Origin of the sequence: Pseudoalteromonas sp. XI10, assembly GCF_001469895.1 — a bacterium.
Lineage (GTDB): Bacteria > Pseudomonadota > Gammaproteobacteria > Enterobacterales > Alteromonadaceae > Pseudoalteromonas.
Map to the genome: position 1 here is coordinate 1 of NZ_LOPY01000001.1, position 57671 is coordinate 57671.

At 41.6% G+C, this 57671-nt stretch carries 55 protein-coding genes (1 of these 55 running past the window's edge); 24 read left to right on the top strand and 31 right to left on the bottom strand.

Annotated elements, in window-relative coordinates:
* Window positions 1-318: 318 nt before the first annotated feature.
* The 18 genes from AUR67_RS00005 to mnmE all read right to left on the bottom strand — a co-directional run bounded on the left by AUR67_RS00005 (window position 319) and on the right by mnmE (window position 18948).
* Complete coding sequence (locus AUR67_RS00005) at window positions 319-2148, bottom strand: choice-of-anchor I family protein (RefSeq protein ID WP_058583664.1); 1830 nt, start codon at window positions 2146-2148, stop codon at window positions 319-321.
* A 143-nt stretch (window positions 2149-2291) separates the two neighbouring features.
* Window positions 2292-3650, bottom strand: a complete 1359-nt coding sequence (gene glmU / locus AUR67_RS00010; protein WP_058583665.1) for a bifunctional UDP-N-acetylglucosamine diphosphorylase/glucosamine-1-phosphate N-acetyltransferase GlmU — start codon at window positions 3648-3650, stop codon at window positions 2292-2294.
* A gap of 269 nt (window positions 3651-3919) precedes the next feature.
* Entirely contained in the window at window positions 3920-4342 is a 423-nt protein-coding gene (locus tag AUR67_RS00015; protein WP_054554812.1) for a F0F1 ATP synthase subunit epsilon, read from the bottom strand.
* A 13-nt stretch (window positions 4343-4355) separates the two neighbouring features.
* Entirely contained in the window at window positions 4356-5741 is a 1386-nt protein-coding gene (gene atpD / locus AUR67_RS00020; protein WP_054554811.1) for a F0F1 ATP synthase subunit beta, read from the bottom strand.
* A 32-nt stretch (window positions 5742-5773) separates the two neighbouring features.
* Window positions 5774-6634, bottom strand: a complete 861-nt coding sequence (gene atpG, locus AUR67_RS00025) for a F0F1 ATP synthase subunit gamma (protein ID WP_058583666.1) — start codon at window positions 6632-6634, stop codon at window positions 5774-5776.
* 59 nt (window positions 6635-6693) lie between these two features.
* A complete protein-coding gene (atpA, locus tag AUR67_RS00030; protein WP_058583667.1) occupies window positions 6694-8235 on the bottom strand; it encodes a F0F1 ATP synthase subunit alpha in 1542 nt (513 codons plus the stop codon).
* A gap of 14 nt (window positions 8236-8249) precedes the next feature.
* Window positions 8250-8783 carry a F0F1 ATP synthase subunit delta gene (gene atpH / locus AUR67_RS00035; RefSeq protein ID WP_054554808.1) on the bottom strand — a complete coding sequence of 178 codons (534 nt, stop codon included), beginning with the start codon at window positions 8781-8783 and terminating at the stop codon, window positions 8250-8252.
* Window positions 8784-8799: 16 nt separating this feature from the next.
* Window positions 8800-9270, bottom strand: a complete 471-nt coding sequence (gene atpF / locus AUR67_RS00040; RefSeq protein WP_054554807.1) for a F0F1 ATP synthase subunit B — start codon at window positions 9268-9270, stop codon at window positions 8800-8802.
* Between the two features lie 42 nt (window positions 9271-9312).
* Entirely contained in the window at window positions 9313-9546 is a 234-nt protein-coding gene (atpE, locus tag AUR67_RS00045) for a F0F1 ATP synthase subunit C (protein ID WP_010561330.1), read from the bottom strand.
* 56 nt (window positions 9547-9602) lie between these two features.
* Window positions 9603-10460 (bottom strand): F0F1 ATP synthase subunit A, encoded by an 858-nt coding sequence (gene atpB, locus AUR67_RS00050; RefSeq protein ID WP_058583668.1) that lies wholly within the window; start codon window positions 10458-10460, stop codon window positions 9603-9605.
* A gap of 15 nt (window positions 10461-10475) precedes the next feature.
* Entirely contained in the window at window positions 10476-10856 is a 381-nt protein-coding gene (locus AUR67_RS00055) for an ATP synthase subunit I (protein ID WP_054554805.1), read from the bottom strand.
* Between the two features lie 159 nt (window positions 10857-11015).
* Entirely contained in the window at window positions 11016-11927 is a 912-nt protein-coding gene (locus AUR67_RS00060) for a ParB/RepB/Spo0J family partition protein (RefSeq protein WP_054554804.1), read from the bottom strand.
* Window positions 11928-11947: 20 nt separating this feature from the next.
* Entirely contained in the window at window positions 11948-12733 is a 786-nt protein-coding gene (locus AUR67_RS00065) for a ParA family protein (RefSeq protein ID WP_054554803.1), read from the bottom strand.
* 13 nt (window positions 12734-12746) lie between these two features.
* Entirely contained in the window at window positions 12747-13367 is a 621-nt protein-coding gene (rsmG, locus tag AUR67_RS00070; protein WP_054554802.1) for a 16S rRNA (guanine(527)-N(7))-methyltransferase RsmG, read from the bottom strand.
* Window positions 13368-13382: 15 nt separating this feature from the next.
* Window positions 13383-15272 carry a tRNA uridine-5-carboxymethylaminomethyl(34) synthesis enzyme MnmG gene (gene mnmG, locus AUR67_RS00075; RefSeq protein WP_054554801.1) on the bottom strand — a complete coding sequence of 630 codons (1890 nt, stop codon included), beginning with the start codon at window positions 15270-15272 and terminating at the stop codon, window positions 13383-13385.
* 429 nt (window positions 15273-15701) lie between these two features.
* Window positions 15702-16151, bottom strand: coding sequence for an FMN-binding protein MioC (mioC, locus tag AUR67_RS00080; RefSeq protein ID WP_054554800.1), 450 nt, complete (start codon window positions 16149-16151; stop codon window positions 15702-15704).
* A gap of 544 nt (window positions 16152-16695) precedes the next feature.
* Window positions 16696-17436, bottom strand: coding sequence for an isocitrate lyase/PEP mutase family protein (locus AUR67_RS00085; protein WP_058583669.1), 741 nt, complete (start codon window positions 17434-17436; stop codon window positions 16696-16698).
* A gap of 147 nt (window positions 17437-17583) precedes the next feature.
* Window positions 17584-18948: a tRNA uridine-5-carboxymethylaminomethyl(34) synthesis GTPase MnmE gene (mnmE, locus tag AUR67_RS00090; protein ID WP_055022068.1), complete on the bottom strand. Its 1365-nt coding sequence runs from the start codon at window positions 18946-18948 to the stop codon at window positions 17584-17586.
* Window positions 18949-19157: 209 nt separating this feature from the next.
* Here mnmE and AUR67_RS00095 point away from each other — a divergent pair, with 209 nt between their 5' ends.
* Together AUR67_RS00095 and AUR67_RS00100 are read left to right on the top strand one after the other, a co-directional pair.
* Entirely contained in the window at window positions 19158-21305 is a 2148-nt protein-coding gene (locus tag AUR67_RS00095) for a TonB-dependent siderophore receptor (protein WP_058583670.1), read from the top strand.
* A gap of 9 nt (window positions 21306-21314) precedes the next feature.
* Window positions 21315-22520 (top strand): PepSY-associated TM helix domain-containing protein, encoded by a 1206-nt coding sequence (locus tag AUR67_RS00100; protein ID WP_058583671.1) that lies wholly within the window; start codon window positions 21315-21317, stop codon window positions 22518-22520.
* 56 nt (window positions 22521-22576) lie between these two features.
* Here AUR67_RS00100 and yidC read toward each other — a convergent pair whose 3' ends face one another.
* The 4 genes from yidC to rpmH form a co-directional block, all read right to left on the bottom strand.
* Window positions 22577-24208, bottom strand: coding sequence for a membrane protein insertase YidC (gene yidC / locus AUR67_RS00105; protein ID WP_058583672.1), 1632 nt, complete (start codon window positions 24206-24208; stop codon window positions 22577-22579).
* Between the two features lie 8 nt (window positions 24209-24216).
* Window positions 24217-24489: a membrane protein insertion efficiency factor YidD gene (gene yidD / locus AUR67_RS00110; RefSeq protein ID WP_054563758.1), complete on the bottom strand. Its 273-nt coding sequence runs from the start codon at window positions 24487-24489 to the stop codon at window positions 24217-24219.
* Between the two features lie 128 nt (window positions 24490-24617).
* Window positions 24618-25040, bottom strand: a complete 423-nt coding sequence (gene rnpA, locus AUR67_RS00115) for a ribonuclease P protein component (RefSeq protein ID WP_058583673.1) — start codon at window positions 25038-25040, stop codon at window positions 24618-24620.
* 7 nt (window positions 25041-25047) lie between these two features.
* Window positions 25048-25182: a 50S ribosomal protein L34 gene (rpmH, locus tag AUR67_RS00120; RefSeq protein WP_045980711.1), complete on the bottom strand. Its 135-nt coding sequence runs from the start codon at window positions 25180-25182 to the stop codon at window positions 25048-25050.
* 506 nt (window positions 25183-25688) lie between these two features.
* Between rpmH and dnaA the strand changes: the two genes are divergently transcribed.
* The 7 genes from dnaA (at window position 25689) to AUR67_RS00155 (ending at window position 35372) form a co-directional block, all read left to right on the top strand.
* Window positions 25689-27086 (top strand): chromosomal replication initiator protein DnaA, encoded by a 1398-nt coding sequence (dnaA, locus tag AUR67_RS00125; protein ID WP_058583674.1) that lies wholly within the window; start codon window positions 25689-25691, stop codon window positions 27084-27086.
* A gap of 13 nt (window positions 27087-27099) precedes the next feature.
* On the top strand, window positions 27100-28203 hold the full coding sequence (gene dnaN / locus AUR67_RS00130; RefSeq protein WP_054563760.1) for a DNA polymerase III subunit beta: 1104 nt from the start codon (window positions 27100-27102) through the stop codon (window positions 28201-28203).
* 6 nt (window positions 28204-28209) lie between these two features.
* Window positions 28210-29304, top strand: a complete 1095-nt coding sequence (recF, locus tag AUR67_RS00135) for a DNA replication/repair protein RecF (RefSeq protein ID WP_058583675.1) — start codon at window positions 28210-28212, stop codon at window positions 29302-29304.
* Window positions 29305-29316: 12 nt separating this feature from the next.
* Window positions 29317-31743, top strand: a complete 2427-nt coding sequence (gyrB, locus tag AUR67_RS00140) for a DNA topoisomerase (ATP-hydrolyzing) subunit B (RefSeq protein ID WP_058583676.1) — start codon at window positions 29317-29319, stop codon at window positions 31741-31743.
* 140 nt (window positions 31744-31883) lie between these two features.
* Entirely contained in the window at window positions 31884-32783 is a 900-nt protein-coding gene (glyQ, locus tag AUR67_RS00145; RefSeq protein ID WP_054554789.1) for a glycine--tRNA ligase subunit alpha, read from the top strand.
* 8 nt (window positions 32784-32791) lie between these two features.
* On the top strand, window positions 32792-34861 hold the full coding sequence (gene glyS, locus AUR67_RS00150; protein WP_058583677.1) for a glycine--tRNA ligase subunit beta: 2070 nt from the start codon (window positions 32792-32794) through the stop codon (window positions 34859-34861).
* A gap of 61 nt (window positions 34862-34922) precedes the next feature.
* Entirely contained in the window at window positions 34923-35372 is a 450-nt protein-coding gene (locus AUR67_RS00155; protein WP_058583678.1) for a hypothetical protein, read from the top strand.
* A gap of 479 nt (window positions 35373-35851) precedes the next feature.
* On the opposite strand, the gene AUR67_RS00160 is transcribed toward AUR67_RS00155, so the two are convergent.
* The 4 genes from AUR67_RS00160 to fadB form a co-directional block, all read right to left on the bottom strand.
* Window positions 35852-36376, bottom strand: coding sequence for an REP-associated tyrosine transposase (locus AUR67_RS00160; protein WP_058583679.1), 525 nt, complete (start codon window positions 36374-36376; stop codon window positions 35852-35854).
* 135 nt (window positions 36377-36511) lie between these two features.
* Window positions 36512-36751 (bottom strand): sulfurtransferase TusA, encoded by a 240-nt coding sequence (tusA, locus tag AUR67_RS00165; RefSeq protein WP_054554785.1) that lies wholly within the window; start codon window positions 36749-36751, stop codon window positions 36512-36514.
* A gap of 153 nt (window positions 36752-36904) precedes the next feature.
* A complete protein-coding gene (fadA, locus tag AUR67_RS00170; protein ID WP_054563765.1) occupies window positions 36905-38071 on the bottom strand; it encodes an acetyl-CoA C-acyltransferase FadA in 1167 nt (388 codons plus the stop codon).
* 5 nt (window positions 38072-38076) lie between these two features.
* Window positions 38077-40236 (bottom strand): fatty acid oxidation complex subunit alpha FadB, encoded by a 2160-nt coding sequence (gene fadB / locus AUR67_RS00175; protein ID WP_058583680.1) that lies wholly within the window; start codon window positions 40234-40236, stop codon window positions 38077-38079.
* 195 nt (window positions 40237-40431) lie between these two features.
* Between fadB and AUR67_RS00180 the strand changes: the two genes are divergently transcribed.
* From AUR67_RS00180 to AUR67_RS00220, 9 genes are all read left to right on the top strand, one after another.
* A complete protein-coding gene (locus tag AUR67_RS00180; protein WP_054563767.1) occupies window positions 40432-42318 on the top strand; it encodes a transglycosylase SLT domain-containing protein in 1887 nt (628 codons plus the stop codon).
* Between the two features lie 93 nt (window positions 42319-42411).
* Complete coding sequence (gene pepQ / locus AUR67_RS00185) at window positions 42412-43734, top strand: Xaa-Pro dipeptidase (RefSeq protein WP_058583681.1); 1323 nt, start codon at window positions 42412-42414, stop codon at window positions 43732-43734.
* Between the two features lie 57 nt (window positions 43735-43791).
* Window positions 43792-44409: a YigZ family protein gene (locus AUR67_RS00190; RefSeq protein ID WP_058583682.1), complete on the top strand. Its 618-nt coding sequence runs from the start codon at window positions 43792-43794 to the stop codon at window positions 44407-44409.
* 95 nt (window positions 44410-44504) lie between these two features.
* Window positions 44505-45956, top strand: coding sequence for a TrkH family potassium uptake protein (locus AUR67_RS00195; protein WP_054563770.1), 1452 nt, complete (start codon window positions 44505-44507; stop codon window positions 45954-45956).
* 38 nt (window positions 45957-45994) lie between these two features.
* Window positions 45995-46651, top strand: a complete 657-nt coding sequence (locus AUR67_RS00200; RefSeq protein ID WP_058583683.1) for a flagellar brake domain-containing protein — start codon at window positions 45995-45997, stop codon at window positions 46649-46651.
* A gap of 468 nt (window positions 46652-47119) precedes the next feature.
* Window positions 47120-47329, top strand: a complete 210-nt coding sequence (locus tag AUR67_RS00205) for a calmodulin (protein ID WP_054563772.1) — start codon at window positions 47120-47122, stop codon at window positions 47327-47329.
* Window positions 47330-47396: 67 nt separating this feature from the next.
* The gene (locus AUR67_RS00210; protein WP_054554776.1) at window positions 47397-47609 is read left to right on the top strand and encodes a calmodulin; all 213 of its coding nucleotides are present in this window, start codon (window positions 47397-47399) and stop codon (window positions 47607-47609) included.
* A 141-nt stretch (window positions 47610-47750) separates the two neighbouring features.
* The gene (locus AUR67_RS00215; RefSeq protein WP_055022185.1) at window positions 47751-47966 is read left to right on the top strand and encodes a calmodulin; all 216 of its coding nucleotides are present in this window, start codon (window positions 47751-47753) and stop codon (window positions 47964-47966) included.
* Window positions 47967-48052: 86 nt separating this feature from the next.
* Window positions 48053-48271: an EF-hand domain-containing protein gene (locus tag AUR67_RS00220; protein ID WP_054563774.1), complete on the top strand. Its 219-nt coding sequence runs from the start codon at window positions 48053-48055 to the stop codon at window positions 48269-48271.
* Window positions 48272-48352: 81 nt separating this feature from the next.
* On the opposite strand, the gene trkA is transcribed toward AUR67_RS00220, so the two are convergent.
* From trkA to def, 4 genes are read right to left on the bottom strand one after another with little or no spacing between them, the layout of a single operon-like run.
* On the bottom strand, window positions 48353-49729 hold the full coding sequence (gene trkA / locus AUR67_RS00225) for a Trk system potassium transporter TrkA (protein ID WP_054563775.1): 1377 nt from the start codon (window positions 49727-49729) through the stop codon (window positions 48353-48355).
* Between the two features lie 12 nt (window positions 49730-49741).
* On the bottom strand, window positions 49742-51028 hold the full coding sequence (rsmB, locus tag AUR67_RS00230; RefSeq protein WP_054563776.1) for a 16S rRNA (cytosine(967)-C(5))-methyltransferase RsmB: 1287 nt from the start codon (window positions 51026-51028) through the stop codon (window positions 49742-49744).
* Entirely contained in the window at window positions 51021-51974 is a 954-nt protein-coding gene (gene fmt, locus AUR67_RS00235; protein WP_058583684.1) for a methionyl-tRNA formyltransferase, read from the bottom strand. The genes rsmB and fmt overlap by 8 nt, the downstream gene beginning before the upstream one ends.
* Before the next feature lie 20 nt (window positions 51975-51994).
* Window positions 51995-52504, bottom strand: a complete 510-nt coding sequence (def, locus tag AUR67_RS00240) for a peptide deformylase (protein WP_054554770.1) — start codon at window positions 52502-52504, stop codon at window positions 51995-51997.
* Between the two features lie 118 nt (window positions 52505-52622).
* Here def and AUR67_RS00245 point away from each other — a divergent pair, with 118 nt between their 5' ends.
* The 6 genes from AUR67_RS00245 to hemF all read left to right on the top strand — a co-directional run bounded on the left by AUR67_RS00245 (window position 52623) and on the right by hemF (window position 57530).
* Window positions 52623-53741: a LysM peptidoglycan-binding domain-containing protein gene (locus AUR67_RS00245; protein ID WP_058583685.1), complete on the top strand. Its 1119-nt coding sequence runs from the start codon at window positions 52623-52625 to the stop codon at window positions 53739-53741.
* A 30-nt stretch (window positions 53742-53771) separates the two neighbouring features.
* Window positions 53772-54869: a DNA-processing protein DprA gene (dprA, locus tag AUR67_RS00250; RefSeq protein WP_058583686.1), complete on the top strand. Its 1098-nt coding sequence runs from the start codon at window positions 53772-53774 to the stop codon at window positions 54867-54869.
* Window positions 54862-55335, top strand: a complete 474-nt coding sequence (locus tag AUR67_RS00255; RefSeq protein ID WP_054563780.1) for a DUF494 family protein — start codon at window positions 54862-54864, stop codon at window positions 55333-55335. The genes dprA and AUR67_RS00255 overlap by 8 nt, the downstream gene beginning before the upstream one ends.
* Before the next feature lie 71 nt (window positions 55336-55406).
* A complete protein-coding gene (locus AUR67_RS00260) occupies window positions 55407-55976 on the top strand; it encodes a type I DNA topoisomerase (protein ID WP_058583687.1) in 570 nt (189 codons plus the stop codon).
* A gap of 34 nt (window positions 55977-56010) precedes the next feature.
* Window positions 56011-56577, top strand: a complete 567-nt coding sequence (locus tag AUR67_RS00265) for an L-threonylcarbamoyladenylate synthase (RefSeq protein WP_058583688.1) — start codon at window positions 56011-56013, stop codon at window positions 56575-56577.
* 2 nt (window positions 56578-56579) lie between these two features.
* Complete coding sequence (gene hemF, locus AUR67_RS00270) at window positions 56580-57530, top strand: oxygen-dependent coproporphyrinogen oxidase (RefSeq protein ID WP_058583689.1); 951 nt, start codon at window positions 56580-56582, stop codon at window positions 57528-57530.
* Here hemF and AUR67_RS00275 read toward each other — a convergent pair.
* Window positions 57527-57671, bottom strand: the end of a protein-coding gene (locus AUR67_RS00275; protein ID WP_058583690.1) for a hypothetical protein. It continues 308 nt past the right edge of the window; only the last 145 of its 453 coding nucleotides appear in the window; its start codon lies off the right edge, out of view — the gene reads right to left on this strand; it ends in the stop codon at window positions 57527-57529. The genes hemF and AUR67_RS00275 overlap by 4 nt on opposite strands.

Here is a 57671-nt window from a genome sequence, read left to right on the forward strand (position 1 = left end):
TCGAGTCAACACTTAATTTTAAACTTTCTTTTTAGACCGTTTTAAACCGAAGTTTTACTTAACTCTGTGTCACTTTGTTCAGCGCTTTCATTGCTGCCCGCCGTGTCAGTGGATGCGCATTATAGGGATACGAAGAATTAACGCAAGCACTTTTTGGAGGTTTTTTTGAATATTTTCAAATTAGTACAATAACCATACAAATAAAGGGCTACAGAGAGGTTTTAGCTCAAAAAGCAGTCATTTTTGTGAGGATAAAATGGCATAGAAAAAGCGACATACTTTAACTTAGCTATGTCGCTTTTTATTTTTATAAGGGGATTAGTTAGTAGAAATTTCCCAAACAGCGATTGAACCCGAAATTTCATTACCAACAACTAGCAATGCTTCATTCGTTGCACTTTGTTCTGCAGGTATAAATGCCATACCTTCAGGAGCAAGATCACCTGTTATATCTGCATCAGCTTCTAGGCCACGATTAAAAAAGTAATCTTGGAATGTCACATTGTATGGATTAGTAATATCAAACACCATAATGCCACCCATACGCTCTAAACCAATAAATGCAAATGTACGTTCGCCAATCGTACCCAGTGCTAACGCTTCTGGTTCTGCACCTTTGTCATCAGAGCGACTATCACCGTCATTTTCATCTTCGTTATTATTGAATGCTGCTCCGTGAACTGATGCAGTAATGCGTGAGATTTGATCGCCAGAGTCAAAAACCACCATGCCGTTACTATCCCAAATGGTAAAAGAGCGGGCACCATATGCATAGAGTGATTCATATTCGCCATTATTATCTTCATCACCTTTAACAGTGGTCACTTTTAAACGGCCAATATCACTGTTGTCATTGTTCAGGTAGTCAAAATTGCTTGCCAGTGTTAAATCTTTAGCTCTGGTTTCATCTATATATGATAAACAACCATCATCTTCATCGTAATCTAGACCACCTTTTGCTAAACAATCAGCTTCGTCGGTTGTATCAAAGAAGTATTCTCGTGCATCACCTTCGTTCGCTGTGACAATAAAGTTAGCACCTTTCCAGGTAAAGCTTGAAATAGTATCTGGTTGATACATGCCATAGAGACCAGGGTACGATTTAAAGTTAACGCCACCGTCTTTATCTGATGCATCAAAAAGTAAATTAGACCAATCCTTAAAACCTAAGCCTTTAAGCTCTAGGCTATTATCTTCAAGGTTGACGATAGCAAGGGCGTTATTTTCTTGTAGTGACACGTAGGCAAACTTATTGTCTTTCGAAACGCTGATGTATTCAGGTTCTAAATCCATAGCTACGGTTGTATTAATCAAGTTACCGTTGATTGTTCGACCTGTCGGGTTAGCAAATACAATCCCAAGTTCCTCAAGCTCTGTTAGTTTGTCGTTATAAGCTGAAAAAGTAATGCTAATAGCAGTATCTGCAATTACACCATCATTGATATTAATAATGCTGATAGAGCCTTCAGGGTCAATACTGTAATCACCATTAGGTTCGCCTTCATTTGCAACCAATACTTTGTTGCCATCATGGCTAAAAGTAACCATGTCGGGTAGGGCGCCTACAGTAACATTTTTAATAAACAGAGGCTCGTCGCCACTGATATCATAAAATGCGATTAAACCAGTATCACCGGTATTACTCGCTGCCATTGCGACGGCTAAAAGTTCATTATTAGCATCAATAGCGATACTGTTTGCATCACCCACACTGTGCTCATTAAGTGCAAGGGTAATCTCTGAGCTTAAATTAGTGCCGTTTATAACCCCTTCGTTATCTTTAACTAAAGCTGCACGGTCAAAGCTATCGGCTTTCATGATATTAACGACCGCAGAATCACCGGAACTATTGATAGCAAAAATTCGTTGTTTAGATGCTTGATAAGCGACAATTTCCGCAGCACCTTCAGGGCTTTCTGCGTTCAGCACTGCACGGCCGATAAGATTTATACTTAAAGTAGCGTTTGCATCTGTACCGTTTGCTCCGTCAGTTCCGTTTGTACCATCGGTGCCATTTACCCCATCAGTTCCATTTTGACCTGCAGGACCTTGTTCACCTTGTAGGCCGTCTTTGCCGTCGTCACCGTCTAATGAGCAGCCAGAAAGAATGGTTAAAAGTGATAGCGCAATAATTGATCTTTTTAACATTATTATTTTTCCTTGGAATTGTATTGAGGCAATTACAACACGCAGGCATTACAACTATATGGCACTTTTATGAGAACAAAATTTAGTCATAAAAAAAGCGAGTATAAACTCGCTTTTTATTTATAAATTAGTAGGGTAGCTCATTACTTTTTGGTTGGGCGCTTCCAACCAGTAAGATTACGCTGTTTACCACGAGCGACGGCAAGCTGATCGTCTTCAACAGTGTTAGTGATAACAGAACCTGCGCCAATCGTTGCCATTGAGCCAATATTAACAGGGGCCACCAGTGATGAGTTAGAACCGATAAAGGCATTATCACCAATAATGGTTTTTGATTTATTTACGCCATCATAGTTACAAGTAATAGTCCCTGCGCCAATATTAACTTTTTCGCCAACTTCAGTGTCGCCTAAGTAGGTTAGGTGGTTTGCTTTTGAGCCTTTACCTAAGCGAGTCTTTTTCATCTCAACGAAGTTACCAATGTGCGAGTCTTCTTCCATAATCGCACCAGGGCGAAGGCGGGCATAAGGACCTAAAGTACATTTAGCTGCGACACTAGCCTCTTCAACAAGTGAGTTAGCTTTAATAACAACGCTATCGCCGATAGTACAATCTTTAAGTACGCAATTTGGGCCAACTTGTACATTATTACCCAGAGTTACTTTACCTTCGAAAATAACATTAACGTCGATCAGTACGTCTTCGCCAGTCGTTACTTCACCACGTACATCTATACGAGCAGGATCAGCAAGTGTTGCGCCGTTTAGCATTAGCTCTTCTGCTTGCCATGCTTGATATGCACGTTCAAGCGCTGAAAGTTGTACGCGATTATTAGCACCTTCAACTTCCATCGGATGCTCAGGCTGTGCAGAGGTAATTTCAACACCTTCACTGTGTGCCATCGCAACAATGTCTGTTAGGTAGTATTCACCCTGGGCGTTGTTGTTAGATAGGTTACCTAACCAACGTTTAAGTAGCGCACCATTAGCAGCCATAATACCGGTATTGATTTCTTTAATCGCAAGTTGCTCAGGTGAAGCGTCTTTTTGTTCAACAATACCGACTAGCTTGCCATTTTCACGGATCATTCGACCATAACCTGATGGGTCATCTAAGGTAACCGTTAATACTGCTAAGCCTTTTTCTGGAGTCGCAGCAAGTAACTTTTCTAAGGTAGCGCGTTTTGTTAGTGGCACATCACCATAGAGAATTAATACGGTGTCATCATCGGCAATGTGTTCTTTAGCAACAGCAACAGCATGACCCGTACCGAGTTGTTCTTCTTGTAATACCCAGTTTACTTGGTTGTGCGATAGGGCTTCTTGAAGCTGATCACGGCCATGACCGTAAACAAGATTTGTTTCACGAGCGCCAAGAGCAGTGGCATTATCAATAACGTGTTGCACCATAGGTTTACCAGCAACTTTGTGTAATACCTTAGGTAGAGCAGAGCGCATACGGGTGCCTTTACCCGCAGCGAGAATAACGGTAGTCAGAGACATTAAAACAATATCCTTCTTTCTTTGTTTTAGTGGGACGTAATGAATTTAGCTATAAACATGCAAAGTTACGCAAGTCACATCATGTGCAAATACTCAATCCTAGCTTACAGGAAAGAACCTTGTATAAAAGCTTAGCTCATTATCAATTAACACATTGTAGCGGGGAATAGTGCAGGTTATAAGTACAATGATCAGAATAGGGTATAAAACAGTGAATTTTAGGCACAAAAAAGCCCACGTAAAGTGGGCTTTTCGAAAACCGAGTAGGCTTACTTTTTACGTAATTGTTGAATTACGCGAAGTTGAGCGATTGCTTCAGCAAGTTGCACTGCAGCTTGTTGATAATCTAACTCAGCAGTTGACGTATTCGCCATTTGCTCTTCAGCATCACGTTTAGCTTTTTCAGCCGCTTGCTCGTCTAGGTCTTCACCACGTACTGCAGTATCTGCAAGAATCGTGATGCGATCCGGTTGAACTTCTAGCGTGCCGCCAGCAATATACATCACGTCTTCGTGACCAAACTGCTTAACTAAACGTACCATACCAGGTTTTAGGGCAGTTAATAATGGAGCGTGACCATAGTTAACACCAAGGTCACCTTCACTACCACTCACTTGAATCGATTCAACCAGACCAGAGAACAAGCTCTCTTCTGCGCTTACTACGTCAAGATGTACAGTCATAGCCGCCATACTACCCTCCTAATTACATGCTTTTGGCTTTTTCTTGAGCTTCTTCAATAGAGCCAACCATGTAGAACGCTTGCTCTGGCATATCATCAAACTCACCGTTTAAGATACCTTTGAAGCCAGCAATTGTGTCTTTAAGTGACACGTATTTACCAGGCGCGCCTGTGAATACCTCAGCAACGAAGAACGGCTGAGATAGGAAACGCTGGATTTTACGTGCACGAGATACAACTTGCTTATCTTCGTCAGAAAGCTCGTCCATACCTAGGATTGCGATGATGTCTTTAAGTTCTTTATAACGTTGAAGAACTGTTTGAACGCCACGCGCTGTATCGTAGTGTTCTTGACCGATTACTAGTGGGTCAAGTTGACGTGAAGATGAATCAAGTGGGTCTACCGCAGGGTAGATACCAAGTGAAGCGATATCACGAGAAAGTACTACTGTTGCATCTAAGTGAGCAAACGTTGTTGCTGGAGATGGGTCAGTTAAGTCATCCGCAGGTACGTATACCGCTTGGATTGAAGTGATTGAACCCGTCTTAGTAGATGCGATACGCTCTTGAAGTACACCCATTTCTTCAGCAAGAGTTGGTTGGTAACCTACTGCTGAAGGCATACGACCTAGAAGTGCTGATACCTCTGTACCCGCTAGAGTATAACGGTAGATGTTATCAACGAAGAAAAGTACGTCACGACCTTCGTCACGGAACTTCTCAGCCATAGTAAGACCAGTTAACGCTACGCGTAAACGGTTACCCGGTGGCTCATTCATTTGACCGTATACTAGAGATACTTTATCTAGTACGTTTGAGTCGTTCATCTCATGGTAGAAGTCATTACCCTCACGAGTACGCTCACCAACACCTGCGAATACTGAGTAACCGCTGTGCTCGATTGCGATGTTACGGATAAGTTCCATCATGTTTACGGTTTTACCAACACCGGCACCACCGAATAGACCAACTTTACCACCTTTAGCGAATGGACATACAAGGTCGATTACCTTGATACCAGTCTCTAAAAGTTCTACTGAACTTGATTGCTCTTCATAAGAAGGTGCTGCACGGTGAATAGACATACGCTCTTCTTCACCAATTGGACCAGCTTCATCAATAGGGTTACCTAATACGTCCATGATACGACCTAGTGTCTTCGTACCTACAGGAACGTGGATTGGCTGACCTGTACCTTCTACTGCAGTACCACGACGTAAACCGTCAGTAGTACCAAGTGCGATACCACGTACCACACCGCCACCTAGCTGTTGTTGAACTTCTAAAGTTAAACCAGCTAAGTCGCCATCTGTTACTTTTAGTGCGTCATATACGGCTGGCACGTTGTCTTGTGGAAATTCGATATCCACAACGGCGCCGATAATTTGGACGACCTTACCTAAACTCATGTCTATTCCTCTCATTAAACTTTGCCGAAGCGTTAAACTGCTGCCGAGCCGCTAACAATCTCACTAATTTCTTGTGTGATTGCAGCTTGACGAGCCTTGTTATAAACAAGCTGTAACTCATCCATAAGGTCGCCTGCGTTATCAGTTGCAGCTTTCATTGCAACCATACGGGCAGCCTGTTCAGAGGCAGCGTTCTCAACTACACCTTGGTATACTTGAGACTCAATAAAGCGTACTAACAGAGCTTCTAAAATCGCTTCTGGGTTTGGCTCATATAAGTAATCCCAAGAATGTTGAGATACTTCTTCTTCAGCTTTTGGCAAAGGGAGTAACTGATCGATTGTTGGCTCTTGCTTCATAGTATTAACGAACTTGTTAAATACTACGTATAAGCGGTCAATTTTACCTTCAGAGTATGCATCTAGCATTGTCTTTACAGGACCAATAACGTCTTGTAGTGAAGGTGTATCTCCTAAGTTCGCTTTTTTAGCGACTAACTTACCGCCAAAACGTTGGAAAAAGCCAGCTGCTTTGCTACCTAAAGTAGTAAATTCAGCTTCAACGCCTTTTTCTTTCCACGCTTTAACATCTAGGGCAACTTTTTTGAACTCGTTTGAGTTCAAGCCACCACATAGACCACGGTCAGTAGAGATAACAATATAACCAACTCGTTTTACTTCACGCTCTTCTAAGAAAGGGTGAGTAAAATCAAGATTTGCTTGAGCAACACGACCAATTACTTGGCGTAAGTTTTCAGCGTATGGACGGCTTGACGCCACACGTTCCTGCGCTCTTTTCATTTTAGACGCAGCAACCATTTCCATTGCGCTGGTGATCTTCTGAGTATTCTTGATACTCCCGATCTTGCTTTTAATCTCTTTTCCGCTGGCCATGACTCTCTCTCCGAATCAGGTGGGCTTTAGTTACCTAAAGCTCACCATTCATAACTAAATTACCAAGTTTGCGTCGACTTGAACTTCTCTAGAAGTTCTTTAAGTTGAGCTTCAATCTCAGCGTTGTAGTTACCAGTTTCATTGATTTGAGCCATTAGCTCTGCGTATGTGCTGTTTGCGTAAGAAATTAGGCCAGCTTCGAAATCCATGATTTTAGCGATTTCGATGTCTTGTAGGTAGCCTTTTTCAGCAGCAAATAGCGACAGAGACATTTCAGCAACAGACATTGGTGCGTACTGTTTCTGCTTCATTAGCTCTGTTACGCGCTCACCATGCTCTAATTGAGCACGTGTTGCATCGTCAAGGTCAGACGCGAACTGCGAGAACGCAGCTAATTCACGGTACTGAGCTAACGCTAGACGGATACCACCACCTAGTTTCTTAACGATTTTAGTTTGCGCTGCACCACCAACACGAGATACCGAGATACCAGCGTTAACAGCTGGACGGATACCTGAGTTGAATAAGTCAGTTTCTAAGAAGATCTGACCATCGGTGATAGAGATAACGTTTGTCGGTACGAACGCAGAAACGTCGCCGCCTTGAGTTTCAATGATTGGCAATGCCGTCAATGAACCTGTTTTACCTTTCACTTCACCATTAGTGAACTTCTCAACGTAATCAGCGTTTACACGTGATGCACGCTCTAGAAGACGTGAGTGAAGGTAGAATACGTCACCTGGGTATGCTTCACGGCCTGGTGGACGCTTAAGTAGTAATGAGATTTGACGGTAAGCAACAGCTTGCTTAGATAAATCATCATACACGATTAGCGCGTCTTCACCACGGTCACGGAAGTATTCACCCATAGTACAACCAGAGAATGGTGCTAGGTACTGAAGTGCCGCAGATTCAGAAGCAGATGCAACAACAACAATCGTGTTTTCTAATGCACCGTGCTCTTCTAATTTACGTACTACGTTAGCGATAGTAGATGCTTTTTGACCAACTGCAACGTACACACACTTAACGCCTGTACCTTTTTGGTTGATGATAGCATCGATTGCTAATGCAGTTTTACCAGTTTGGCGGTCACCGATCACAAGCTCACGTTGACCACGACCTACTGGGATCATCGCATCGATAGATTTATAACCAGTTTGTACTGGCTCATCTACTGATTGACGTTCGATAACGCCTGGTGCGATTTTCTCAACAGGTTCAAAACCGTCGTTATCTAAAGCGCCTTTACCGTCGATAGGTGCACCTAGTGTGTTAACAACACGACCAAGTAGACCACGACCAACAGGAACCTCTAGGATACGACCAGTTGATTTAACTTTTACGCCTTCTTTAAGGTCAGCGTAAGGACCCATTACTACAGCACCTACTGAGTCACGCTCAAGGTTTAGTGCGATAGCATAACGGTTGCCAGGAAGCTCGATCATCTCACCTTGCATACAGTCAGCAAGACCGTGGATGCGGATGATACCGTCAGTAACAGATACGATAGTACCTTCGTTACGAGCTTCACTTACAACTTCGAACTGCTCAATACGTTGTTTGATCAGATCTGAAATTTCAGTGGAATTAAGTTGCATGCTCTTTTTCCCAATTACGATTGTAGTGATGTAGCTAAGCGGGCTAATTTGCCACGTACTGAGCCGTCGATTACAGTGTCACCCGCCTTAATGATAAGACCGCCAACAACTGTAGTATCTTCACTACAATTCAGCTTAACTTTGCGTGCGAAACGTTTTTCAAGTGCCGCTACCAATGTTGCTTGCTGCTCAGCAGCAAGCGGTGTTGCAGAAATCACGTCAACGTCGATTTCTTTGTCGTAGTCCGCTTTAAATTCAGCGAATAACTCAGCAACAGCAGGCAGTGCAACTAAACGTCCATTTTCAGCCATCACCTTGATTAGGTTCTGACCTTGTTCGTTGAGCTGCTCTGCACAGATCTTGATAAATAGATCTGCTTGTTCAGTAGCAGTAGGCAATCCAGCTAGCGCGGCAGCGGCTTGCTCGTTGCTGGCAACGTGGCCAGCAAAGAACAGCATGTCGTTCCAACTTTCAACAGTGCCTTTTTCAACGGCAAGTTCAAAAGCCGCTTTAGCGTATGGGCGAGCGATAGTAGCCAATTCAGACATGCTCATACCCTCCTAATTACAGCTCAGCGACAAGTTTTTCAACGATGTCACTGTGTGCGGCTTGATTGATTTCGCGCTCTAAAATCTTCTCAGCACCAACCACTGCCAGCGTCGCTACTTGTTTACGTAGTTCTTCTGTTACACGGTTACGCTCTGCTTCGATTTCAGAGTGCCCTTGAGCAATAATTTTTTCACGCTCTTGTTGACCACGAACAGTTTCTTCGTCAACGATTAGCGTGGCACGCTTTTTAGCTTGTTCAATGATATCAGCCGCTTGAGCTTTTGCCTCTTTAAGCTGCTCAGCAGCTTTCTTTTGCGCAAGTTCTAAGTCTTTTTCGGCTCTATCAGAGGCAGCTAAACCATCTTCGATTTTCTTCTGGCGAGCTTCAATTGCACCATTTAGTGGTGGCCATACGTATTTCATACAGAAAAGTACGAAAACCGTAAATGCAATTAATTCACCGATAAGAGTGGCTGTTAAGTTCACGACCGCTCCTCCTTAAAATAGTAAGCTGTTCAAAAAATAATATTAAAGTACGAACAACAATACCATTGCGATACCAACACCGATCATAGCTACGGCATCGATTAGACCAGCAAGGATGAACATCTTAACTTGTAATGAAGGTGCAAGTTCAGGTTGACGTGCACAAGCTTCTAGGAATTTACCACCCATGTTACCGAAGCCGATAGCAGTACCGATTGCACCGAAGCCGATAAGTAGAGCAACAGCGATGTACTTAAGACCAATCATTAGTTCCATTTTTTTCTCCAAAGTTTCAATTGTAAATTAAAGTTAAAATTTAAAAGTGTAAAAAATTAGTGATTATCTGAGCTTGCCATGCTTAGGTATACGATTGTAAGCATCATGAATACGAATGCTTGCAGTACGATTACTAAGATGTGGAATACAGCCCAAATAAAGTGCAACGGTAGTTGCATTAAACCAACTGCGCCGATCAAGATGAAAATCAACTCACCAGCATATAAGTTACCGAATAAACGCAGTGCTAACGAGAACGGCTTAGCAACTAAAGCGATTGTTTCTAGTAATAAGTTACATGGGATTAAGAACACCATCGCTAGCTTGTTATTAGAGCTAAACGGGTGAAGCGTTAATTCAGCTAAGAATCCGCCAATCCCTTTAATTTTGATTGCGTAACCGATCATCAGAATGAATACACCAATAGCAAGTGCAGCAGTCATGTTGATGTCTGTTGTAGGTACAATCTTCATGTAAACGTCGTGAGAATCCATACCAAACGCTTGCTCGCCAACGAAGCCAGCGAATGCAGGTAGGAAATCAACCGGAATCAAGTCCATTAAGTTCATTAAGAACACCCAAACGAAAATCGTTAGAGCTAATGGAGCGATTAATGCGCTTTTACCGTGGTATGTGTCACGTACGTTGTCGCCAACGAACTCAACGATCATTTCAATGAAACACTGAAATTTACCAGGTACACCGGTATTTGCTTTCTTAGCGGCACTACGGAAGATCCATAAAAATACAAGACCTAGACCGATTGACCATGCGAGGGTATCTATATTCCATGTCCAGAAACCACTGTCTGTACACGCTTTGTTGAAGGCAAGACCAGCGTCGGTCGAGCACATCTTAGCGTTAGTTAAGTGGTGCTGAATATGGCTTGATAGAGTTACTTCTTCTGCAGCCATGTTATATCCCAAAAGTTAATGATTAAAAAAAACGGGCGCAAACAATCCGCTAAATAACACCAATACATAAACACAGAAAAACGGTAATAAAACGACCGTGTAAGACTTCAGTATCAGTGCAAACAAAACGATTGTTAGCATAAATTTTAATCCGTTGCCGCGCTTCAGCGAGGCATACACTTGATTTACTCGACTTGCACCCATATAACGGAATGCATAGACAGCAAATACAAAATTAGGGAGTAGTGCAACAGCTCCGCCAGCAAGCGCTGACTGGCCGGCATTGACTCCCCAACCTATAAAAACAATTACTGCAGCGATTAATGCTACGATACCCTGAAGACAAATTAATTTAAATGCGGCAAGCCTATACGGCCTTGCTAACCTATTAGTCACGTTTTGTTAACCTTTAGAACGTTAAATTGTCAGGGTATGAAAACTGGCGAAATTATACTGATTCCTACCAGTTTTGCAACTTGAGTCGACCCTTTGTAGTGCAAAAACACCACAAATGTCTCTTTTTGGACATGTTATTAATTAATGACGGGAATAGTCTTAATTTATACGGCTTAAAATGCCATCCAACTCATCAAGAGTTGTATAAGAGATAACCAGTTTGCCTTTGCCTTTTTTATTGTAGTTTATTTCTACTTTGGCGCCTAAATTTTCAGCAAGTTTTTGTTCTAACTGTTTGACATCCGGATCTTTTTCTTGCACTTCTTTTTTCGGAGCTGGTTCTAAGATAGAGCGAACTAATTTCTCAGTTTCACGAACAGTCAACGCTTTAGCAACGGCTAATCTAGCAGCATCTGACTGCGCTTCGCCTTCAAGTGCCAATAAACAGCGTGCATGGCCCATTTCGATGTCGCCATGCTCTAACAAGATTTTAACATCTTCGTTAAGGTTATTTAGACGTAGTAAATTAGTCACAGTCGTACGCGATTTACCGACAGCTTCGGCGACTTGTTGATGAGTGAGTTCAAATTCGTTAAGTAAACGATTCAATGCAATCGCTTCTTCCATCGCGTTTAGGTCTTCACGTTGGATATTTTCAATCAATGCGATTGCAACGGCTGCTTCATCTGGTACATCTTTGATGATACATGGAACAGCATCTAATTTTGCAAGTTGAGCAGCACGCCAGCGACGTTCACCAGCAATAATTTCATATTTGTCTGCACCAATTTGGCGCACAACAATAGGCTGAATGATGCCTTGAGCACGAATTGAGCTGGCTAACTCTTCTAGCGCTTCTTCAGACATGTCTTTACGCGGTTGATATTTACCCGATTGTAAAAACTCAATCGCTAATTTTTGCAGCTCACCTTTGCTTTGCTCTGCAACAACTTCAGAGACTTGCTCTGGTGTTGCTGTCGCTTGTTGCTGATTATTTGCACTTGGGGCAGGTTTTGATGAACTTAATAAAGCGTCGAGTCCTCGGCCTAAACCGCGTTTTTTAGCAGACATGTTATTTTTTTACCTCGAAGTTAGGCTACTGCTGAAGATGTTTTCTCTTTTCTACGTAACATTTCGCCGGCTAGGGCTAAGTAAGCTTTAGCACCACTTGATGCACGGTCATAATACATGGCAGGGGCACCAAAACTCGGCGCTTCTGCTAAACGGACATTACGTGGGATAACGGTACGATATACTTTATCGCCAAAATGTTGTTTGAGTTGTTCTGATACATCATTTGCAAGGCGATTGCGCGGATCATACATGGTGCGCAAAATCCCTTCAATTGTTAACGCTGGATTTACTAGCTTAGATAGCTGAGTAATGGTATCCATTAATGCCGTTAAACCTTCAAGGGCATAATACTCACATTGCATCGGAACTAAAATCGAATCTGCGGCAGCCATTGCATTAACAGTAAGCATGTTAAGTGAAGGCGGGCAGTCGATAAAAATGAAATCGTATTGATCTTGAATTTGTTCAAGCGCATTACGTAAACGCACTTCACGAGCAAACAATTCCATTAGTTTAACTTCAGCGGCAGTCACATCGCCATTAGCAGCAATTAAGTGATACTCACCTGAGGTTTCTTTATTGATCACTTCATCGATTGGTGTTTCTTCAATCAATAAATCGTAAATAGTCGCAACATCACCGTATTTATCGACACCACTACCCATGGTAGCGTTTCCTTGCGGATCAAGATCGATTAATAACACTTTACGCTTCGTCGCGGCCATCGATGCCGCGAGATTCACAGCGGTGGTTGTTTTACCAACACCACCTTTTTGGTTTGCTAATGCGATGACTTTTGCCACAGTGCTCTGATCCCTAGTCTTTAGATAGAATGATTAAATGTCTTTGCGCATCTAACTCAGGTACTTCCAAGCTGATTTTTTCATCAAACTTAATACCTTTAGGTAATGAGTCTAGTTCTTCGCTCGGAAATACGCCTTTTAAGGCGATAAATTTACCTGAATGATCAATCAAGTGCGCACACCAGTCAACCATATCTTGTAAAGAGGCGAATGCACGACTTAATACACCATCTAATTTAACACTTGGTTGATATTCTTCAACTCTAGACTGCACTGGGGTTACATTTTCAAGACCAAGTGCATGTTTTACCTGCATCAAAAAGCGTACGCGTTTACCTAAACTATCTAACAATACAAATTGTGTATCAGGTAAAGCGATGGCTAATACGATACCCGGTAAACCAGGACCCGTACCTACATCAATGTAATGTTTGCCTTTAAGGTGTGGTGCAACAACTAAGCTATCCATAATATGTTTAACCATCATTTCTTCAGGTAAACGAACAGAGGTTAAGTTATAGGCTTTGTTCCACTTGTCTAATAATTCAACATATTGCACAAGTTGTTGTTGCTGTTTTTCTGTTAGCGCAATATCAGTTTGCGCTAACAGCGAAGTTAATTGTTGTTGTAACACTGTATTCCTCACCAACTACGCAGTCTTGCGCAGTAAGCCTTGCTTTTTCAGATAGACTAATAATAGCGAAATAGCAGCAGGGGTGATACCTGAAATACGTGACGCTTGGCCAATTGTATCTGGACGACTATCAGTAAGCTTTGCGATAACCTCATTTGATAAACCAGAAACAGTTGAATAATCAAAGTCTTTTGGTAATACAGTTTGTTCATGACGTAGCTGCTTATTGATCTCATCTTGCTGACGAGCAATATAGCCTGCGTACTTAGTATGGATCTCAACTTGCTCAAGTGCTGCTTGATTATCAAACTCAGAACCTAAACCATCGATTGCCATTAAGTCGTTATAACGAATTTCAGGACGACGGATCAGATCTTCTAGGCTCGCTTCACGAGTCAGTGGTGTTTTTAATAACGCGTTTACTTGATCAACAGCAACATGATCTTTGTGGATCCATGTTTCTTTTAAACGTTGCGTTTCTTTTTCGATGATTTCCATTTTTTCGTTAAATGCAGCCCAACGAGCATCGTCAACTAAGCCAAGTTCACGGCCTTTCTCAGTTAAACGAATGTCGGCATTATCTTCACGAAGTAATAAACGGTATTCAGCACGGCTAGTAAACATACGGTACGGTTCTTTAGTACCTAATGTTGCTAGGTCGTCAATTAGTACACCTGTGTATGCTTCATCACGGCGTGGCGTCCAAGACTCTTTGCCTTGTACTTGTAATGCGGCGTTCATACCCGCAATTAAACCTTGTGCGCCGGCTTCTTCGTAACCGGTTGTACCATTGATTTGGCCTGCGAAGAATAAACCATTAATAAACTTAGTTTCTAATGATTGCTTTAAGTCGCGCGGATCAAAGAAGTCATACTCAATAGCATAACCAGGACGACAAATATGTGCATTTTCAAAACCAGTGATTGATTGCACAATTTCAAGCTGTACATCAAACGGTAAACTCGTTGAAATACCATTTGGATATAATTCGTATGATGTTAAACCTTCAGGCTCAACAAAGATTTGATGTTTGTCTTTATCAGCAAAACGTACGATCTTATCTTCGATTGAAGGGCAGTAACGTGGACCAATACCTTCAATTACACCTGAATACATAGGTGAGCGATGTAAGTTATTGCGGATCACATCATGTGTTTTTTCATTTGTATAAGTGATGTAACACGGGATCTGCTGTGGGTGATCCGATTGTTTACCCATAAATGAGAATACAGGCGTAGGGGTATCACCAGGCTGTTCTTGCATCTTGCTAAAATCAACAGTACGCGCATCAATACGAGGAGGTGTGCCTGTTTTTAAGCGATCAACACGGAAAGGTAATTCACGTAAACGCTCTGCAAGTGCAATTGAAGGTGGATCACCGGCACGACCACCTTTGAAATTCTCTAAACCAATATGGATCTGACCACCTAAGAAAGTACCTACGGTAAGAACCACAGAAGGCGCGCTAAAACGAAGACCCATTTGCGTTACAACACCAATTACTCGATCACCTTCAACGATTAGATCGTCACATGATTGTTGGAAGATCTTTAAGTTTTCTTGATGTTGTAAAGTATGTTGAATAGCTGCTTTATACAAAGCACGGTCAGCTTGTGCACGTGTAGCACGTACAGCAGGGCCTTTAGATGAATTTAAAGTACGAAATTGAATACCGCCTTTATCAATAGCCTGAGCCATTGCACCACCAAGTGCATCGATCTCTTTAACTAAATGGCCTTTACCAATACCGCCAATTGCCGGGTTACAAGACATTTGACCAAGGGTATCCATATTATGAGTCAGCAATAGGGTATTCATGCCCATGCGAGCAGATGCTAATGCAGCTTCAGTACCTGCATGTCCACCACCTACAACAATAACATCAAAACGTTCGTGAAAAATCATTTATGGGATCCTACTTAATCGACCAGCAAAACTTTGTAAAGGGAGCGTATTCTACCTAGAAATTTAGAGAAGATAAATGATTAAACAGTGCTCAAGATCTAAGTGGGTGATCTCTAATAATATAAAGGATCTTTTAAAGAGATCTTTTATTACTCTTACTACTAGTAACGGCTAGATCTGTTGATAATGTTCGCTTTACTATTTAAAACATGATCTTAACGCAGATCTAAAGGTGTTAATATGATCGGATCTTCCCGCGTAAAAGCTTTGATCAAAAGGGCTATTTATACACAGGGCAATATCAATTGGATCTTATCCAAGGGATAAACTAGGTTAAAATCGCAGTTAGATCAGTGTTTATCCACAATCCGATCTAAATTATCAGTAAATTGTGGGTAACTTTTATAACAACGATCAACACCGATCGGCTTAATTGAGCCCTGCTGATTCGATCCAGCTTGGTAACCAGGCTAATGCCGTGTCTTCTGGCAATGCTTCATCAAGAATATTGAGCTCTAAGCGTTCTGCCACGCGGTTTGCGCCTTTATTAGCTAATAACTCATCTAGATTACGGCCTGCATAGTTATAGGTGTCGTAACTAGTGTCACCTAATCCGATCACACTGTAGTTTAATCCTTTAAGATCAGCCTGTTGGTTAATAGATTCAACAAATGGCAGTAGGTTCTCTGGGTAGTCTCCCGCGCCGTATGTAGAAGTACATAACAACCAAATAGTATCTTGCTGATCAATATCATCAAATACAGGCTGTTCATGAAGCTGCACTTGGATCCCTTGTTGTTCAAGGGCTTCTGCTAGTTGCTCTGCCACGTATTCTGCAGATCCCATTTGGCTGCCTACGATGATATTTACTGATTGCATGTGATTGATCATGTATAGAAATAATTGGCCACATGATAACTAAGTTAGGGTGTGAGTAAAGCGTTGAATTACGATCTGAATAAGTTTTTCTGCTTAAAATGACAGCTTTAATTCAATGCTTTTTATAATCTACTGTTTTTAATGGCTTTTTATATTTATTCATAAATTAAACCCTTTGATCAAGCTGTTAATAAATTTGGGGAAAGTTCTGATCAAGCTAAATATTGGAAACTGTATAACTTTGCTAAGTTGTTGATCTTTAATTGTGTGTGAGCGCTTAATTTTTCAGATCTAATAAAAATAGTGAGTATGATCGTTTTGTGGATAGATCGCTTGTTGATAACGATCGGTTTGCAATTTGCGATCAATAAAATAGATCGAAAAAACTTAAATAAGCGCTAATAAAGGCTGTTTTTAAGAAAATTAGTTATCAAAAAGGGCTGTTTTATGAAAATAAATTCAAATTTCCGCGTTTTTTTATGATCAAATCAGCCTTTAGATCTAAAAAAGCCCCAAATGTGGATAACATTTTTAGCTCGCTAAGTTAGTTTTCGATCTGAGTTAAACTGGTTTTTATCGTATTACCGACTAGATCATAGAGTGAATTACCCAATGAAAACCGTTTTGCACCACCAGCGAAAGCGGCTTTTGCTGAGTTAAAATTGCTCATTGCCATCACATTTAATGGCATATCTATTGTGTTAGCTAAGCTGGTTATGTGCTCTATGTTAGTTAAGCCGGGCACAAACAGACCGTCTGCACCTGCATTTTGATACGCTTTTGCTCGCTTTAATGTTGCTTGAAAAGGGGAGTCACTAACAAAGTAGGTATCGGTTCTGGCGTTTATAAATAAACCACCGAAGCCATTTTCGTTAAGTACTTTCTTTATTTCACTAATAATAGTGCATTGCTGTTCGATAGATCTCAGTGCGTTAGTGTCTTTATCTGAGTCCTCTATGTTGATGCCTACAACTCCTAATCTTGCTAACGCTAAAACGTTTTCGCTAATTTGCAGCGGATCATTACTGTAGCCTGACTCTATATCCACAGAGAGTGGAATATGAAGGTGTTCGGTTAAGCTTTTAACCAGCGCTAATTGAGTTTTAAAAGAGATGTTTTCACCATCAGCTAACCCTAAACTGGCAGCAATTCCCCAGCTGGTTGTTGCTACTGCTTTAGCTCCCGCTGCTTGGATGAATTGTGCTGAACTAAGATCCCACGCATTAGCAAGTATAAAGCCGCTTTGCTGGTGGTGTAATTGGTGAAAGAGTTGATATTTGTCCATGATGTCCTCCGTTTAATGACATCGCTAGACTAATTGATATGAGGTTAATTACTGGCTGGTTTCGGCCCTGAACCGATAATTGATTAGTTGGAGTAAAAACAAAAAAAGAGTCTTGCGACTCTTTTTTATAATATTGATGACCGGAATTTATTTACCAATACAGAACGAACTAAAGATTTTCCCAAGTAGGTCATCAGAGGTAAATTCACCCGTTATCTCATTTAAGAACTGTTGAGTTAGGCGTAATTCTTCAGCCAAGATTTCACCAGCAATATGCATCTCTAATTGCTCTTTGCCTGTGTTTAAATGATAGGCAGCATGATCAAGTGCATCTAAGTGACGACGACGTGCCATAAATCCACCTTCTGTGGCGCCTTGGAAACCAATACATGCTTTTAAGTGAGTACGAACTAACTCTATACCCTCTGCATTTTTAGCGCTTAAACGGATCACCGGATATTGATCATGTTCATCCATACCGACATTTTCACCGGAAATATCGGCTTTATTTCGGATCACAGTAACACCCATCCCCTCTGGTAGCTTGGCCATAAACTCTGGCCAAATATCATGAGGGTCAGTGGCTGATGTATCAGTGCCGTCTAACATAAATAATACGCGATCGGCTTGGTTAATTTCATCCCATGCGCGTTCAATACCAATTTGCTCTACTTTATCTGGGCTTTCACGCAGGCCTGCGGTATCAATAATATGTAGTGGCATACCATCAATGTGGATATGTTCGCGTAATACGTCACGTGTTGTACCAGCTATTTCGGTAACGATAGCAGCATCACGGCCAGCTAACGCATTAAGTAGGCTTGATTTACCAGCGTTAGGGCGACCAGCAATAACAACACGCATACCTTCACGCATGATGCTACCTTGTTTAGCTTGCTGAGTTACATTCTCTAACTGATCAATAATGGCATTGAGATCTGTTGATACTTTACCGTCTGATAAAAAGTCGATTTCTTCATCTGGAAAATCAATAGCGGCTTCAACATACATACGTAGGTGAATGACTTTCTCCACCAGCGTTTCGATGTGCTTAGAGAATTCACCTTGCAGTGATTGGAGGGCGCTTTTTGCTGCCTGTTCACTGGTTGCATTAATTAAATCGGCAATTGCCTCTGCTTGAGTTAAATCAAGCTTATCATTCATAAATGCGCGCTCAGAGAACTCACCTGGTTTTGCTAAACGTACACCGTCAATTTGGCTAATTTCTTTTAATAGCATATCAAGTACAACAGGGCCGCCATGACCTTGTAGTTCTAATACGTCTTCGCCGGTAAATGAATTTGGCCCTTGGAAGTAAATAGCAATACCTTGGTCAAGTTGTTCACCGTTCAAGCTTTTAAATGGTACATAGTCTGCGTAACGTGTTTTAGGACAACGGCCAATAATCTGTTCTGCCACTGTTTTAGCTAAGCTGCCAGAGACGCGAATAATACCAACCCCACCACGTCCTGGTGCGGTCGCTTGTGCTGCAATTGTGTCTTGATTAATCATGCGATGAAATAATGCCAATAAAAGAATGAATGCTGGCTCTATTGTAACCTATGGCTTAATTTCATGCGAATAGCTGTTTGAGTAATGAGATAGCAAAAGTCTGATGTAAGTAATACTTTATTTAGCTTTAATTAATAATAAACGACCATTGCAAATGATAATTATATTCATTACCATGTTTCGCATTCTAAATCTTATCGTTTTTTATTATGCGTCTTTCTGCTGTTTTTATTGCACTTGCTGCTGGTTTTTCGGGCGTTGCCCATGCTCAAAATGAAGTGACTACTTCGGATCAAAATGATTCTAAAGAACTCGAAAAAATAGAAGTTGTTGGCCGTGCGTTTTCTTTATATCGCCCAACCGAGTCTAGCTTTGCTACTCGTACCAATACACCTTTAGAGAAAATTCCTCAGTCAATTCAAATTTTGCCGCAGGAGCTGATCAGTGATCAGGCTGCTCGCCAAATTACCGACCTTTATAGCAATATTGCTGGCGTTAATGCCTTTAGTTATTCGGGCGTGACATTCCGTGGTTTTCGCCAAGATGAGATTTTATATGATGGCGTAAAGGGCGATCCTTTCAATGGCTTTGCTGTACCGCAATTATTTAATATTGAACAAGTTGCGGTTTTAAAAGGGCCTGCTGGCGCTATATACGGTAGTGGTAATCCGGGTGGTATTATTAACTATGTAACTAAGAAGCCTAAATTCACCAGTGAACATAGTATTGAAGTTGAAGTAGGTAATGATGACTTCTTCAGTGGTGCATTAGAAAGCACTGGAACCTTGAGTGAATCACTTGATAATCATGCTTACCGTGTTGGTCTTTACCGTGATACTGAAAAGCCATTCCGTGCTAATACTAGCAGCGATAATACCATTGTTGATCTTGGTTATACGTGGCTTATAAACAGTGCAACCGAATTGACCACTCAGTATACCTATATAGAGCAAGAGTTGGGTGGGGCACGTTTACGTGGTGTACCTGCTGATGATAATGGCAATTTTCTTACTGATATTAGCTGGAATCATAACGAGGCGACAGACTTTCAAAATGTTGAAGCCCATGTCTACCAGGCAACTTTAAAACATGAGTTTAATGATGTTTGGCGCACAGATGTCACAGCACGTTATTTTGATAACAAAGAAGTGCAAAACTACCATGAACCAAGAGGCCTAGTAGATACAGATGAGGACGGTATTGTTGATTGGAGCCATCGTGAGTTTCGTGATCAAGTACGTGAGAACGAAGGCTTTAGCTTAACAGCTAATGCGATTGCGGAGTTTGCTTTTGCTAATATGCAGCATCAAGTGCTGTTTGGTAGTGATTGGTATGAACATGATTTTGAAAGCGTTTACCGTACAGCTAAGCAACAAAGTAAAGGTGGCCCAGTACCAGGACTTGCTCTTAACAACCCTGAATATGGTTTAACCTCTGCTGATGATTATGACCTTGATAGTATTACACCAAGGCTTGGGAAAACGAATAGCACCCGCTTTGGTGCCTACTTGCAAGATCAGCTAGATATCACCGCTAATTGGAGTGTGACAGCTGGCTTAAGGTATGATCGTTTTGAAGATAAAGATCTGTTAAATCAAACCGAGTTTTCTGATAGCGACTTAACTTACCGTATTGGTACCAGCTATAACATTAACGATATGTTCTTCCCTTATGCACTACATGGCACTGGCTTTGTGCCGCAAAGTGCAAGTAATCAAGAAACAGCAAAGGGTGGCCCATTTTCGCCAGAGACTAGCCGTATTAACGAGTTAGGTTTAAGAACCAAGCTATTAGCAGACACACTTGCTGTTAATATGGCTGTGTACGATATTGTCCGCGAAAACATCCTGCAGCCTAGCTTATTAGGTGATGTTGCAGGTGACGGCGTTGATGACTTAGTTGCTGTTGGTGAAGTACAAAGTAAGGGCTTTGAACTTGAAGTGGTTGGTGACATCACTGAGCGCTGGGTAGTTACTGCAAGCTACGCTTATAATGATACCCGTATTACTAAAGCCAACGACAGCATTCGTAACCAAATTCCTGATAGCGATAAATTTGCTAACGCGCCGCAAAATACCCTAGGTATATGGACACGCTATGAGTTACCTAGCTTATCGTCATCTATTTCTGCTGGCTTAGACTATGTTGATGAACAGCTTAGTTTAGGTGGTCAACGTGTTAAACCTTACACTGTTTACAACATGGCGTGGCAAACAACCGTTGATAACTGGCAATGGCAGCTATCAGTTAAGAACCTATTTGATAAAGAATATGCAAGCAGTGGCTTTATCGAGCGAACAGGGCACTTTCCTGGTGAGCCACGCCGTGTTTATTTAAGTGCTAAATACAGCTTTTAATGGTGGCGTGTGAACGCTAAAAGTTGGTTTAACTTACATTCTTGGGCAGGACTCTTTGTTGGAGTCCTGCTTTTTGTTACCTGCGTATCGGGAACACTCGCTACGTTAAGTCATGAACTCGAGTACTTAACAGACGCTAAGTACCGTGCTTTAACTTCTTCTGCTTCGACTAACTACCCAGCTCTCGAAAACACCCTTAATGAGAATTATCCGCAAGCTCAGTTACTTTATATCCAACGTCATAAGCAAGATTACCTTGCCATTGAAGCGGCTCTTAAAGTCGGTGATTCATTTCGCTTTGTTTATTTAGATGCTGCAACGGGTCGCTTACTCGGTGAAGGAGAGTGGGCGCGGATATCGCGGTTTTTACGTAACTGGCATATGAACTTGTCGATGGGCTGGACAGGTAAATTAATCGTCACCAGTTTGAGTATTTTACTCGTTATTTTATTGGTTTCGAGTTTTTATGTGTATCGGCGCTGGTGGCAAGGCTTTATGAAAAAGCCTGCTGCGCTAAGCCTTGATAAACGTAGTAGTTGGTCTGATTGGCATAAGCTGTTAGGGCTTTGGAGTTTATGGTTTATTGCTGTGATGGCCATCACAGGGGTTTGGTATCTGGTAGAACATGGGCTGCAAACTGCGAAGGTACCTCACTATGTCTCTATTCCACATGCTGTAAGTGAGTTTAAAAAACAAAGCCCTCGCAAAGGTCTATCGCCAATTAGTTTAGCTACAGCTTATAAAGCAGCGCAACAGGCGTTTCCTAGCCTTGATATTCGCTATATTCGTTATCCTAATAAAGCAGAACAGCCTATTGAAGTGCGTGGTTATAACGATGATATTTTATTGCGCCTGCGTGCTAACCGGGTTTATTTAAAACCAAGTTCCGGTGAAGTTCTAGGCATACAAAAAGGGGAAGAACTAAACCTGCTTCCACGAATTAAAGACACCGCTGATCCGCTGCACTTTGGTAACTTTGCAGGAATTGGTACTAAGCTTATTTGGGGTGTATTTGGTGCATTAATGAGCTTTGTAAGCGCTGCAGGCATCTATATGAGTTGGCTTAGGGTTAAGCGTAAAACAACGGCTGTAAAGTGGCTTGGTTTATCTGGAGTGGTTGCAATCGGTTTGGTAGTTGCTTCGTTACTAACAACGAGTTTGAGCTTTACTGAACGCAGTGTACCTAATCAAGTTTATTCTCCTATTCTCGGTTAGCTTTTTTCAGGCATTAAAAAAGGCGCAGTTAGCGCCTTTTTTATTGGGTTAAGAGTTTAGCCTCTTACCTTAATACCTTTTTTCTCCATACCGCGGTAGATGATTAGCATCTGTGCGATTGAGATAAGGTTCGATACTAACCAGTAAAGTACTAGGCCAGATGGGAACCATAAGAAGAAAATAGAGAATACCACTGGCATAAAGGTCATCATTTTTTGCTGCATAGGGTCAGTAACCGTCATAGGTTGCAGCTTTTGAGTGATGAACATACTTAAACCAAATAAAACCGGTAATACGTAGTATGGGTCCATTGCTGATAAGTCATTTAACCATAAAACGAATTCAGCATGACGTAGCTCAGTTGATTCTAAGAATACGTAGAATAACGCTAAGAAGATTGGCATTTGTAGTAACAGTGGGAAACAGCCACCCATAGGGTTCACTTTTTCTTTGCGGTACATTTCCATCATAGCCTGACCGAATTTTTGACGGTCATCACCATACTTCTCTTTTAGTGCAGCCATTTTAGGCTGAAGTGCACGCATCTTCGCCATTGACGTGTATTGTGCTTTAGTAAGCGGGTACATTGCCGTTTTAACGATAATCGTGATTGCAATGATAGCTAGACCCCAGTTACCTAAGATACCGTATAACCACTTAAGTAATACGAATAATGGTTGTGAGATAAAGAATAACCAACCATAGTCTACAGTTAGGTCTAAGTCTGGGTGAATTGCTTCTAGTACGTCAGACTCTTTCGGGCCCATATAGTAAGTTGAGCCAAGCGTTGCTTGCGAACCAGCTTGTACATTAACTGCTTCACCTTTAACACCAATAATTGCTGCATTACCTGATACAAGTTTGCTGTAAAGAGTGTTTTGCTGATCTTGCTTTGGTACCCACGCACTTACAAAGTAGTGTTGAATAAATGCAATGTAGCCGCCAGATGTGGTGATATTAAGGTTTTTATCAGCCATGTCTGAGAAGCTGTATTTTTCATACTTCTCTTCATCTGAGCCATAAGCGCCACCTAAGTAGTTTTGATCTACTAAGCTACCTTTTTCTTGTACTGTGCGTTTTACTTGCGTGTATAACTGAACTTGAATTGGATCAGCTGTTACGTTGTTTACTGTGTACTCTAAATCTACAGCGTAGTCGCCTTTTTTGAAGATATAAGTTTTAGTAAACGTCACACCTTTACTGTCAGTAAACTCAAGTGGTACACGTAGCTCATCACCCGTTAAAGTGAATGCTTTTTGTGTGGTTTTATAAACAGGGCGACCAGCAACAGTTGCGTCAGGACCATTTAAACCAATTAAGCCACTTTGCGAGAAGTATTGCTTACCATCGAACTCACCTAATAGCATGTAAGGTGTGTTACTGCCTTTTTCTTCTTCGTACTGAAGTAAGTCTGTTTCAATGATGTCACCACCACGGGTGTCAATTTTAACAGTGAATACATCAGTTGTTACATCGATAACTGAGCGCTTTGCTGTCGTTACAGCTGGAACTTCACCGTCAGATGATGCTGGAATAAAGTCATCAGATTCTGGTGTTGTTGCGCCTAGTGTTTGTGTTGTGGCACTTGGATCAGCCTTTGGTGCGTTGTAGTCGTTATTCCATTCTTGAAATAATAAAAACGACACAAGCATCAAGCCGATTAATAAAAACGTGCGTTGCGATTCCATAACAGCTCTTATTTCTCGTGTTGGTGGTTAATATGATTTTTTGCCGGTACGGGATCATCCCCACCAGCATGTAAAGGGTGGCATTTTAATATGCGTTTAACAGCTAACCAACTGCCTTTTACACTTCCATGCAAATTAATTGCTTGAATAGCGTAACTAGAGCAGGTTGGATTAAAACGACAATGCGGGCCTAATAGTGGACTTATCCATTTTTGATAGCCGCGTATTAGCATGACTAAACAGCGCTTTGGAATAGCAACAAGTGGTTTAAGTAACCTCATGATGTGTCTGCCCCTGCGTTAATTTAGTCAATGGATACCATGAATTTAAATTCCCATCGTAGAATTTTAAATGCATGATTAAAAGGTGAGCTAAAGATACCTTAATTAAGCCTGTAATTCTATTGCTATCAGGCTTGTTTATTAGATTTAGCTGATTTATTCGGGCGTTTTTTAAATGGTGGTGGTTTAGGTGCACCAGGCTTGCAGCGTTCGTTAATTTTTCGCCACAATTTATTTAGTTGCTTTGTTAGCTCTTCGTTGGACTGTTCATCAATACCACTTTTAACCATAAGCACAATATCAATGTTATCGAGTTTATGTTGATTTAAACGGAAACTTTCGCGAGCAAGTCGTTTAATTCGATTACGTTGACAGGCTTTTTTAACGCGTTTTTTGGCGACCGTAAGACCTAATCGAGGATTAGTTTGGTCATTGCGTTTAGCTAATAGGGTAAAGAAAGGAGTCGCAGCGCGTGCTGGTTCATTAAAGATTCGAGAGTAATGCGAGGGAGTTAACAGACGTAACTCCCTGCTGAAGCTAAAGTCTTCCACTTATATATTAAGCAGAAAGAACTTTACGGCCTTTAGCACGACGACGAGCTAATACTTTACGGCCATTTGCTGATGCCATACGAGCACGGAAACCGTGTGTACGTTTGCGTTTTAAAACGCTAGGTTGAAAAGTTCTTTTCATAACAATTCCATCCGATCGGTTAAGGTTAAAACATCCTATGCAGGTCGCGATCCTGGCACAGGTGCCATTGCGAGCGCGAGATATTATAGATGAAGACAACAAAAGTCAATCATTAAAACGCTGCAGAGGCCGTAATTATAAAGGATCCTTTTAACTGATCATATAGGATCATCATAAATAAGAAGTTTTCCACAGCCTCTGTATAAAAAGTGAATAAAAGCTTGGGAAAAGCCAATTCGATCGTAGAATTTGATCGCGATCTGCCTGCAAATTTGTTATGATCACTGTTCGAGCTTAAAAAATAATTTTCTTAAAAATCAGTGTTTTATTCTTTTATGTTGCTGAGATCATATTTTTCATAAAAATCAATCTTGTACTTGTGGATAAAGTACCTTCATAATAGTCGGTCTGGGCCAAGAAAGTTGGTCAAAGATTAGCAATAAATGTTTGATTTTCCATCATTAAAGATGAACGGGAATAAAAATTAAATCTCTGGGAGTTTAACTGTGTATCTGTCGGTTTGGCAAAGTTGTTTATATGTATTGCAAGATGAATTGCCTTCACAGCAATTCAGTATGTGGGTAAGACCACTTCAAGCAGAAAGTACCGAAGATACGTTGACTATATATGCACCTAACCGTTTTGTTTTGGATTGGGTGAGAGAAAAGTATTTAAACCGTATTAATGAACTACTCGTTGAAATTTGTGGTGATGAAGCACCTGAGTTACGTTTTGATGTTGGTAGTAAACCTATTTTAAATGCCCAAGTGGCATCTGCACCGGCTGCAGCAGAAACGAGCGCATCTGTTCCACAACAAACTGCTGAAAAGCAACAGCCAAAACCTGAAAAAGCAGCGGTCGAACCTGCACCAAAATCAGGCTATAAATCAAACATTAAAGAAAATTATACCTTTGATAGCTTTGTTGAAGGTAAATCAAACCAATTAGCAAAAGCTGCAGCGACTCAAGTTGCAGATAACCCAGGTTCAGCATTTAACCCTGTATTTATATACGGTGGTACTGGCTTAGGTAAAACTCACTTATTACACGCTGTTGGTAACGGTATTATGGCTAATAAGCCAGACGCGAAAATTGTTTATATGCACTCAGAGAGATTTGTGCAAGACATGGTTAAAGCGTTACAAAATAATGCCATAGAAGAATTTAAACGTTATTACCGAAGTGTTGATGCATTGATGATCGATGACATTCAATTTTTCGCTAATAAAGAACGCTCACAAGAAGAGTTTTTTCATACCTTCAATGCTTTACTTGAAGGAAATCAACAAATTATCTTAACTTCAGACCGCTATCCAAAAGAGATAGAAGGGGTTGAAGATCGCCTTAAATCACGTTTTGGTTGGGGCTTAACCATTGCTATTGAGCCGCCAGAACTTGAGACGCGCGTTGCTATTTTGATGAAAAAAGCACAGCAAAGTAAAATCAATTTACCTCACGAAGTTGCCTTTTTTATCGCTAAAAAGTTGCGTTCAAATGTGCGGGAATTAGAAGGGGCGTTAAACCGCGTTATTGCTAATGCAAACTTTACTGGTCGTCCGATTTCAATCGACTTTGTAAAAGAAGCACTACGTGACTTACTTGCGCTGCAAGATAAACTGGTAACGATAGATAATATTCAACGCACTGTTGCTGAGTATTACCGTATTCGTGTATCAGATTTACTATCTAAACGTCGAAGCCGTTCAGTAGCAAGACCACGTCAAGTGGCCATGGCATTATCAAAAGAACTTACAAATCACAGTTTACCTGAGATTGGCGACGCCTTTGGTGGTCGTGATCACACAACTGTATTACACGCTTGTCGTAAAGTTAAATCACTACGTGATGAAAGCCACGAAGTGAAAGAAGATTATCAAAACTTAATAAGAACCTTGTCATCTTAAGGCCGACTTTATTATGCAAATAACAATATCAAGAGAGCAATTTTTAAAACCTTTAGTTCAAGTGTCTGGTGCGATTGAGCGTAAGCACACCTTACCGATTTTATCGAACGTACTGTTAGTTGTTGAAAATGGACAACTTTCGATGACGGGTACCGATCTTGAAATTGAGTTAGTGGCGAGTGTGTTTGTCGGTGAAGATACAACAGATACGCAACTCACTTTACCAGCTAAAAAGTTACTCGATATTTGTAAAAGTTTACCTGATGGCTCAGACCTAACGTTAAGTAGCCAAGATCATCAGTTACTATTAACAAGTGGTAAAAGCCGTTTTTCTTTAACTACGCTGGCCGCTGAAGATTTTCCGAATCTTGAGCAGTGGGATGGTGAAGTTGAATTTCAACTAACGCGTTTAGAATTACGTAAACTTTTAGAAAGCACGCACTTTTCTATGGCGAATCAAGACGTACGTTATTATTTAAACGGTATGTCATTTGAAGTTGATAACGCAGATATTAAAACAGTGGCTACAGATGGTCACCGTTTGGCGATTGCACAAAAGCAATTACCACAGTCTTTAAATACACAACGTCAGTTAATTATTCCACGTAAAGGTGTGCAAGAAATTATGCGCCTAATGGTGGCTGATGATGAGCTAGTAACCATTCAATTTGGTGCTAACCATATTCGTATTATTGATACTGAGTTTACGTTTACCAGTAAGCTGGTGGATGGTCGTTTCCCTGATTATCGTCGTGTATTGCCACGTGGTGGTGATAAAGTGATTACTGCTAACCGTGAATGGTTGCGCAGTGCTTTCCAACGTGTGTCTATTTTATCGAATGAAAAGTTCCGTGGTGTACGTTTGAACTTGTCTGAAGGTTTATTAAAAATTACTGCAAACAACCCTGAGCAAGAACAAGCTGAAGAGGTGGTTGAAGTAATGTACCAAGGCGGCGAACTTGAAATTGGCTTTAACGTTTCTTATGTACTTGATGTGCTTAATACATTAAAAACAGAAGATGTAACCTTTACACTTGCAGACTCTAATAGCAGTGCGCTAATTGAAGGTGCAGGTGACGAAGAAGCTATGTACGTTGTAATGCCGATGCGCCTATAAGCTTATATGAGTTTAAGTCATTTAAGCCTCAATAATTTTCGGAATATTGAGGCGCTGACACTTGAGCCGGTTAATGGCATAAACATTATCTATGGCGAAAATGGCAGCGGAAAAACCAGTCTCCTTGAGGCGATATATTTCCTTTCTCACGGTAAATCATTTCGTACCGCCAAACATAAAAATATCATTCAGCATCAACAAGACAAGTTTGTGATTCATGGTCGCAAAGCGCTGCATGATTTGTCTATTCCGATTGGTATAAGTAAAAACCAAGCGGGTGAAACGTCTTTAAAGATTCAGGGAAAAACGAGCCGTAAAATCTCTGAATTAGCTCAGCTAGTGCCGGTACAAGTTATTACTCCAGAAAGCTATTCATTGTTTTTTGGCGGCCCAAAAGAACGTAGAAAATTTCTCGATCTAGGATTGTTCCACGTGGAACATGACTTTTTTTACATGTGGCAATCTTTTAATAAAGTACTAAAGCAACGTAATGCTTTATTAAAAAGTAAACCTCGAGATTATTTCGAACAGATCAAGTTTTGGGATAAAGAATTTGTTAGACTAGCTGAACAAATAAATAATCTAAGAATCGCGTATATAAGTAGGTTTAAGCAGCAGTTTTTTGATAAAATGTGTGCAGAATTAACGCTTGTAAGCGATTTAGAAATTAACTTTCATGCGGGCTGGAAAGAGAGTGAAACGCTCTCAGAGGCGCTTGAGCAAAGCTTTGAACGTGATGCCAAACAAGGTTTCACAAGTAAAGGTCCGCATAAAGCTGATTTTAGTTTTAGTGTTTCTGGTAACAGTGTAGAAAATACCTTTTCTCGCGGTCAATTGAAGCTCTTGCTTTATGCGTTAAAAGTAACGCAAAATAGCTTAATTGAGTCAGAAACAGATAAGCAATCTATATTGCTAATAGATGACTTACCTTCAGAACTGGGTGAAGATACAAAAGAAAAAGTGGGTCAACTTTTGACTCATTGCGATTCGCAACTTTTTATCTCATCAATTTTATCTGAAAGTATTTCTGCTGTGGTGGAACCCATGCAACGAGAACTAAAAATGTTCCACGTGAAACATGGCAACCTAATAACAAGATAAGTGGGATTAACCATGTCTGAGAATTACGATTCGTCGAGTATTAAAGTACTTAAAGGATTAGACGCAGTAAGAAAGCGTCCAGGAATGTATATAGGGGACACCGATGACGGTACAGGCCTTCACCATATGGTGTTTGAGGTTGTTGATAACTCTATCGATGAAGCCTTAGCTGGTCATTGTGATGATATTTTTGTAACGATTCACTTAGACGGTTCAGTCTCTGTAAGAGATAACGGTCGTGGTATTCCTACATCTATTCATGAAGAAGAAGGTGTTTCAGCGGCTGAAGTTATCATGACGGTACTTCATGCTGGTGGTAAGTTCGATGATAACTCATATAAAGTATCTGGTGGCTTACACGGTGTAGGTGTTTCGGTAGTAAATGCACTATCTGAAAAACTACAGCTGACAATTCGTCGTGAAGGTAAAATTCACCAACAAACATATACTATGGGTGTACCTGATGCGCCATTAGCTGTAATTGGTGACGCAACAGACTCAGGTACTGAGTTACGTTTCTGGCCAAGTGGTGAAACATTCACTGACCTTAACTTCCACTACGATATTTTAGCAAAGCGCTTACGTGAGCTTTCGTTCTTAAACTCTGGTGTAAGTATCATTCTTACCGATGAGCGCGAAGAGGCTAAAAAAGACCACTTCAAATATGATGGCGGTATCCAAGCGTTCGTAGAATATCTAAACCGTAATAAAACACCTGTACATAAAAGTGTTTTCCACTTTACCCATGAGCGTGAAGAAGACGGTATTAGTGTAGAAGTTTCAATGCAGTGGAACGATGGCTTCCAAGAAAGCATATTCTGCTTTACTAACAACATTCCACAACGTGATGGTGGTACGCACTTAGCTGGTTTTAGAGCAGCATTAACGCGTACGCTAAATAACTATATGGAAAAAGAAGGTTTTAACAAAAAAGCGAAAACAACAAGCAATGCGACGGGTGATGACGCTCGTGAAGGCTTAACTGCTGTTGTAAGTGTTAAAGTTCCTGATCCTAAGTTCTCATCACAAACGAAAGACAAACTAGTATCAAGTGAAGTTAAGTCTGCTGTAGAACAAGCAATGGCAGAAAAATTAACTGAGTTCTTATTAGAAAACCCAGTTGATGCTAAAACAGTTGTTGGCAAAATTATTGATGCAGCACGAGCTCGTGAAGCAGCGCGTAAAGCACGTGAAATGACACGCCGTAAAGGTGCAATGGATTTAGCTGGCTTACCAGGTAAATTGGCTGACTGCCAAGAAAAAGATCCAGCACTTTCTGAACTATATATAGTGGAGGGTGACTCTGCAGGTGGTTCAGCTAAGCAGGGTCGTAACCGTAAAAACCAAGCAATTTTGCCACTTAAAGGTAAGATTCTTAACGTAGAAAAAGCACGCTTTGATAAGATGCTTTCTTCTCAAGAAGTCGCAACTCTAATCACTGCATTAGGTTGTGGTATTGGGCGTGATGAATATGACCCAGAAAAACTACGTTATCATCGTATCATTATCATGACCGATGCGGACGTGGATGGTTCTCACATTCGTACCTTACTTCTTACTTTCTTCTATCGTCAAATGCCAGAAATTGTAGAAAAAGGCTTTATCTATATTGCGCAACCACCACTTTATAAAGTGAAGAAAGGTAAGCAAGAACGCTACATTAAAGATGACCCAGCGCTTGTTGATTACTTAACATCATTAGCATTAAACAATGCTGCACTTTATACAAGCGAAGGTGCATCTGCACTTGAAGGTGAAGAACTAGAAAGAATCGTTCACGATTATCAAAATACAGTTAAAGTGATTGAACGCTTAAAACGTAAATATCCAAATTCAATTATGGAACGTTTAATTTATCAAAGCGAAATTACCGAAGCTGATTTAGCAGATGATGCAAAAGTTAAAGAGTGGACTAACACGCTAGTTGAAGACTTAATTGCACGTGATGAAGATGCAACTATCTTCCATGCGGGCACTGAGCACGATACTGAGCGCAACATGTATTATCCTGTTGTGAATATTCGTCAGCATGGTGTGGATAAAGCACATGTACTAAACCATGACTTCATTACATCGCGTGACTACAAACGCATAGCAGCGACAGGTGTAAACATTGCTAACTTACTTGAAGAAGGGGCATATGTTCAACGCGGTGAGAAAACTCTTGCTGTTGATAACTTTGTGGATGCATTAGAGTGGTTAATCAATGAATCGAAACGCGGCCTTTATATTCAACGCTATAAAGGACTCGGTGAGATGAACCCTGATCAGCTTTGGGAAACCACTATGGACCCAGATGCACGTCGTATGTTGAAAGTAACAATTGAAGATGCAGTAGCAGCAGACCAATTGTTTGCGACTCTAATGGGTGACCAAGTTGAGCCGCGTCGTGACTTCATCGAAACGAATGCGCTACGTGTAGTTAACCTAGACGTATAACGCGAAATTAAGAATTAAAAAGGAGCCTACAGGCTCCTTTTTTATTGCTGAAAAAGCACAAACTGCTTAAAACCTTACTGCACACAAGGTATACTGAGAGCAATTTTCAGACTAAACGCACCAGATACTATAAGCCAAATATGCAAAAATATGACGTTAAAACCTTTCAAGGTTTGATCCTGGCTTTACAGGACTATTGGGCACAGCAAGGCTGTGTGATTGCTCAACCACTCGATATGGAAGTGGGAGCAGGGACATTTCATCCGTTAACTTTCTTAAAGTCAATTGGCCCAGAGCCAATGTCGAGCGCGTATGTTCAACCATGCCGCCGTCCAACTGATGGTCGCTATGGTGAAAACCCGAACCGTTTACAGCATTACTACCAATTCCAAGTAGTATTAAAGCCATCTCCAGAAAACATCCAGGAGCTTTATTTAGGCTCTTTAGCTGCTGTTGGTATTGATACACTAACTGATGAAGTTCGCTTCGTAGAAGACAACTGGGAGTCGCCTACATTAGGTGCATGGGGTCTAGGTTGGGAAATCTGGTTAAACGGCATGGAAGTAACTCAGTTTACTTACTTCCAACAAGTAGGTGGCTTAGAGTGCTCACCAGTAACCGGTGAAATCACTTATGGTCTTGAGCGTTTAGCAATGTATATTCAGGGCGTAGATAGTATCTATGACCTAGTATGGGCAGACGGTCCTATGGGTCGTGTGACATACGGTGATGTATTCCATCAAAATGAAGTAGAGCAGTCAGCTTATAACTTCGAACAAGCGGATGTTGAGTTCTTATTTGCACAGTTCGATCACTGTGAAAAAGAAAGCGAAAAGCTAATTGAAGCAGGCTTACCATTACCAGCTTATGAGCAAGTAATGAAAGCATCACATGCGTTTAACTTATTAGACGCTCGTCACGCTATCTCAGTAACAGAACGTCAACGTTATATCTTACGTGTTCGTGCTTTATCTAAAGCATGTGCGCAAAGTTACTATGATGCCCGTGAAGCTCTTGGTTTCCCGCTTTGTAAGGATTAAGAATTAGCATGTCAGCAGAAAATTTATTAGTAGAAATTGGCACTGAAGAGTTGCCACCGAAAGCACTTCGTAAACTTGCTGAGTCGTTTGCTGAGAACTTAGCAACTGAGCTTGCAAGCTTAGAATTAAATCACCAAGGTGTTAACTGGTACGCATCACCACGTCGTTTAGGTTTGCGTGTTACTGCACTTGAGGCTAAGCAAAATGACAAGGTTGTAGAAAAGCGTGGCCCTGCAGTTGCAGCCGCTTTTGATGCCGATGGTAATCCAACAAAAGCAGCAATGGGTTGGGCTCGTGGTTGTGGTATCGATGTAAGCGATGCACAAACACTTGAGACAGATAAAGGCGCTTGGTTATTACATAAAGCACAGGTTGAAGGTCAAGCAACTACATCGCTTATGAGTGATGCTGTAAACAAAGCACTTGCTAAATTACCTATCCCTAAACCAATGCGTTGGGGTGCAAATAAAACACAATTTATTCGCCCAGTGCACACAGCGACTATCTTATTTGGTAGCACGCTGATCGAAGGCGAAATCCTTGGTAAGCAAGTTGGCAACCAATTACAAGGTCACCGTTTCCATCATCCAGAAAAAGTAACAATCAACCATGCTGATGATGTGTTTGATGTGCTGAAATCTGCTTACGTTGTCGCTGACTTCGAAGCGCGTAAAGCACAAATTCGCGAACAAATTGAAGCAGCAGCTAGCGCTGTAAATGCAAAAGTAGCGATGGATGAAGACTTACTTGAAGAAGTAACATCCTTGGTTGAATGGCCAGTAACGCTGACAGCAACATTCGAAGAAGCATTCTTAGATGTTCCTTCAGAAGCGCTTATCTATACCATGAAGGACGACCAAAAGTACTTCCCATTATTAGACCAAGATGGCAACCTACTTAACAAGTTCCTATTTGTTTCAAATATCGAAAGTAAAGATCCAAGCGTGGTAATTGCTGGTAACGAAAAAGTTGTTCGTCCTCGTTTAGCTGATGCACAGTTCTTCTACGAAACAGACAAGAAGAAAACGCTAGAGAGTCGCTTAGAGTCGCTAGATACTGTTTTATTCCAAAAGCAACTTGGTACGCTGAAAGATAAATCTGAGCGTATCAGTGAACTTGCCGGTTACATTGCTGAGCAATTGGGTGCCGATGCAGAGCTGGCTAAGCGAGCAGGTTTATTAAGTAAAACAGACTTAATGACCGAAATGGTTATGGAGTTTACCGACGTACAAGGTGTAATGGGTATGCATTATGCTCGTCACGACGGTGAAGCTGAAGAAGTTGCACTAGCGCAAAATGAACAATATATGCCTCGCTTCGCGGGTGATAACTTACCAACAAATGTGATCAGCTGTGCGGTAGCAATTGCTGATAAGTTTGATACGCTGGTGGGTATTTTTGGTATTGGTCAAGCGCCAAAAGGCGACAAAGACCCATTTGCACTTCGCCGTGCAGCAATTGGTGCATTACGCATCATGGTTGAAAAATCATTACCGTTAGATATCTTAGACCTTGTTGCTAAGTCGCAAACGCTATTCGGTGAAAAGCTAACGAACCTAAACGTATCAACAGATGTGTTTGAGTTTATGCTAGGTCGTTTCCGCGCATGGTATCAAGATGAAGGTATCGAAGTTGATGTCATTCAAGCCGTATTAGCTCGTCGTCCAACTAAACCAGTTGATTTCGACCGCCGTGTTAAAGCGGTAAGTCACTTCCGTACATTAGACGCAGCAGAAGCGCTTGCAGCAGCAAATAAACGTGTAAGCAATATCTTGGCTAAAAATGACATCACAACACAAGGTGATGTGAATGAGAGCCTATTAAGCGATGATGCAGAAAAAGTATTAGCGTCACACGTTGCTAAGTTTGCAACTGAGCTTGCACCTTTATATGCAAATGGCGATTACCAAGAAGCATTGTCACAACTTGCGGGTATCCGTGAGAGTGTTGATAACTTCTTCGATAACGTCATGGTAATGGCAGATGACGAAGCAGTTAAACAAAACCGCTTAGCATTATTAAGCCAACTAAGCCGTCTGTTTTTAGATATTGCTGATATTTCTGTACTTCAGAAGTAAGCAGTAGCCAATTATTAAAAGCCAGCTCAGTGCTGGCTTTTTTGTAGCAAAAGGAACAGTAATGAAACGTGTAATTACTTTAGCATTAGCAGGCTTATTAACTGCCTGTTCTAGCCAAATGCAAATGCCAAGCATTGACGATATTCTGCCAAGCAAAGAGCTTGACCGTACTATGTATTTACGTGGTGATTTTACCTTGTGGGATGCCGAGCCGCAGTATCAATTAGAGCAAGTTGCACCGGGCATATTCCAAACCGAAGTTAAGTTTTCAACACCAGGTAAGGTTTATGAATTCAAAGTAGCGGATGCAGATTTTAGCGAAGGCTATAACTGTGGTTACAGTGATATGGACCCAGCAGGGCAATCATTGGTTCTAGGCCAAGCCGCCAATGCCGACTGTAATACCATCTACAATTATTTCAGCTTTAAACCCGCTGCAAAAGGCGTGTATGTCGTGAGCTTTGATTACCGCAATAGTAATCAACCAAAAGTGACAGTAACGAAGAAATAGCTTTAATCTGGTAGGTTGGGTAGAGCGGAGCGAAACCCAACGCATACACTCACCTTGAAGCTTAGCTGGGATATCGTATCTAGCTCTGCAACGGATTAGCTATCGGGAGTGTTCGATATATCGCAGAAGAAAAGTTCCTACAACATGTGGGTTTCGTTGCTCTCAACCCAACCTACGTACTCAAACCCGCTTCAAAAGGTGTGTATGTAGTGAGTTTTGATTACCGCGATAGTAATCAACCAAAAGTGACAGTAACTCGAAAGTAAAACTCTGCGCTGGTAGGTTGGGTAGAGCGGAGCGAAACCCAACGCATACACTCACCTTGAAGAGTAGCTACGATACCGAACCCTTCACGGATTTGCTATCAGGAGTATTCGATATATCGTAGAAGAAAAGTACCTACAACATGTTGGGTTTCGTTGCTCTCAACCCAACCTACACTAGTTAGGCTAGCGTTAGAACAAAGCACCAACCTCTCATCAATCTTCATAAAGATTAAGTGCGATATCTAACTCATCACCTGACAAATTAAAAGGAGATGACTTACTCAATTTCCTATAAGACGAAAATGGCCAGTCTTCGACTTGATTCACATATTTATGTTTAACAGGGTTGAAGTAAATATAATTAATATGGTTCATTAGGTCTTGCTTGTCCTTTATATAATGCTCCCAATACCGTCGCTGCCAAATGCCTCGTTCACATTTCTGAATACGGCTAGGCGATTTATGCTCGTAATTATTTAGCTGTCTAGAAAAATTAGACTTAATTAACCGCCACCGTTTTGCATAATCACAATCCCCAACGGGTAGTTGCCAAATAGCATGTAAGTGATCTGGAAGAATGACAATGGCAAGCGTTTTAAAAGGGTGTGACTTAGCCACACTTTTATAAGCTGAACGTAGCAGAGTGATGTTTGAAGTTAAAAGTGCTGAGTTTCTTTGCGCAATCGCTAGAGTAAAGAAATATGTGCCACCGGGGATCAATACTCTTCTGTATCGCATACATTCATCCTTGAATGTTAAATGATAAGAATAGCTTAATTTCGATTAAAAGTTGAATTTGACGAACTTTAATTTGTTGCTATCACCTTGCAGTTACGTTGGGTTTCGCTTCGCTCTACCCAACCTACAAGCTCGTTATAACCCTTTCTTCACTAAGTATCGATACGGTGCTTGTTCTACATCTTTAGCCACAAGTGTGTGATCCATAAAAGTACAAAAGCTTGGGATATCACGAGTGGTTGATGGGTCGTCGGCGATAATAAGTAAGGTTTCGCCATCTTTCATTTTTCGTACTGCACCACGCACCATCATGACAGGTTCTGGACAACGAAGGCCAAGTGCATCTAATTGGTGATCGGGATTATCAAAACTCATGGCTGACCTTTTAGGTGAAAGAGACGATTAATAAGCGGCTATTTTAACTTTCTATTGCCGCCAGTTTCAATAACCGAAAGCAAAGCAAATAAAAAAGGCGCACTGAGCAATTCAGTGCGCCTTTTTATCACCAAGATGTTTGGTGTGAGCTCGTTATTCTACGCGCTCAAATACAGTTGCAATACCTTGGCCTAAACCAATACACATAGTTGCTAGACCGTATTTAGCGTTCTTGTCTTCCATTAGGTGAACAAGCGTTGTGCTAATACGTGAACCAGAACAACCAAGTGGGTGACCAAGTGCAATTGCACCACCATTTAGGTTAACTTTTTCATCTACCACATCCATCAGACCTAAGTCTTTTAATACTGGTAGAGATTGTGCTGCGAACGCTTCGTTAAGCTCTGCAACATCGATATCGTCAATAGTGATACCTGCTTGTTGAAGTGCTTTTTGCGAAGCTGGAACTGGGCCGTAACCCATGATTGATGGATCGCAACCTGCAACAGCCATTGATTTAATACGCGCACGAATTGGTAAACCAAGTTCTTTTGCTTTCTCTTCGCTCATTACAAGCATTGCTGACGCGCCGTCAGAAAGTGCAGAAGAAGTACCTGCCGTTACGCTACCTGATGCTGGATTGAATACAGGGCGTAGTTGCGATAAGCCTTCAACAGTTGTCTCAGGACGGATTACTTCATCGTCTTCAACTAAGATTAAAGAACCATCTGCATCGTGACCTTCCATTGGCAGGATTTCACGACGGAAACGGCCTTCAACAGTTGCAGCGTGTGCACGTTGGTGTGAACGATAAGCAAATTCGTCTTGTTGCTCGCGGCTAATGCCGTGCAGCGTAGCAAGGTATTCTGCAGTTAAACCCATTACGCCAGCAGCTTGTGCTACAGACGTCGATAGACCCGGGTGAAAATCATTACCGTGAGTCATAGGTACGTGACCCATGTGCTCAACACCACCAATGATGTAGGTATCACCAGCGCCAGTCATAATAGCGCGTGCTGCATCGTGTAATGCTTGCATTGATGAACCACATAAACGGTTAACTGTGACAGCTGGTACTGAGTGAGGGATACCGGCTAGTAGTGATGCGTTACGAGCAATGTTAAAACCTTGCTCTAAAGTTTGTTGTACACAGCCCCAGTAAATATCATCAATTGATGCTGGATCAACGGCTGGGTTACGGTCTAACAAACCTTTCATTAAGTGAGCACTTAAATCTTCCGCACGCTTGTTTTTGAATACGCCGTTCTTTGAACGACCCATTGGTGTGCGGATACAATCTACGATTACTGGATTATTCATGTTTCTTATCCTTCCACCTTATAGAATACACGGCCTTCTTCGGCCCACTTGCGAGTTTCATCTGATACTTGGTAAATCGCACCTAAATGAGCGTACTTGTCTGCTGTCGCAACAAAGTTCGCTAAACCAGTTTGATCTAAGTAACGGAATGCACCGCCTCTAAATGGAGGGAAACCAATGCCGTAAATTAGCGCCATGTCAGCTTCTTGTGGAGACGCTACGATACCTTCTTGTAAACAAAGTAGTACTTCGTTGATCATCGGGATCATACAACGGTCAATGATTTCTTTTTTGTCGAAATCTTTAGGTGCATCAGTGATAGCACTTAGTAACTCTGTTGCTGTTGCATCTTTTGCTTTTTTCAGGCGACCACGACGGTCTGGTGCGTACTGGTAGAAACCTGCACCATTTTTCTGACCAAAGCGTTTTTCGTTTGCAAATACAGTAACTGGGTCTTTATCTTGGCGAGCCATACGCTCAGGGAAACCGTCAGCCATTACACCAGTACAGTGGTAAGCCGTATCGATACCTACAACATCAAGAAGATATGCAGGACCCATTGGCCAACCAAATACATTTTCCATCACTTTATCAACTTTAGTGAAGTCAGCACCTTCAACAACAAGTTTGCTGAAACCTGCAAAGTAAGGGAATAGTACGCGGTTTACAAAGAAACCAGGGCAGTCGTTTACAACGATTGGTGATTTACCAAGTTTTAATGCGTAATCAACAACCGCATTAATTGTCGCTTCTGATGTTTTTTCACCACGAATGATTTCTACTAATGGCATTTTTGGCACTGGGTTAAAGAAGTGCATACCACAGAAGTTTTCTGGTTTTTCAAGTGCCGATGCTAACTCGTCAATACGAATTGTTGAGGTATTTGAAGTTAGGATAGTGCCCGCTGGTAAGTCTTTTTCAAGACCAGCAAGAACAGCTTGCTTCACTTTAGGGTTTTCAACCACGGCTTCAACAACGATGTCTGCGCTTTGTAAGTCTGCATCGTTTAGCGTTGGCTTGATCTTGCCTAAGGTAGCAACCATCTTATCCATCGCCATATGGCCACGTTGTACTTTTTTGCCAAGTAGCTTAGATGCTTCGCCCATACCTAAATCAAGTGCATCTTGGTTGATGTCTTTCATGATAATAGGTGTGCCTTTATAAGCAGACTGGTATGCAATACCGCCGCCCATAATACCTGCGCCTAATACAGCTGCTTGTTTGATCTCAATTTCACTGTGTTTAGCTTGCTTCTTCGCTTTACCTTTAATGTATTGGTCAGCTAAGAAAATACCTGTTTGTGCAGCAGCTTCGCTTGTTGCTGCTAATTTAGCAAAGTTAGCGTTTTCAATTGCCATTGCTTCAGCGCGTTCACAGTTTGCTGCAGCTTTGATTGTTTTTACAGCCATAACAGGTGCTGGGTAGTGACCTTTTGTCTGACCCATTACCATGCCTTCAGCCATCGCAAAGCTCATACCTTGCTCAACACGGTTCATTTTCAGTGGCTGTAATTTTACTTGTCGTTTTGCTTGCCAATCTAGCTTGCCAGCAATTGCTTGCTCAAGTGTTGCAATACTTGACTCTAAAAGTTTGTCAGCACTAACTACCGCGTCAAAAGCACCTACTTTTAGGGCATCAGCAGCGCGGTTTTCTTTACCTGTAGTGATCCATGTCATCGCATTATCAGCGCCAATAAGGCGTGGAAGGCGAACTGTACCACCAAAACCAGGCATGATGCCTAGTTTAACTTCAGGTAGGCCAATTTTAGCGTTAGAGCTAGCAACGCGGTAATCGGTAGCAAGTGCCCACTCACATCCTCCGCCAAGCGCCATGCCGTTTACAGCACTTAGCGTTGGGAAAGGTAAATCTTCAATTGCATCAAAAACGTCAGTTGCATTTTTGATCCATGCAACAAGTTCTTCTTGAGGTTTAGTGAAGGTAGGTAAAAATTCGAAAATGTCGGCACCGATAATGAAATGATCTTTATCGCTGGTGAACACCATGCCTTTGATATCTGAGTTTGTTGCCAATTCTTTTAATGCTAAAGCGCAATCTTGCAAGGTTTGCTGCGAAAGTTTATTTACTGAGCCGTCTGCACAGAACTTAAACTCGGCGATGTTGTCCTTGATGAAAGCAACTTCAAATGAATCGCTTTTATATAACATTATTATTCTCCCTAGTTTATTAACTAAGACTGGTACGATGAGTTTGCATTTCAATCAGTGTGCTTGCTTTAAAATGAAAATGCAACGAAAAATTTACTGCGCTTTATCGCGATTGGTTAAAATATAGCTGGTTTGGTGCTAAGGTGTAGGAGAAGTTTTTTGTTATTAATTCTTTAATTTTTGTTAAAGGTCATCATGAAAAAACAACTCCTTGGTTGGACAGCTGCCGCATTACTTTTTCCTTTTTTTGCAGCTGAAGCCAACGATAAACATGACGCTTTTTTAAAAGCAGAAAAAAAGGCGCGTTACGGTGATTATCAAGACATGAAAGAGGCGGCAAGTGGGCTTGATCACCCTTTGAAGCCTTATGTCGAAAAGGCTTATTGGCAACGTAATCCGAGCCTTAAACACCAGACAGAAATCGAAAACTACCTCAATGTATACCAAAACACGCCACTAGAGTGGCCTGTACGTAAGGCATGGCTTAATTACTTAAAAAAGTACAACAAAAAAGCGGCTTATATTCGTAACTATCGCGAAACAAGCAATAACGAATTGACCTGTCCTTATTTAAGTTTTCAATTGGACTTAGGTGCGCCTGAAAAAGCCATCATGAATCAAGTGACTGATTTATGGGTGGTAGGAAAATCACAACCAAAAGAGTGCGATAAGTTGTTCTCTCTTTGGAAGAAAAAAGGTTACCAGACCGAAGAGCGGGTTTGGCAGCGCATTAGCTTGGCTGCCGAAGGCGGCTCATCAAGTTTAATTCCATACTTAAAAACATTACTGCCTCGTGCTGACCAATATTTAGCTGATTTATATTTAAAGGTACGCAAAGATCCGAGTGCTTCAGCGGGCCTTTATCGCTACAAGAAAAAATCTGCTAAAGAAGGGCAGATTGCGATTTATGGAGTTAAGCGCCTAGTATGGCGAGATAAAGACCTTGCACTACGCGCTTGGGAAAAGCTCGAAACCATGTTCGATTATACTGATGAGCAAAAAGCGGATGTTTACTACAGCTTTGCCTTGTCGCTTGCTTCAAGTGGCCACCAACAAGCGCGCTTTTGGTTAAATAAAGTGCCTAAAGACCGTCAAACTAGAAAGTTAATGCAATGGCAACTTGGCAATATGTTAGAGAGACAAGATTGGTCTGGCATTGTGGCGTTTTTTACAGGCAAAGAAAACCTGAGCCTAGGTCAACAATATTGGTTAGCATATAGCTTAAACCAACGTGGTGAAGTCGAACGTGCTCGTGAAATCTGGCAAACCGTGGCTAAAGAGCGTGATTATTACGGCTTTTTAGCATCTGCACGCTTAGGTATTCCGGTTAGCTTAAATAATAAAGAGATAAATATTAGTAATAAACTAAAGCTTGAAGTTGCTAATGCTCCAGGCTTTAAACGAGCTCGTGCTTTATATGAGCTTGAGCGCTTTACATCTGCGCGTCGTGAGTGGAATTATTTAACGGGTACATCAACCAAAGAAGAAAAGCTTGCTGCGTCATTGCTTGCTGCTGAACTTGATTGGTACGACAGTACTATCTACACCTTGGCGCAGTTAAAAGAGTGGGACTATGTCGACTTACGTTTCCCATTTGCGTTCAAAGATGTATTTGCAACATATAGCAGCCGCAGCCATATTGATGTTGCTTGGAGCATTGCAATTTCACGCCGTGAAAGTTCTTTTGCGCCCGATGCGCGTTCTCATGCCAATGCCCATGGTTTAATGCAGCTGTTGCCAAGCACTGCTAAATATATGAATAAGAGTTCAGTGTCGCGTAAGCAGTTATACCAGCCTCGTACTAATATTCGTCTTGGTAGTGAGTATTTGCAGTATTTGAAAAAGAAAAATCATGGCAACGAAATCCTGGCAACGGCCTCTTATAATGCAGGCTATCATCGTATTAAACGCTGGATCCCAGAGCAAGCTATGCCAGCTGAGCTGTGGATTGAGTTAATTCCTTATACAGAAACACGAAACTACGTTAAGAATGTATTTGCTTACAGACAGGTTTATCACACTCGATTAGGACGCGATGGCAATGTTCTAGCGCCAATTCTTGATATGTCGATGGGTGGTTAAACTCGATTTGTCACACTATCCTCCCTCAGTTGGGGGATAGTGCTGGCTATGATAGACTGCTAACAAGTTAAATTTACTAAAGATGGGTTTACTATGGATAAATTAGCGGTGTTATACGCCGAACATATTGCAACCTTGCAACAACGCACTCGAACAATTACAGAGCGTGAAGGTTTAGAAGGGTTAGTAATTCACTCAGGTCAGGCTAAACGTCAGTTTTTAGATGACATGTATTATCCGTTTAAGGTGAATCCGCAATTTAAAGCTTGGTTACCAGTGATCGACAACCCACATTGTTGGATTGTGGTTGATGGTGCATCTAAGCCGAAACTGATTTTTTATCGTCCTGTGGACTTTTGGCATAAAGTGCCTGACGAACCACGTGATTTTTGGGCTGAGTATTTTGATATTGAATTATTAGTACAGCCAGATCAGGTAGAAAAGCTACTTCCTTACGATAAAGAAAAGTTTGCCTATATCGGTGAATACCTAGAAGTAGCGCAAGCGCTGGGCTTTAGTATTATGAACCCAGAGCCAGTTATGAACTACCTTCATTTTCATCGTGCTTATAAAACACAGTACGAGCTTGAGTGTTTACGCCAAGCTAACCGTATCGCGGTAGATGGCCACAAAGCAGCACGTGATACGTTTTTTGCTGGTGGTTCAGAGTTTGATATTCAACAAGCTTACCTTATGGCTACCCGCCAGAGTGAAAACGAGATGCCTTACGGTAATATCGTTGCACTAAATGAGAACTGTGCAATTTTACATTACACGCATTTTGAACCTAAAGCGCCGCAAACGCATCATTCTTTCCTTATTGACGCAGGTGCAAACTTTAATGGTTATGCTGCTGATATTACACGTACTTATGACTTTAAAAAGTCAGGTGAGTTTAGCGATTTAATTAAAGTAATGACTGAGCATCAAATCGCTTTAGGTAAAGCATTAAAACCGGGCTTGTTATACGGTGAATTGCATTTAGATTGTCACCAGCGTGTAGCGCAAGTACTAAGCGACTTTAATATTGTGAAGTTACCAGCCGCTGAAATTGTTGAGCGTGGTATTACGTCGACGTTCTTCCCGCATGGTCTTGGTCATCATCTTGGTTTACAAGTTCACGATATGGGTGGCTTCATGGCTGATGATACAGGTGCGCACCAAGCACCACCTGAAGGTCATCCGTTCCTACGTTGCACTCGCTTAATCGAAAAGAACCAAGTATTTACTATTGAACCTGGTTTATACTTTATCGACTCGTTATTAGGTGACCTTGCGCAAACTGACAACAAACAGTTTATTAACTGGGAAAAAGTTGAAGAGTTTAAGCCATTTGGCGGTATCCGTATTGAAGATAATATTATCGTTCATGAAGATAGCCTAGAAAACATGACTCGTGATCTACACTTAGATTAACGATAAAGGTTAGTGAATATCGGGGCCAATAGGCCCCATTTTTTTAGATAAGCAATTATGTCTGAATACCAATATCCGGCTGAGCCGGTTTTTTACCAAGAAGAAATCAAAAAAAGCACCTTTATTGTGCATATTGCCCACACCCCAGATCTTGCGGCAGCCAAAGTCTTTATCAAAGAGATTCAAGATAAATACAGCGATGCTCGTCATAATTGCTGGGCACATGTTGCGGGTAACCCCGGTGGTAGTCATGTGTATGGCTTTTCTGATGATGGTGAGCCCAATGGCACAGCAGGTAAGCCAATGCTTAATGTATTAACAGGCTCTGGTATTGGTGAAATTACAGCGGTGGTAACCCGTTATTTCGGGGGCATCAAGCTTGGTACAGGTGGGCTAGTTCGCGCTTACGGCGGTAGTTTAAATAATGCCATGCGAGAGCTTAAAACCATTACCAAGGTACCGAGTGTTGAACTGGTTGGTCAAAGTGATTACAGCGTACAAGGTGCAATTGAGCAGTTATTAAAAAATCAGTATCAGGTGCTTAATATCGAAAAACAATTTGCAGAGAACATCACATGGCACATTGAGATCGATAGCCGTCAGGCAGAGCAAGCGATTGATGATATCCATGAATTGACACATGGCGGAGTTAGCCTAAAAGTCAGAAAAGTTTGAAATGTAAAAATAATACATTCCGTTTACTTACAATTAAGGCTGTAAGACAATAAACTGTATTAGCTAAACATTTAATAAGAAAGCGATACGCCTAGATGCAATTTCGTACCATAATAAAAATTCTCGGCCAGCTGGTGGCGTTATTCAGTATCACTATGGTGCCACCGGCACTGGTGTCTTTGATCTACAAAGACGGTGGTGGTGTGCCATTCGTTCTTGCTTTCATCTTTAGTGTTGTAATTGGTTTAGCAGCTTATTACCCAAACCGTCATGAGCATGGTGACCTTAAAGCCCGTGAAGGCTTCTTGATTGTAGTCTTGTTCTGGTTAGTACTAGGTACCTTCGCTGCGGTGCCGTTAGTGTTCTTACAAGAGCCTAATCTTTCTTTAGCTGACTCCGTATTTGAGGCCTTTTCTGGGCTGACAACCACAGGGGCTACCGTACTTACGGGCATAGAATACCTACCTAAATCAGTTCTCTTTTATCGCCAGCAACTGCAGTGGCTAGGTGGTATGGGGATCATCGTACTCGCGGTCGCGGTACTGCCTATGCTAGGAGTCGGTGGTATGCAGCTATACCGTGCAGAAACACCTGGTCCGGTTAAAGATTCAAAAATGACGCCGCGTATTGCCGATACTGCAAAGCATCTTTGGTATATCTATGTATCGCTGACGATAGCCTGTACGCTTGCGTATTGGGCTGCAGGAATGGATTGGTTTGATGCAATCTGTCATGCGTTCTCTACGATTGCGATAGGCGGCTTCTCTACCTACGATGCATCGATGGGGCAGTTTGATAGCCCATTAATTAACTTTATTTGCGTCGTGTTTTTGCTGATCGCAGCCATTAACTTCTCACTGCATTATGCGGCGGTAGCTTCACGCAATATTCGTGTTTATTTACGCGACCCTGAATTTAAAGTGTTCTTATTGATTCAATTAGCATTGGTCATTGTCTGCTTTACTGTGCTGTCATCAAATAATATTTATGCCGATGGTGATGAGACTCTCGATCAAGCTATGTTCCAAGCGGTATCAATGAGTACTACCGCGGGCTTTGCGACAGACAACTTCTCAGCATGGCCACTGTTCCTGCCTATTTTACTTATTTTCTCAAGTTTTATTGGCGGCTGTGCCGGCTCTACCGGTGGTGGTATGAAGGTCGTGCGGGTGTTCTTACTTTACTTACAAGGTATTCGTGAGCTCAATCGTCTTGTGCATCCAAGGGCTATTTATTCAATTAAATTAGGCCGAAAAGCACTTCCAGATAAAGTTGTAGAAGCTGTTTGGGGCTTCTTCTCTGCGTATGCTTTGGTGTTTGTCATTATCATGTTGGCGCTGATGGGCACCGGCATGGATAACATCAGTGCATTCTCAGCAACAGCTGCTTGCTTAAATAACTTAGGCCCAGGTTTAGGTGAAGTCGCTGCTCATTACGGAGCGATTTCTGATACGGCAAAATGGCTACTTACTATTGCGATGGTATTTGGTCGTTTAGAAATATTCACCCTGTTAGTGTTGTTTACGCCAACCTTCTGGCGAGGCTAACCATAGTAAGGTGATTATCTAGAAGTGGAGGCATTACTGTGCCAAAAACTCAAAAACAACGTAATCTTGAAAAGCTAACCTGTATCCCTGCGGGTAGCTTAGTGGATGTTGAAATTACCACACCAACCGACAGTAAACGCGTAAAAACAGAGTTTATTGGTTTGATGAATGATCAGTACATCATTATCAATTACCCATCAGCAAAGCGTTTAGCAAATGGTAGTGATTTCATCAAAGATGGTGTGATGGTCGTTATACGCGCGGTACTTGAAGCGGGCGGTGGGCAAGTAATTGCTTTTCGTCAGCAAATAAACGCCTTGGCATCGCATCCTCACCGTTTAATTTTTCTCGAGTTTCCTAAGCAAGTGCAGCTTTATAGTTTGCGTAGTGAAGCACGTATTCCTACGTTATTCCCTGCAAACTTAGTCATTGCAGAGCAAAAACTGGCAGGGCTTATTAAAGATATTTCACTCACCGGTGTGCAGTTTGATCTTAATAGCAAGGAGGACTTAAGTGCTTTTAAAGGGCAAAGCTGCCAAATCACTCTTAGTAAACGTGAGTTTAATGGCACAGTATGTAGCGTGCGCAAAAGAGCAGGCGGTTTTATGTTCGGTGTACAGCTTGATACGAGTGAAGATGAAATGAAAGCGTTTATGAAAGAGCACTTAATTGACCTTTCTGTGTTGGATAACTAATACCAATTCGCCATTTTGCAACAAAATGGCTATTTCCCCCGATTTAACCCTATAAATATCAAAATTAATTTATAAATAAATTTAAATAACCAATTAAATCAATATTTTATTAATTAAATTAATTTCGATTTTTTTCTTCAAGTTTTGTTGTTCAGATAGGGTTTATTTTCAAATTTCTAATTTTTCGGTTTTTTAATCTGAGTTAATCGCTATTGTCTCCATATTAATCTTTGTAACTTATTGATTTTAAAAGAAGCGTAAAAGCAACTACCGAGCTTGTTGCAAAACAGCAACAAATAAATCGCGTTATTTCCCCCTAATTCTCGATATTTAAATTTAATACACTGATTTTATTATTCTTTTTAACTTTGGCATCGAAGTTGAAATAGTCTTAGCGAACACAGAGAAAAACTGATTCAGGAACATATCCTTTATCACAGTTGAGACAACATTGAAGGAATAGTGATTATGAAAACGTTACACAAAACTTTAGCACTTGTAGCTCTTGCAACTTCATCAGCAGCGTTTGCCGCTGACTTTGACACACTGGATGTTAATGGTGATGGCGCTATCAGCAAAAGCGAAGCATCAGTAAGCGAAACGTTAATGAGCCAATTTAAAGAGCTTGATACAGACGGCAACGGTGAGCTGTCTAAACAAGAGTACTCAAAAGCTTAATTTCATTGTAAGGACACACTGAAAGGGACTTCTAACTCAAGACAACACATTTTGAAGGAATGACATTATGAACACAGTAAATAAAACACTAGCACTTATGGCACTTGTATCTTCATCAGCAGCATTTGCGATGAGTGATTTCGATACTCTAGATGTTGATGGCAATGGTGTTATCAGCCAAAGCGAAGCATCGGTAGATGCAGAGTTAATGAGCAAATTCAGTGAATTAGACACTGACGGTAACGGTGAGTTATCGAAACAAGAATTTTCAAAAGCTTAATGTGATTAAGCAAAACCAGTTTATTTAGCTGATTAGTTCTGAGCTGCCAAAGACAGCCTAAATGGATAAGGGAATCCATGACAAAGGACAACACTGGAAGTGTGATCAGCTAACACTCTTAAAATTGAAGGAATAATGATTATGAAAACAGTAAACAAAACATTAGCTTTAATCGCACTTGCATCTTCTTCAGCAGCTTTTGCAGCAACTGATTTTGACACTCTAGACGTAGACGGTAACGGCGTGGTTAGCAAAAGTGAAGCAGCCGTTGACGCAAAAATTATGTCGCAGTTTAAAACATTAGACGTGAATGGCGACGGCGTTCTTACAGAAGCTGAGTTCTCTGAAGCCGAATAACTGAATTAATACGTAGTTATACCAATTTCCACTAAACAGGGATCTCAGAAACGGATTTCACTCTTTTCAAATTTAAGGTAGTTATTATGAAACAGTTAAGCACAACAATCGCAATTTTAGCACTAGCAACGTCATCAGCAGCCTTTGCACAAGGCGTAAGCTTTTCAACATTCGATACCGACGGTGATGGTGTGATCAGCAAAGAAGAAGCGTCTGCAAATATGCAGCTTGAAAAGTTATTTCCAGAGCTAGATAGTGATGGTAATGGCGAACTTTCAAAAGAAGAGTTCGCTCAAATTCAATAGAATCTTTTAGAAAAGTTAGGTACTTTCACTTCAAGAGTCGTAAAGCAGCTGTCATGGCTGCTTTTTTCGTTTATAAGCTTTTTACAAGAAGATAGCGCTTACTTGGAACAGCTTTTCAACAACCGTAATATGCTTTTTATCAATCAAGAACATGATTACATGGTCACCCGACTGAATAACTGTATCGTCATGGGCAATCAGTACATCATCGTTACGCACAATTGCACCAATGGTTGTTCCGGCTGGTAGTTTGATATCAGCAATTGCTCGGCCAACAACTTTAGAAGTATGCTCATCACCATGAGCGACAGCCTCAATGGCTTCTGCTGCGCCTTTACGTAACGAATAAACATTAACGATGTCACCACGGCGAACGTGTGTTAACAGCGCCGAGATAGTGGCTTGCTGAGGTGAAATAGCAATATCAATCTCACCACCTTGAACTAGGTCTACATAAGCGCCACGCTGAATAAGCACCATGGTTTTTTGTGCGCCCATACGCTTTGCCAGCATCGCAGACATAATGTTTGCTTCATCGTCGTTAGTTACTGCGATGAACACATCCACTTGTTCAATATGTTCTTCAGATAACAGTTCTTGATCAGAAGCATCGCCACAGAACACTACAGTGTTATCAAGCATTTCAGAGAGCTGTGCTGCGCGCTCTTTATTGCGCTCAAGCAGCTTCACACTGTGGTTTTTCTCAAGTGAACGCGCAAGGCCCGCACCGATATTACCACCACCAGCAATCATGATCTTTTTGTATGAACGTTCGAGTTTTTGCAGCTCATTCATGACTGCTCGAATATGCTTTGTTGCAGCGATAAAGAACACTTCATCGTCCGCTTCGATAACCGTTGTGCCAAGCGGTTTAATCGCTTTACCTTGACGATAAATAGCCGCGACACGGGTTTCGACATTCGGGATGTGCTCTTTCAAGGCTGAAAGTGCATAACCCACCAGCAAACCACCGTAATAGGCTTTCACCGCAACCAGCGATAACATGCCATCGGCAAATTGTAATACCTGCAAAGCACCCGGATAGTCGATTAAGCGACGAATATACTTAGTTACCAGCGCTTCTGGAGCAATGTAGTGGTCAACAGGTAAATCGTCGTTATGAAATAGCTTTTCACGGTACTTTAAGTATTGCTCTGAGCGAATACGGGCAATTTTGGTTGGCGTGTTAAAAATACTATAAGCAACTTGGCAAGCAACCATGTTCACTTCATCTGAACTGGTTACGGCAATAATCATATCGGCGTCTTCTGCGCCTGCGCGACGCAATACATCGGGATGCGCACTGTGGCCAGTAACACCTTGTAAGTCGTACTTATCTTGTAGCTCTCGCAAACGGTTACCGTCGATATCGACAACGGTGATCTCATTTTGCTCACCAACGAGGTTTTCTGCCAGTGTGCCACCAACTTGTCCGGCACCGAGTATGATTATTTTCATAGCTTGTTCTTATTAGTGTTTTTTAACTAGCTTCGCATAATAGAAACCGTCACTTTCACCAGGCAATAATTGCAGACCAGGTAACGTAGGCGTGTCGTTTTCATGCAAAGGTATGTGTTCAGCACTTGGATTATTGGCAAGGAACTTAGCAACTTGTTGTTGGTTCTCTTGCGGTAATACTGAGCAGGTCGCGTAAACTAACGTACCACCGGGCTTAAGTAGAGGCCAGATGCTATTTAAGATATCGCCTTGTAAATTAGCCAGATCTTCAATATCAGATGCACGACGTAACCATTTAATATCAGGGTGACGACGGATCACGCCAGTTGCTGAACAAGGCACATCAAGCAAGATACGGTCGAATTGCTGCTCATCCCACCAGATATGAGGCTGTGAAGCATCGGCACATTGTAAATCGGCAGCTAAACCAATACGCACTAAGTTTTGTTTAACACGTTCTAGGCGCTCGCTGTCACTATCAAGTGCTAATACGTCGGCATCAGCAAGCTCTAAGATATGACACGTTTTACCACCTGGCGCTGCACACGCATCTAAAATGACATCATCATTTTGTGGATCTAAAAAGCGTGCTGCTAATTGTGCCGCAGCATCTTGAACTGAGCAGGCACCGGTATCAAATTCTGGTAATGCGTATACATCACACGGTTTAGCTAGTTTAATACCATCAGGAAAATCAGCATTAAGGGTATGCTCAATATCATTTGCTTTAAGCATTTCGCTGTATTCTTGGGTGCTATATTGCGCTTGGTTTACACGTAACCACATAGGTGCTTGCAGCTGATTCGCTTCAAGAATTTCTTGCCAGTTATCAGGGTAAGCTGCAGTAACTTGTTTGATAAACCAACCTGGGTGGTTAAATTTGCAAACAGGAATTTGCTTTGCTTTTTCTTCAAGCTCAACTTGTTCACGTTGGAAACTGCGTAAAATAGCGTTAATCAGGCCTTTTAAACCCAGTGCGCGCATTTGCTGAAGCGCATTAACCGTTTCGCTGATGGCTGCATGAGGCGGTACACGCATGTGTTGAAGTTGGTAAATACCCACATACAACAAGAACTGGAAAATACGGCGCTTACCTTTTAGTGGTTGATCTAAAAGTTGCTGACAATAATTTTCTAGGCTAGGTAAATAGCGCAGCACACCGTAGCAAATTTGTTGTAGTAGGGCTTTATCTTTCGGCGATAATCCTTGGCTTGCAAAAGGTAGTTCTTGATTTAGCGATGCACCTTTATCGACCACGTTATAGAGGGTTTCAGCAGCAAGTGCTCTTACATTACTCATTGCTTTGACCTAATACTGAGCCAGGTTCAACCCAATCACTGCGACCATTTAAAAAGTCAGTAACAGCCATTGGTTTTTTACCTTGTGGTTGAAGAAGGGTGATTTTAAGTGCATCTTGCCCACAACCAACGGTAATACCTTGCTTATCAGCAGCAATGATTTTACCGGCTTGTGCAGTTTGCGATACAACTTCGGCTTGCCAAATTTTTACCGTTTGTCCTGCCATTTCAGTAAAGCAAACAGGCCATGGATTAAAGGCACGGATATTACGCTCAATTTGCGCAGCATCCATTGACCAATCAATATTGGCTTCGTCTTTTGATAGCTTCTTGGCGTAATTTGCTTGTGCGTCATCTTGCTTTTCTGGGGTGATTTCACCTGCAGCAAGACGATTGATAGTACTGATCAGTGCATCAGGACCAAGTGCAGCTAATTTATCGTATAAAGAGCTACTGGTTTCTGTGCTATCAATCGGGCAACGGCTGATATGCAGCATATCGCCGGTATCTAAGCCTTCATCCATTTGCATTATTGTTACACCGGTTTCATTGTCACCAGCCCAAATAGCACGTTGGATCGGTGCAGCACCACGCCAGCGCGGTAAAATAGAGCCATGCACGTTTAAGCAGCCTAAGCGCGGTGCATCTAAAATCGCTTTTGGTAACAGTAAGCCGTACGCCACCACAATCATAATATCGGCGTTCAGGCTGGTAAGCTCTGCAAGTGCTTCATCTGATTTTAGTGATTGCGGTTGAAATACAGGTAAATCATGAGCAAGTGCCAGTTCTTTAACTTCACTGGCTTTTAGCTTTTTACCTCGGCCCGCTGGTCGATCCGGTTGGCTATATACACCAACAACGTCATGCTCTGAGTCAATCAGTGCTTGTAAATGGCGCGCAGCGAAATCCGGCGTACCAGCAAAAATAATGCGTAATGGTTGTGTCACAGATATTCCTATTGATTAACTTATGATTTAGCAGCCAGCTTAGCTTCTTTCTCAAGCTTTTTACGGATACGTTGGCGCTTTAAGGGCGATAGATAATCAATAAATAGGGTGCCTTTAAGGTGATCAAGCTCATGCTGAATACAAATCGCTAATAGCTCGTCAGCGTCAAGGCTGAATTCTTCACCGTTTTCATTAAGCGCTTTAACAGTAACTGTTTCTGCGCGGTCAACTTTTGCGTATGAGTAAGGAACTGATAAACAGCCTTCTTCACTCACAGTTGAACCATCTTTTTTGGTGATTTCTGGGTTGATTAACACTAACGGTTGGTCGCGCTCTTCAGATACGTCGATCACCACAATTCGCTGGTGGATATCTACTTGCGTCGCTGCTAAGCCGATACCGTTTTCGTCATACATAGTTTCAAGCATGTCTTTGACGATTTGACGAACTTCATCGTTTACTTCTGGTACTTCTTTCGCGATTGTACGTAAACGCTCATCCGGAAATCTCAAAACTTCTAACCTAGCCATAGTTACCTTTTACACTTGTGATTCATTTAGGGTATTGTATGCTCTTATTTTAGCCATTCGTGTTCACCTTTAACAGGTTTTGGTCGATAATAATCTAAAAACAACTCAAGGAAGCCAAATGAGATACCCACTAGTTGCGGCTTTGTTAGCCATTAGCTGTGCTTTTCCGGTAGCTGCTGATGTTTTAACAATTAAAAAAGATGCACCAAAACAATATGTTGTGAAAAAAGGCGATACGCTTTGGGATATCTCGGGCGTGTATCTTGATGAACCTTGGCAATGGCCTGATTTATGGCAAATGAACCCGCAAATAGCGAATCCACATTTAATATACCCGGGTGATGCGCTCACTTTAATTTACGATAAAGACGGAAATCCTCGTTTAGTTAAAAATGCGCGTTATAAAAAACTTTCTCCAGAAGGGCGAATTACACCAAAAGGCAAGCAAGCAGTGCCGACGTTGCCTTTGGAGTTGCTGCGCCCATATTTGAGTTATGAGCAAGCGATTAGCGCCGATGTTATTGCACAAAAACCATATATTTTGGGTGCCAGTGTTAATACCAAAATGAATACCATGGGTCATACCCTTTACGTTAAAGGTGACTTAACACTTAACGAAGCTTATGGCGTATACCGTAAAGGCAATGATCTTGTTGATCCAAATACCAATGAAGTACTAGCAAATAAAGCGGAATTAGTTGCGATTGTTCGCGCATTTAGAAGCGGTGACGTAGAAAGCGGTGTACCTGCATCAGTTAAAGTTGAACTGGTAAAACAAGAAATTAAGCCGCATGATTTCTTAATGCCGGCGATGGAAGGGCAAATGTTGCCAGCCTATTTCACTATGAAACGCCCTGAAGCTACTTTAGATGGCACTATTATCGCCGCAGCTAATGAAATGCGTGAATTTAGTACCATGGACATTGTTGTACTAAACTTAGGTTCAGACCAAGTGAAACCAGGTTTTGTACTTGATATTCAGCGTCAATCACCTGAAGTGTATGACGGCCGCAATGGTCCGCGTTACCGCGAAGATTCTAATAGCCTTGAGAAATTCATGACTGATGCAAATGATGTGTTAGGAATTGAAAGCGATGAAGACAGCAATGTATGGCACATGCCAAAGGAAAAAGTCGGTGAGTTAATGGTGTTTAAGGTATATGACAACGTTAGCTACGCATTGATTGTTAAGAATCAGCACCCGATCCGAGTTGGAGATTATGCAGTTATAAACTAACTCACAATTTGGGCGCTCTAAGGAGGGAGCATGGCACAGGTTTCAGGCAAGCTATCCCATTGGCTTGCCTTTTATTTATGTAAAGGGCTTGGAATAAAAAGCCTTGTTGCATTAAGTCAAAAACAGCCACTGGATGAGCTATTTAAGCTATCTAGTTTAGAGCTTCAGCGGCTGGGTTTATCACAAAGCCAAGCCGATAACTTAGTTAATACTGACTGGCAGTTAGTAGCCCACTACCAAGAATTAATAGCAAGACTTAAAATCAAAGTCATAAGCTATTTTGATAGCAGCTATCCGCCCTTACTCAAGCAAATAGCCAGTGCACCTATCTTATTATTTTGTTTAGGTAATACGGATCTATTACTGTCACCGCAAATAGCAATTGTCGGTAGTCGTAATGCCACACCGACAGGGCTTGAAGTCGCTGCTGAGTTTGCCCATCAACTTTCTGCTGTTGGCATGACGGTGACATCAGGTATGGCTATGGGAATTGATGGTGCAGCCCATAAAGGCGCATTAGCCGGGTCAGGCAATACCATTGCCGTACTGGGTACGGGTATCGATATCGCTTATCCAAAACGCCATCGCTTACTCATAAAACAAGTTGCAGAGCGGGGCTTATTGGTTTCTGAGTTCTTGCCAGGCACCGCTGCTAATGCCGCTAATTTTCCGCGCCGAAACCGCATTATCTCTGGATTGTCATTAGGTGTATTGATTGTCGAAGCGCAAATTAAAAGTGGCTCATTGGTTACCGTACGCTATGCACTTGAGCAAAATAAAGAAGTATTTGCCGTGCCGGGTTCGATAAAAAGCCCACTATCAGAGGCAAGCCATTTTTTAATTAAGCAAGGCGCTAAATTGACAGAAAATATCACTGATATTCTTGATGAAGTGAGCTTTTTCTGTGAAAACAGTCTATATAGTATAGAACAGCCTATAGCAGATGAACCCGACTGCCCAGTGTTCAAAAGTATAGGGTATGAGGTAACAAGTGTTGATCAAATAACACAGCGCAGCCAATTACCTGTAGACGAAGTACAAGCTCGGTTACTCGACCTAGAGCTCGCAGATAAAATCGAACGAGTACTAGATGGTTATATAAGACTAGGAGGACATAAACATGTTTGACATCCTCATGTATCTTTTTGAAAACTATATCCATAGTGAAGCTGAAATCTTTACTGAAGAGAACGAACTTACCGATGAGTTGGTTCGTGCTGGCTTCAATAAACCTGAAATCTACAAAGCCCTTGATTGGCTAGAGCAACTTGCTGACTTACAACAAAGTGATATCTACCCGTACCTTAATGCCCAACCACAACATGCTATGCGTATTTACACTGACAGTGAATGCCAAATGTTAAGTGTTGAGTGTCGCGGTTTTTTAATGTTTATCGAGCAAATTGGCGTGATTAACACTGTAACCCGCGAAATGGTTATAGATAGACTTTGTGCTCTAGATAAACCATTTATTTCTTTGGAAGATCTAAAGTGGGTGGTGCTTATGGTGTTATTTAATGTACCAGGGTCAGAGCAAGCTTACGCACAAATGGAAGACTTAATATTTGACGAGCCAGCTGATGTATTACACTAAGTAGACTTTGCTTGTATCTTTGTTGAGTTTGGGTATATTAGGCGAAAATTAGCCAACCCCACAGGAATCTTATGAGTAAAATCGACCATTCTCTTTTTTCTGCAGATAAGCATGCACTCGAAAAAGAGTATGAGGTTTGCCCTAAATGCGGTTCTGAATTGGTTATGCGCAACTCAAAGTCAGGGCCGTTCTTAGGCTGTGCCAGTTACCCAAAGTGTGACTTTATCCGCCCATTAGCTCATCACGATAGCCAACAAATAAAAGTACTCGAAGACAGTGCCTGCCCAGAGTGTGGTAAGCCATTAGTAATTAAAAATGGCCGCTACGGTATGTTTATTGGGTGTACTGGCTATCCTGAGTGCCACTATATTGCCCATGATGAAGAGCCTGACGATGCCCCTCAATTACCTGCTTGTCCTAAATGCAAAAAAGGCCAGCTGGTTGCGCGTAATAATAAGTTTGGCAAAACCTTTTATTCTTGTGATGGCTATCCGCGCTGTAAATATACCCTTAACCACAAACCTGTGGCGACCGAGTGCCCGGCCTGTCAGTGGCCAATTATGACCGAAAAGAAAACTGCCTCAGGTGTTGTGTTACAATGCCCGCAGAAGTCGTGTATGCATAAGTTAGTCGAATCTTAATGCACTTGTAATTTGTTTATTTAGGAGAGTTTCTTTGTCTGATCCTGTTACACAACCAGCCAATGCAATTGACGCTTTGCAGCAAGGCGGTGTAATTGTTTACCCAACCGAAGCTGTTTTTGGTCTTGGTTGCGATCCTGATAACCAAGCTGCGGTTGAAAAGCTTTTAGCCATCAAACAACGCCCTGTAGAAAAAGGGTTAATTTTAATTGCTGACAATTATGGCCAGTTATTAAAGTATGTAGATGATGCCAAAATCCCAATGGATAAACGTGCTGATATCTTTTCACAATGGCCAGGTGCTATCACTTGGGTGATGCCAGCAGCAAAAGAAACGCCAAAGTGGCTAACAGGCCAGTTTGATACTATTGCGGTACGTGTTACTGATCATCCTACGGTAAAAGCCCTGTGTCAGCAATTTGGTAAGCCGTTGGTTTCAACAAGTGCAAACTTAACCGGTCAAGAAACGGTAATGACTATCGCACAAGCGAAAAGCGAATTTGCAGACACAGTAGATTTTTATGTTGATGAGCCGTTAGGTGGCAACAGCCAACCAAGTGTGATCAAAGACGCAGCGACCGGTAAAGTATTTAGAGGATAAACATGCAAAGCGAGCTACTCGAACAAGTTAAAACCTATTTAATGGCCTTACAAGATACAATTTGTCAGGGCCTTGAAAATGCTGACGGCAAAGCAAAATTTGTTGAAGACAATTGGCAACGTGCAGAAGGCGGTGGTGGCCGTACGCGTGTTATCCAAGGTGGTAATGTCATCGAACAGGGTGGGGTAAACTACTCGCATGTATTTGGTGCTTCAATGCCAGCATCAGCAACAGCACATCGTCCAGAGCTCGCGGGTCGTAGCTTTCATGCATGTGGTGTGTCATTAGTGATCCACCCTAATAATCCACATATTCCAACTAGCCATGCCAATGTCCGTTTCTTTATTGCCGAAAAAGAAGGCGAAGAGCCAATTTGGTGGTTTGGCGGTGGTTTTGATTTAACCCCTTATTACCCTGTTTTTGAAGATGTACAACATTGGCATCAGGTGGCTAGCGATTTATGTCAGCCATTCGGTGCTGAGGTTTACAATAAATATAAAAACTGGTGTGATGATTACTTTTATCTAAAACACCGCAGTGAAACACGTGGTGTTGGTGGCTTATTCTTTGATGATTTAAATGAGCTTGGCTTTGAACAAAGCTTTGCCTTTATGCAGGCGGTAGGAAATGGCTATTTAGATGCTTACCTTCCTATAATTGAGCGCCGCAAAGACACGCCAACAATCGATCAGCAACGCGATTTCCAACTGTATCGTCGTGGTCGTTATGTTGAGTTTAATCTTGTTTGGGACCGCGGCACATTATTTGGCTTACAAACAGGTGGACGTACTGAATCAATTTTGATGTCGATGCCACCATTGGCACGTTGGGAGTATAACTATGTACCTGCTGCAGATAGCCCTGAGGCTAAGCTGTATCAGTACTATTTACGCCCACAAGATTGGTTAAATAGCAAAGAGTCTGATTTAGTTGCACGCCAATGGCAGCTTTAATCAAGTATTGAAACTACTCGAACCAACATTGCGTTGTCACCCTCTACGAGGGTGGCAACACTGTCACTGCTAGGCAGCTCTGCCAAGACACTAAATAGCACTTCTGCTTTTAATATCTTTAGCTTATCAGGTGTTGTATCA

Bases quoted from the DNA above. Each gene is read 5' to 3' on its own strand.
- mnmG (WP_054554801.1), bottom strand. From the start codon at position 15,272: ATGATTTTTCACGAACGTTTTGATGTTATTGTTGTAGGTGGTGGACAT.
- AUR67_RS00085 (WP_058583669.1), bottom strand. From the start codon at position 17,436: ATGGACAAATATCAACTCTTTCACCAATTACACCACCAGCAAAGCGGC.
- atpH (WP_054554808.1), bottom strand. From the start codon at position 8,783: ATGTCTGAATTGGCTACTATCGCTCGCCCATACGCTAAAGCGGCTTTT.
- yidC (WP_058583672.1), bottom strand. From the start codon at position 24,208: ATGGAATCGCAACGCACGTTTTTATTAATCGGCTTGATGCTTGTGTCG.
- AUR67_RS00180 (WP_054563767.1), top strand. From the start codon at position 40,432: ATGAAAAAACAACTCCTTGGTTGGACAGCTGCCGCATTACTTTTTCCT.
- rsmB (WP_054563776.1), bottom strand. From the start codon at position 51,028: ATGAGTAATGTAAGAGCACTTGCTGCTGAAACCCTCTATAACGTGGTC.
- gyrB (WP_058583676.1), top strand. From the start codon at position 29,317: ATGTCTGAGAATTACGATTCGTCGAGTATTAAAGTACTTAAAGGATTA.
- AUR67_RS00260 (WP_058583687.1), top strand. From the start codon at position 55,407: ATGAGTAAAATCGACCATTCTCTTTTTTCTGCAGATAAGCATGCACTC.
- dnaN (WP_054563760.1), top strand. From the start codon at position 27,100: ATGCAAATAACAATATCAAGAGAGCAATTTTTAAAACCTTTAGTTCAA.
- def (WP_054554770.1), bottom strand. From the start codon at position 52,504: ATGGCTAGGTTAGAAGTTTTGAGATTTCCGGATGAGCGTTTACGTACA.
- fadB (WP_058583680.1), bottom strand. From the start codon at position 40,236: ATGTTATATAAAAGCGATTCATTTGAAGTTGCTTTCATCAAGGACAAC.
- rpmH (WP_045980711.1), bottom strand. From the start codon at position 25,182: ATGAAAAGAACTTTTCAACCTAGCGTTTTAAAACGCAAACGTACACAC.
- AUR67_RS00190 (WP_058583682.1), top strand. From the start codon at position 43,792: ATGTCTGAATACCAATATCCGGCTGAGCCGGTTTTTTACCAAGAAGAA.
- AUR67_RS00205 (WP_054563772.1), top strand. From the start codon at position 47,120: ATGAAAACGTTACACAAAACTTTAGCACTTGTAGCTCTTGCAACTTCA.
- recF (WP_058583675.1), top strand. From the start codon at position 28,210: ATGAGTTTAAGTCATTTAAGCCTCAATAATTTTCGGAATATTGAGGCG.
- AUR67_RS00060 (WP_054554804.1), bottom strand. From the start codon at position 11,927: ATGTCTGCTAAAAAACGCGGTTTAGGCCGAGGACTCGACGCTTTATTA.
- atpB (WP_058583668.1), bottom strand. From the start codon at position 10,460: ATGGCTGCAGAAGAAGTAACTCTATCAAGCCATATTCAGCACCACTTA.
- fadA (WP_054563765.1), bottom strand. From the start codon at position 38,071: ATGAATAATCCAGTAATCGTAGATTGTATCCGCACACCAATGGGTCGT.
- glmU (WP_058583665.1), bottom strand. From the start codon at position 3,650: ATGTCTCTGACTACCGTTATTCTCGCTGCGGGTAAAGGCACCCGTATG.
- tusA (WP_054554785.1), bottom strand. From the start codon at position 36,751: ATGAGTTTTGATAATCCCGATCACCAATTAGATGCACTTGGCCTTCGT.
- hemF (WP_058583689.1), top strand. From the start codon at position 56,580: ATGCAAAGCGAGCTACTCGAACAAGTTAAAACCTATTTAATGGCCTTA.
- AUR67_RS00005 (WP_058583664.1), bottom strand. From the start codon at position 2,148: ATGTTAAAAAGATCAATTATTGCGCTATCACTTTTAACCATTCTTTCT.
- AUR67_RS00220 (WP_054563774.1), top strand. From the start codon at position 48,053: ATGAAACAGTTAAGCACAACAATCGCAATTTTAGCACTAGCAACGTCA.
- AUR67_RS00015 (WP_054554812.1), bottom strand. From the start codon at position 4,342: ATGGCGGCTATGACTGTACATCTTGACGTAGTAAGCGCAGAAGAGAGC.
- AUR67_RS00255 (WP_054563780.1), top strand. From the start codon at position 54,862: ATGTTTGACATCCTCATGTATCTTTTTGAAAACTATATCCATAGTGAA.
- AUR67_RS00195 (WP_054563770.1), top strand. From the start codon at position 44,505: ATGCAATTTCGTACCATAATAAAAATTCTCGGCCAGCTGGTGGCGTTA.
- atpD (WP_054554811.1), bottom strand. From the start codon at position 5,741: ATGAGTTTAGGTAAGGTCGTCCAAATTATCGGCGCCGTTGTGGATATC.
- dprA (WP_058583686.1), top strand. From the start codon at position 53,772: ATGGCACAGGTTTCAGGCAAGCTATCCCATTGGCTTGCCTTTTATTTA.
- AUR67_RS00215 (WP_055022185.1), top strand. From the start codon at position 47,751: ATGAAAACAGTAAACAAAACATTAGCTTTAATCGCACTTGCATCTTCT.
- atpA (WP_058583667.1), bottom strand. From the start codon at position 8,235: ATGCAACTTAATTCCACTGAAATTTCAGATCTGATCAAACAACGTATT.
- trkA (WP_054563775.1), bottom strand. From the start codon at position 49,729: ATGAAAATAATCATACTCGGTGCCGGACAAGTTGGTGGCACACTGGCA.
- mioC (WP_054554800.1), bottom strand. From the start codon at position 16,151: ATGCAATCAGTAAATATCATCGTAGGCAGCCAAATGGGATCTGCAGAA.
- AUR67_RS00210 (WP_054554776.1), top strand. From the start codon at position 47,397: ATGAACACAGTAAATAAAACACTAGCACTTATGGCACTTGTATCTTCA.
- AUR67_RS00160 (WP_058583679.1), bottom strand. From the start codon at position 36,376: ATGCGATACAGAAGAGTATTGATCCCCGGTGGCACATATTTCTTTACT.
- mnmE (WP_055022068.1), bottom strand. From the start codon at position 18,948: ATGATTAATCAAGACACAATTGCAGCACAAGCGACCGCACCAGGACGT.
- AUR67_RS00095 (WP_058583670.1), top strand. From the start codon at position 19,158: ATGCGTCTTTCTGCTGTTTTTATTGCACTTGCTGCTGGTTTTTCGGGC.
- atpE (WP_010561330.1), bottom strand. From the start codon at position 9,546: ATGGAACTAATGATTGGTCTTAAGTACATCGCTGTTGCTCTACTTATC.
- yidD (WP_054563758.1), bottom strand. From the start codon at position 24,489: ATGAGGTTACTTAAACCACTTGTTGCTATTCCAAAGCGCTGTTTAGTC.
- pepQ (WP_058583681.1), top strand. From the start codon at position 42,412: ATGGATAAATTAGCGGTGTTATACGCCGAACATATTGCAACCTTGCAA.
- atpG (WP_058583666.1), bottom strand. From the start codon at position 6,634: ATGGCCAGCGGAAAAGAGATTAAAAGCAAGATCGGGAGTATCAAGAAT.
- glyS (WP_058583677.1), top strand. From the start codon at position 32,792: ATGTCAGCAGAAAATTTATTAGTAGAAATTGGCACTGAAGAGTTGCCA.
- glyQ (WP_054554789.1), top strand. From the start codon at position 31,884: ATGCAAAAATATGACGTTAAAACCTTTCAAGGTTTGATCCTGGCTTTA.
- AUR67_RS00155 (WP_058583678.1), top strand. From the start codon at position 34,923: ATGAAACGTGTAATTACTTTAGCATTAGCAGGCTTATTAACTGCCTGT.
- AUR67_RS00245 (WP_058583685.1), top strand. From the start codon at position 52,623: ATGAGATACCCACTAGTTGCGGCTTTGTTAGCCATTAGCTGTGCTTTT.